Source organism: Ruminiclostridium cellobioparum subsp. termitidis CT1112 (genome assembly GCF_000350485.1).
GTDB lineage: Bacteria > Bacillota > Clostridia > Acetivibrionales > DSM-1351 > Ruminiclostridium > Ruminiclostridium termitidis.
Map to the genome: position 1 here is coordinate 1 of NZ_AORV01000058.1, position 57,671 is coordinate 57,671.

61 protein-coding genes and 2 tRNA genes (1 of these 63 running past the window's edge) are annotated in these 57,671 nt (G+C 40.5%); 5 read left to right on the forward strand and 58 right to left on the reverse strand.

Features of this window, described 5'->3' with window-relative positions; all coding sequences use genetic code 11:
- Positions 1–104 precede the first annotated feature (104 nt).
- A complete protein-coding gene (locus CTER_RS19945; protein WP_004628736.1) occupies positions 105–560 on the forward strand; it encodes a CBO0543 family protein in 456 nt (151 codons plus the stop codon).
- A gap of 350 nt (positions 561–910) precedes the next feature.
- Here the strand turns inward: CTER_RS19945 and CTER_RS19950 are convergent, their stop codons facing one another.
- The 29 genes from CTER_RS19950 to CTER_RS20090 form a co-directional block, all read right to left on the reverse strand.
- Entirely contained in the window at positions 911–1,225 is a 315-nt protein-coding gene (locus tag CTER_RS19950) for a helix-turn-helix domain-containing protein (protein ID WP_004628788.1), read from the reverse strand.
- Between the two features lie 23 nt (positions 1,226–1,248).
- Entirely contained in the window at positions 1,249–1,593 is a 345-nt protein-coding gene (locus tag CTER_RS19955) for a type II toxin-antitoxin system RelE/ParE family toxin (RefSeq protein WP_004628853.1), read from the reverse strand.
- A gap of 285 nt (positions 1,594–1,878) precedes the next feature.
- Positions 1,879–1,954, reverse strand: a tRNA-Met gene (locus CTER_RS19960).
- 294 nt (positions 1,955–2,248) lie between these two features.
- Positions 2,249–3,016: an SDR family oxidoreductase gene (locus CTER_RS19965; RefSeq protein ID WP_004628871.1), complete on the reverse strand. Its 768-nt coding sequence runs from the start codon at positions 3,014–3,016 to the stop codon at positions 2,249–2,251.
- Positions 3,017–3,179: 163 nt separating this feature from the next.
- Positions 3,180–3,803 carry a response regulator transcription factor gene (locus CTER_RS19970; protein WP_004628909.1) on the reverse strand — a complete coding sequence of 208 codons (624 nt, stop codon included), beginning with the start codon at positions 3,801–3,803 and terminating at the stop codon, positions 3,180–3,182.
- On the reverse strand, positions 3,803–4,882 hold the full coding sequence (locus tag CTER_RS19975; RefSeq protein WP_004628868.1) for a sensor histidine kinase: 1,080 nt from the start codon (positions 4,880–4,882) through the stop codon (positions 3,803–3,805). Before CTER_RS19975 ends, CTER_RS19970 begins: the two co-directional genes overlap by 1 nt.
- Before the next feature lie 66 nt (positions 4,883–4,948).
- On the reverse strand, positions 4,949–6,052 hold the full coding sequence (locus tag CTER_RS19980) for an ABC transporter permease (protein WP_004628818.1): 1,104 nt from the start codon (positions 6,050–6,052) through the stop codon (positions 4,949–4,951).
- Positions 6,039–7,172, reverse strand: coding sequence for an ABC transporter permease (locus tag CTER_RS19985; RefSeq protein WP_004628900.1), 1,134 nt, complete (start codon positions 7,170–7,172; stop codon positions 6,039–6,041). Before CTER_RS19985 ends, CTER_RS19980 begins: the two co-directional genes overlap by 14 nt.
- A gap of 12 nt (positions 7,173–7,184) precedes the next feature.
- Positions 7,185–8,114: an ABC transporter ATP-binding protein gene (locus CTER_RS19990; protein ID WP_004628790.1), complete on the reverse strand. Its 930-nt coding sequence runs from the start codon at positions 8,112–8,114 to the stop codon at positions 7,185–7,187.
- 156 nt (positions 8,115–8,270) lie between these two features.
- A complete protein-coding gene (locus tag CTER_RS19995; RefSeq protein ID WP_004628795.1) occupies positions 8,271–9,449 on the reverse strand; it encodes a MalY/PatB family protein in 1,179 nt (392 codons plus the stop codon).
- Between the two features lie 200 nt (positions 9,450–9,649).
- The gene (locus CTER_RS20000) at positions 9,650–9,916 is read right to left on the reverse strand and encodes a hypothetical protein (RefSeq protein WP_004628780.1); all 267 of its coding nucleotides are present in this window, start codon (positions 9,914–9,916) and stop codon (positions 9,650–9,652) included.
- A gap of 268 nt (positions 9,917–10,184) precedes the next feature.
- A complete protein-coding gene (locus CTER_RS20005; protein ID WP_004628833.1) occupies positions 10,185–10,655 on the reverse strand; it encodes a phage holin family protein in 471 nt (156 codons plus the stop codon).
- A 70-nt stretch (positions 10,656–10,725) separates the two neighbouring features.
- Positions 10,726–10,920: a hypothetical protein gene (locus CTER_RS20010; protein WP_040761742.1), complete on the reverse strand. Its 195-nt coding sequence runs from the start codon at positions 10,918–10,920 to the stop codon at positions 10,726–10,728.
- Between the two features lie 328 nt (positions 10,921–11,248).
- A complete protein-coding gene (locus tag CTER_RS20015) occupies positions 11,249–11,521 on the reverse strand; it encodes a CPCC family cysteine-rich protein (protein ID WP_004628905.1) in 273 nt (90 codons plus the stop codon).
- A gap of 275 nt (positions 11,522–11,796) precedes the next feature.
- On the reverse strand, positions 11,797–12,045 hold the full coding sequence (locus tag CTER_RS20020; protein ID WP_004628902.1) for a hypothetical protein: 249 nt from the start codon (positions 12,043–12,045) through the stop codon (positions 11,797–11,799).
- 27 nt (positions 12,046–12,072) lie between these two features.
- Entirely contained in the window at positions 12,073–14,007 is a 1,935-nt protein-coding gene (locus CTER_RS20025; protein ID WP_004628816.1) for a hypothetical protein, read from the reverse strand.
- Positions 14,008–14,556 carry a putative phage tail protein gene (locus tag CTER_RS20030; RefSeq protein ID WP_004628842.1) on the reverse strand — a complete coding sequence of 183 codons (549 nt, stop codon included), beginning with the start codon at positions 14,554–14,556 and terminating at the stop codon, positions 14,008–14,010.
- A complete protein-coding gene (locus CTER_RS20035; RefSeq protein ID WP_004628845.1) occupies positions 14,549–15,604 on the reverse strand; it encodes a baseplate J/gp47 family protein in 1,056 nt (351 codons plus the stop codon). Before CTER_RS20035 ends, CTER_RS20030 begins: the two co-directional genes overlap by 8 nt.
- On the reverse strand, positions 15,604–16,005 hold the full coding sequence (locus CTER_RS20040) for a DUF2634 domain-containing protein (protein ID WP_004628869.1): 402 nt from the start codon (positions 16,003–16,005) through the stop codon (positions 15,604–15,606). Before CTER_RS20040 ends, CTER_RS20035 begins: the two co-directional genes overlap by 1 nt.
- Positions 16,002–16,346: a DUF2577 domain-containing protein gene (locus CTER_RS20045; protein WP_242835032.1), complete on the reverse strand. Its 345-nt coding sequence runs from the start codon at positions 16,344–16,346 to the stop codon at positions 16,002–16,004. Before CTER_RS20045 ends, CTER_RS20040 begins: the two co-directional genes overlap by 4 nt.
- 1 nt (position 16,347) lies before the next feature.
- Positions 16,348–17,304 (reverse strand): XkdQ/YqbQ family protein, encoded by a 957-nt coding sequence (locus CTER_RS20050; RefSeq protein WP_004628729.1) that lies wholly within the window; start codon positions 17,302–17,304, stop codon positions 16,348–16,350.
- The gene (locus CTER_RS20055; protein ID WP_004628936.1) at positions 17,297–17,938 is read right to left on the reverse strand and encodes a LysM peptidoglycan-binding domain-containing protein; all 642 of its coding nucleotides are present in this window, start codon (positions 17,936–17,938) and stop codon (positions 17,297–17,299) included. The genes CTER_RS20050 and CTER_RS20055 overlap by 8 nt, the downstream gene beginning before the upstream one ends.
- Positions 17,938–19,950: a tape measure protein gene (locus tag CTER_RS20060; RefSeq protein WP_004628746.1), complete on the reverse strand. Its 2,013-nt coding sequence runs from the start codon at positions 19,948–19,950 to the stop codon at positions 17,938–17,940. Before CTER_RS20060 ends, CTER_RS20055 begins: the two co-directional genes overlap by 1 nt.
- A 244-nt stretch (positions 19,951–20,194) precedes the next feature.
- Positions 20,195–20,623: a phage tail assembly chaperone gene (locus CTER_RS20065; protein WP_004628889.1), complete on the reverse strand. Its 429-nt coding sequence runs from the start codon at positions 20,621–20,623 to the stop codon at positions 20,195–20,197.
- Between the two features lie 19 nt (positions 20,624–20,642).
- Positions 20,643–21,113: a phage tail tube protein gene (locus CTER_RS20070; protein WP_004628893.1), complete on the reverse strand. Its 471-nt coding sequence runs from the start codon at positions 21,111–21,113 to the stop codon at positions 20,643–20,645.
- Between the two features lie 22 nt (positions 21,114–21,135).
- Positions 21,136–22,440 carry a phage tail sheath family protein gene (locus CTER_RS20075; RefSeq protein WP_004628743.1) on the reverse strand — a complete coding sequence of 435 codons (1,305 nt, stop codon included), beginning with the start codon at positions 22,438–22,440 and terminating at the stop codon, positions 21,136–21,138.
- Position 22,441: 1 nt separating this feature from the next.
- Positions 22,442–22,636, reverse strand: a complete 195-nt coding sequence (locus CTER_RS20080; RefSeq protein ID WP_004628839.1) for a hypothetical protein — start codon at positions 22,634–22,636, stop codon at positions 22,442–22,444.
- Positions 22,637–22,851: 215 nt separating this feature from the next.
- The gene (locus CTER_RS20085) at positions 22,852–23,280 is read right to left on the reverse strand and encodes a phage tail terminator family protein (RefSeq protein WP_004628727.1); all 429 of its coding nucleotides are present in this window, start codon (positions 23,278–23,280) and stop codon (positions 22,852–22,854) included.
- 249 nt (positions 23,281–23,529) lie between these two features.
- The gene (locus CTER_RS20090; RefSeq protein ID WP_004628785.1) at positions 23,530–23,985 is read right to left on the reverse strand and encodes a hypothetical protein; all 456 of its coding nucleotides are present in this window, start codon (positions 23,983–23,985) and stop codon (positions 23,530–23,532) included.
- Between the two features lie 418 nt (positions 23,986–24,403).
- Between CTER_RS20090 and CTER_RS20095 the strand changes: the two genes are divergently transcribed.
- From CTER_RS20095 to CTER_RS20105, 3 genes are all read left to right on the forward strand, one after another.
- Positions 24,404–24,742, forward strand: coding sequence for a helix-turn-helix domain-containing protein (locus tag CTER_RS20095; protein WP_004628918.1), 339 nt, complete (start codon positions 24,404–24,406; stop codon positions 24,740–24,742).
- Positions 24,743–25,177: 435 nt separating this feature from the next.
- Positions 25,178–25,810, forward strand: coding sequence for a peptidylprolyl isomerase (locus CTER_RS20100; RefSeq protein ID WP_004628941.1), 633 nt, complete (start codon positions 25,178–25,180; stop codon positions 25,808–25,810).
- 175 nt (positions 25,811–25,985) lie between these two features.
- Entirely contained in the window at positions 25,986–26,873 is an 888-nt protein-coding gene (locus CTER_RS20105; RefSeq protein WP_004628890.1) for an SDR family oxidoreductase, read from the forward strand.
- A gap of 175 nt (positions 26,874–27,048) precedes the next feature.
- Here the strand turns inward: CTER_RS20105 and CTER_RS20110 are convergent.
- The 17 genes from CTER_RS20110 to purR all read right to left on the reverse strand — a co-directional run bounded on the left by CTER_RS20110 (position 27,049) and on the right by purR (position 42,206).
- A tRNA-Leu gene (locus CTER_RS20110) sits at positions 27,049–27,137 on the reverse strand.
- Positions 27,138–27,222: 85 nt separating this feature from the next.
- The gene (locus CTER_RS20115; RefSeq protein ID WP_004628934.1) at positions 27,223–27,654 is read right to left on the reverse strand and encodes a S1 domain-containing RNA-binding protein; all 432 of its coding nucleotides are present in this window, start codon (positions 27,652–27,654) and stop codon (positions 27,223–27,225) included.
- Between the two features lie 102 nt (positions 27,655–27,756).
- The gene (locus CTER_RS20120; RefSeq protein ID WP_004628932.1) at positions 27,757–28,035 is read right to left on the reverse strand and encodes an FtsB family cell division protein; all 279 of its coding nucleotides are present in this window, start codon (positions 28,033–28,035) and stop codon (positions 27,757–27,759) included.
- A 116-nt stretch (positions 28,036–28,151) separates the two neighbouring features.
- Positions 28,152–28,844: a spore cortex biosynthesis protein YabQ gene (gene yabQ / locus CTER_RS20125; RefSeq protein WP_004628740.1), complete on the reverse strand. Its 693-nt coding sequence runs from the start codon at positions 28,842–28,844 to the stop codon at positions 28,152–28,154.
- 48 nt (positions 28,845–28,892) lie between these two features.
- Entirely contained in the window at positions 28,893–29,177 is a 285-nt protein-coding gene (gene yabP, locus CTER_RS20130; RefSeq protein WP_004628754.1) for a sporulation protein YabP, read from the reverse strand.
- A 129-nt stretch (positions 29,178–29,306) separates the two neighbouring features.
- Complete coding sequence (locus CTER_RS20135) at positions 29,307–29,546, reverse strand: RNA-binding S4 domain-containing protein (RefSeq protein ID WP_004628873.1); 240 nt, start codon at positions 29,544–29,546, stop codon at positions 29,307–29,309.
- 58 nt (positions 29,547–29,604) lie between these two features.
- Positions 29,605–29,880 (reverse strand): HU family DNA-binding protein, encoded by a 276-nt coding sequence (locus CTER_RS20140; RefSeq protein WP_004628767.1) that lies wholly within the window; start codon positions 29,878–29,880, stop codon positions 29,605–29,607.
- Between the two features lie 89 nt (positions 29,881–29,969).
- Positions 29,970–30,755 carry a nucleoside triphosphate pyrophosphohydrolase gene (mazG, locus tag CTER_RS20145; protein ID WP_004628776.1) on the reverse strand — a complete coding sequence of 262 codons (786 nt, stop codon included), beginning with the start codon at positions 30,753–30,755 and terminating at the stop codon, positions 29,970–29,972.
- Between the two features lie 305 nt (positions 30,756–31,060).
- Positions 31,061–31,510, reverse strand: coding sequence for a single-stranded DNA-binding protein (locus CTER_RS20150; protein ID WP_004628752.1), 450 nt, complete (start codon positions 31,508–31,510; stop codon positions 31,061–31,063).
- 531 nt (positions 31,511–32,041) lie between these two features.
- Positions 32,042–32,596 (reverse strand): stage V sporulation protein T, encoded by a 555-nt coding sequence (gene spoVT / locus CTER_RS20155; protein ID WP_004628861.1) that lies wholly within the window; start codon positions 32,594–32,596, stop codon positions 32,042–32,044.
- Positions 32,597–32,808: 212 nt separating this feature from the next.
- The gene (locus tag CTER_RS20160; RefSeq protein ID WP_004628887.1) at positions 32,809–33,915 is read right to left on the reverse strand and encodes a peptidylprolyl isomerase; all 1,107 of its coding nucleotides are present in this window, start codon (positions 33,913–33,915) and stop codon (positions 32,809–32,811) included.
- An 86-nt stretch (positions 33,916–34,001) separates the two neighbouring features.
- Positions 34,002–37,526: a transcription-repair coupling factor gene (mfd, locus tag CTER_RS20165; protein WP_004628917.1), complete on the reverse strand. Its 3,525-nt coding sequence runs from the start codon at positions 37,524–37,526 to the stop codon at positions 34,002–34,004.
- A gap of 11 nt (positions 37,527–37,537) precedes the next feature.
- Entirely contained in the window at positions 37,538–38,098 is a 561-nt protein-coding gene (gene pth / locus CTER_RS20170) for an aminoacyl-tRNA hydrolase (RefSeq protein ID WP_200859485.1), read from the reverse strand.
- A 413-nt stretch (positions 38,099–38,511) separates the two neighbouring features.
- A complete protein-coding gene (locus tag CTER_RS20175; protein WP_004628821.1) occupies positions 38,512–39,471 on the reverse strand; it encodes a ribose-phosphate diphosphokinase in 960 nt (319 codons plus the stop codon).
- Positions 39,472–39,511: 40 nt separating this feature from the next.
- Positions 39,512–40,699: a DapH/DapD/GlmU-related protein gene (locus tag CTER_RS20180; protein ID WP_004628725.1), complete on the reverse strand. Its 1,188-nt coding sequence runs from the start codon at positions 40,697–40,699 to the stop codon at positions 39,512–39,514.
- A gap of 199 nt (positions 40,700–40,898) precedes the next feature.
- Complete coding sequence (spoVG, locus tag CTER_RS20185) at positions 40,899–41,159, reverse strand: septation regulator SpoVG (protein ID WP_004628899.1); 261 nt, start codon at positions 41,157–41,159, stop codon at positions 40,899–40,901.
- A gap of 237 nt (positions 41,160–41,396) precedes the next feature.
- Positions 41,397–42,206: a pur operon repressor gene (gene purR / locus CTER_RS20190; protein ID WP_004628896.1), complete on the reverse strand. Its 810-nt coding sequence runs from the start codon at positions 42,204–42,206 to the stop codon at positions 41,397–41,399.
- A 321-nt stretch (positions 42,207–42,527) separates the two neighbouring features.
- Between purR and murC the strand changes: the two genes are divergently transcribed.
- A complete protein-coding gene (gene murC / locus CTER_RS20195; RefSeq protein ID WP_004628732.1) occupies positions 42,528–43,931 on the forward strand; it encodes a UDP-N-acetylmuramate--L-alanine ligase in 1,404 nt (467 codons plus the stop codon).
- A gap of 395 nt (positions 43,932–44,326) precedes the next feature.
- Here murC and fabZ read toward each other — a convergent pair whose 3' ends face one another.
- From fabZ to hydF, 12 genes are all read right to left on the reverse strand, one after another.
- Positions 44,327–44,755: a 3-hydroxyacyl-ACP dehydratase FabZ gene (gene fabZ / locus CTER_RS20200; RefSeq protein ID WP_004628768.1), complete on the reverse strand. Its 429-nt coding sequence runs from the start codon at positions 44,753–44,755 to the stop codon at positions 44,327–44,329.
- Positions 44,756–44,896: 141 nt separating this feature from the next.
- Positions 44,897–46,066 (reverse strand): phosphodiester glycosidase family protein, encoded by a 1,170-nt coding sequence (locus CTER_RS20205; protein WP_004628824.1) that lies wholly within the window; start codon positions 46,064–46,066, stop codon positions 44,897–44,899.
- Positions 46,053–46,451, reverse strand: a complete 399-nt coding sequence (locus tag CTER_RS20210; protein WP_004628751.1) for a rod-binding protein — start codon at positions 46,449–46,451, stop codon at positions 46,053–46,055. The genes CTER_RS20205 and CTER_RS20210 overlap by 14 nt, the downstream gene beginning before the upstream one ends.
- A gap of 68 nt (positions 46,452–46,519) precedes the next feature.
- Positions 46,520–47,332 (reverse strand): flagellar basal-body rod protein FlgG, encoded by an 813-nt coding sequence (gene flgG / locus CTER_RS20215; protein ID WP_004628830.1) that lies wholly within the window; start codon positions 47,330–47,332, stop codon positions 46,520–46,522.
- Positions 47,333–47,401: 69 nt separating this feature from the next.
- Positions 47,402–48,190 carry a flagellar hook-basal body protein gene (locus tag CTER_RS20220; RefSeq protein WP_004628841.1) on the reverse strand — a complete coding sequence of 263 codons (789 nt, stop codon included), beginning with the start codon at positions 48,188–48,190 and terminating at the stop codon, positions 47,402–47,404.
- A 115-nt stretch (positions 48,191–48,305) separates the two neighbouring features.
- Entirely contained in the window at positions 48,306–49,337 is a 1,032-nt protein-coding gene (mreB, locus tag CTER_RS20225) for a rod shape-determining protein (protein WP_004628820.1), read from the reverse strand.
- Between the two features lie 191 nt (positions 49,338–49,528).
- Entirely contained in the window at positions 49,529–51,163 is a 1,635-nt protein-coding gene (locus tag CTER_RS20230) for a response regulator (protein WP_004628810.1), read from the reverse strand.
- A gap of 19 nt (positions 51,164–51,182) precedes the next feature.
- Positions 51,183–53,000, reverse strand: coding sequence for a sensor histidine kinase (locus CTER_RS20235; RefSeq protein ID WP_004628848.1), 1,818 nt, complete (start codon positions 52,998–53,000; stop codon positions 51,183–51,185).
- A 154-nt stretch (positions 53,001–53,154) separates the two neighbouring features.
- The gene (locus CTER_RS20240; RefSeq protein WP_004628734.1) at positions 53,155–54,030 is read right to left on the reverse strand and encodes a carbohydrate ABC transporter permease; all 876 of its coding nucleotides are present in this window, start codon (positions 54,028–54,030) and stop codon (positions 53,155–53,157) included.
- Between the two features lie 15 nt (positions 54,031–54,045).
- Complete coding sequence (locus tag CTER_RS20245) at positions 54,046–54,933, reverse strand: carbohydrate ABC transporter permease (protein WP_004628907.1); 888 nt, start codon at positions 54,931–54,933, stop codon at positions 54,046–54,048.
- Between the two features lie 154 nt (positions 54,934–55,087).
- Positions 55,088–56,512 carry an ABC transporter substrate-binding protein gene (locus tag CTER_RS20250; protein ID WP_004628875.1) on the reverse strand — a complete coding sequence of 475 codons (1,425 nt, stop codon included), beginning with the start codon at positions 56,510–56,512 and terminating at the stop codon, positions 55,088–55,090.
- A 576-nt stretch (positions 56,513–57,088) separates the two neighbouring features.
- Positions 57,089–57,671 carry the 3' portion of a [FeFe] hydrogenase H-cluster maturation GTPase HydF gene (hydF, locus tag CTER_RS20255; protein ID WP_004628782.1) on the reverse strand. Its footprint extends 608 nt past the window's final position, so only the last 583 of its 1,191 coding nucleotides appear in the window; its start codon lies off the right edge, out of view; it ends in the stop codon at positions 57,089–57,091.

Below are 57,671 nucleotides of genomic sequence, written 5' to 3' on the forward strand. Positions count from 1 at the left end.
TACTGTTCAATCACGATATTCCTCTTACCTAAAGTAATTAATACAGCTATAGAATTTCAAAAATACATAAGTTAATTCGTATAATATTAATAGGGGGTTCAACCATGTTTCAATTGCAATTTTGGATTTTCTTAGTTATCACGGTCTCCTTGGCATTATTATCCACCCGAAAAAAATTTACATTCATTGATTTCCAAATAATTATAATGATAATTGCAATAACCATGTCACTGGATATGATATTTTGTAAACAACTTAACTTATATCATTATGTAAATGCTGATTACAGAGGCTGGTATAGTTTTTGGGCAAATTTTATTATAGCTCCATCTCTGGGTATTATATTTATAAAATTTGTCCCTAAATCACTTAGAAATATTGTGCTTTATATTTTAATTTGGCCGGTTTTACTCACAGCTCTGGAGCTATTTATTTTAAAACCTGCAAATATAGTAATCTATCGTGGTTGGAGACCTTTCCCATATTCTTTAATAGGTTACATTTTATGCTTTATTATAGAGTGTATTTATTTTGAAAGTTTAAAAAAACGGCTAAAGTAATTTCTATTGCTTTAGTACTTATAAAAAAGCCTCCAAGGGGAGTATATCTTCTTCACTTTGAAGGCTTTTTTATTTTAATTGCTTTCTGTTGACTTCTCACCTGCAACATCAACGGTACCTTTAAATATTGCCATGAGTATGAATTTGGAGGATGTTGCGGCTATACTCGGCCATGAAAATATCCAAATGCTTCTACTTGTTTATGTTGTTCCATATCATTAAATATCATGTTTTAACGTCTCTATTGGTGTATAAATTGTATATTGGTGTAAACCATGAAAGCTCACTAACATACTAGCTACAAGTATCTGAGGTTTTACTGTTTGATTTACAGGTTACAGTTAATATAGTTACACCTTACTATATTCCATACCCTCTGTCTTCTTCACAATTTTGATTTCTAAACCAACACTATCGATATATTTAATAAAGTTTTTAAGCGTAGGTGAATTATCTACAGTTTCAATCCGGGAAACCATCTGCTGTGTCAGCCCCGACTTTTTTGCAACATCGCTCTGGGATAAACCCATTTCATTTCTCATTTTAACAAGCTGCTTAACAATTTCATATTCACGTTGTGCTTCATCATATGCCTTCTTAAGCTCAGTATCATTTTTTAATCTCTTGTTTATTTCTAATTTCTCATTAACCTTCTTAAATGACATATCTATTCACCTCTTATCACTCATCAAATAAATCTTTTACCAAGCTCAGCTTCAAGTTCCTTAACTCTTTTTATCGCCTTATTCAATTCAAACTTTTCTGCTTTATTTTTTTGCTTCTTACAAGCGTGAATTAGATACATATTTTCTCCATCAGCTACAATATACATAATCCTATTGTCATAAAACTTGATTTCCCAGAGTCTGCCCTTAAGTTGCCGGGTCTTTAGTACCTCCAGTGCTTCAATACCTTCTTCTTCAAGTTTCCCAAGAATTGTCAGACCTTCTGCTCTTTCTTTTTTCGGAAGTTCATCAATATATTCAAGTATTAAATCCTTGCCTCCACTTGTTTCATAGTGGTATACATTCATATTATTTCTCCTATGTCGAATGTTTATACACCAAATATGATGTATCCACAATTATAGTTTACATCAAATTTGATGTAAATGCAACGAGTATTTAATATTTAATTATTTGAGCGTAAACCTGAAGAAAGTAATAAAATCGAAGAACACTTCGTATACTATTTTGATATTTTTTAATCTCATTCGTACTGAATTTTCGACTAACTGACTTTGATTATCTCAATTGGTGTAAAAATGGTGTAAATAAAATCAAAGCTCTCAGGTTAATCCTGAAAGCCTTGATTTTCATGGTTGCGGGAATAGGACTTGAACCTATGACCTTCGGGTTATGAGCCCGACGAGCTACCAACTGCTCCATCCCGCGATATATAAATTTTGGCTTTGAGAACACCGTTCCCTTAGCGACAAGGAATAGTATAGCACAGTGTTTCAGGGAATGCAAGAAGAATTTTTTACCAAAACAAATATTGTCTCGACAATGATATTTCAAATAAGAATGTAGAGATATAAGTTAAAATGGATACTCTGCTTCGTCAAATAAAAGATGCCACGAAATATCAAAGATAACGAAATAATAACAAAGCAACAGATGGCATCTACCAATTGAAGAAAGACATCTATTGCTTTGTATATATACATATTCAATACTTTAAAACTCTTAGATTGCAGTCCATCCACCGTCAACTGCAAGATATTGTCCTGTTGTGTAGCTTGCCGCATCCGAGGCAAAATAAACAATTGCTCCGTCCAGCTCGCCGTCCCTTCCAGGTCTGCCCATTGGACAATATGCCTGGACGGCCTGCATGAAGCCTTCGCTTGCCATGACATCACTGGTCATTTCACTTGGGAAATAAGCAGGACCAAGTGTGTTAACCGTAATATTATGTTTAGCCCATTCATTGGCCAATGCCTTTGTCAGCATGAGCAAAGCACCTTTTGAAGCACAGTACGCGGAAATCGGTGAGCCTGCCATTGCAACAGTTGAATGGATGGAGCCGATATTGATGATTCTTCCGTATTTCTGCTCAATCATCACTTTGCCCACTTCTCTGGCAACATAATAAACAGCATCGCAGTTGACTGCAAGCGTGGAACGCCATTCGTCATCTGTCTGGGTATCTGCCGGTATCCCTGTGCCTACGCCGGCATTGTTAACTAATATATCAATTCTGCCGAAGTGAGCTTTAACCTCCGAAACCATTGATGTTATTTCATTACTGTTTAACATGTCACATTTTATGGCGATGCAGCGGACATCCATTGCCTCAATTTCCTTCTTTACCTGCTCAAGTCTGTCAAGCCTTCTTGCGACAATTGCAATGTCTGCACCCTGGTTTGCCAATGCCTTTGCAAATTGTACTCCGAGACCGGAGGAGGCTCCTGTAACGATAGCTACTTTTCCTTTTAAATCAAATAAATTTTTCATAAGTTTACCTCCAAATCTACTCTTATTATATATACATTTTATATTATTTATTATAGTACTTTGTTATATTTTTGTCAATCTTTTGTCTATCAATTAATACAGCTCCTATAAGTAAATAATCTTAATTTACATAATGAAATTTTCCCATCCGCGGTGTGAAATATTAGAAATTTTTCATGTAAAAAACAGCCAATTGGGTTCTATCCCTTAGCTGAAGCTTTTCAAGTATATTTGAGATATAATTCCTGACTGTTCCCTCACCCATGTATAGTTTATCTGCTATTTCCTTGTTGGATAACCCGTCACATATGCATCTCATAATTTCAAACTCTTTCTGGGTTATACCAACCTCTTCCGGTGTGATAGTCCTGTTATTCTGCACCATATCCGACAGCATGGCTGCGATATCCTTGCCGTATACCACATTCCCCCGCTTTATCATCCGCAGGCTGTCAATAATGACCTCAGGGGAGCTGCTCTTAAGAACATATCCTTCGGCACCGTATTTTATTCCGCTTATAATATACTCAGTATCTTTAAAGGTTGTCAAAAACAGTATTTTTATATTATTAAACTGCTCTTTTATAAGTTTAGTTGCCTGTACGCCGTCCATAACAGGCATCCTTATATCCATGAGCACCAGGTCGGGCGATTTCTCAAGACATAACCCAATACAGTCCTGCCCGTTCGCAGCAGTTCCCACTACCTCCATATCTTTCTCAAGCTCAAGAATCATTTTAAGCCCGTCTCTAATAAGTGCATCATCGTCTGCGATCAATACTTTCATCAGGCCTCTGCCTCCTTAATATTCGGGAGAGTATAAACAACGGTAAACCCATTACTCCCGTCCACGGAATAAGTCCCTCCAAGATTTTTTATCCGGTCTCTTATTCCTGCCAGCCCCACACTTTCAATTATTTTATTGCAGCCCTTTCCATTGTCCCTGTACAGACACCTGATATGCTTAATTTTTATTTCTATGTGAAGTTTTATCTCACTGGCTTCGGAATGCTTGCTTGCGTTTGTAAGAAGCTCTTTTGTCGTCGCCTCCATAACCTTTAAATTGGCAGTTGAAATCTTGTCAAAATCACCGTTGTGGGAAAAATCAATTTTACAGAAATTAAAATCTTTTATAATCTCATGAATGCTTTCAATTCCAATAGCCCGGCTGCTTTTAATATTGTAAACGGTATTTCTTGTTGTCTCAAGAGCATCTACAAGTTTTTCCGCACAAAGCTTCAGTATTCCCTCTACCTTGCGGCTGTCACTTAGAACTATTCTTTCAGCGGCTCTTAATTGAAAAAGCACGCCGGCAATGCTGTGCCCCACATTGTCATGGATTTCTTTCGCTATTCTGTCCCTCTCCCTGATTTCTGCAGTCCGTTCAATTTCGTTTTGAAGTGTGACCAGCTCCGACTTTGTTTTCTCAAGCTGGTATCTCAGGGCTCTTTCATTATCCAGAAGTGCCAGGTGCGTCTTTTCCTTATCGTCGCTTTTCCTTAAGGTATAACCCCACAAAACGCCTGCTGCAAGGTGAAAGCTAAACTGAACAACTCCCATTCTGTTTAATAGTATAAATGCAATAAAAGCAGCTATTCCCAGCATATAATATCTTTTAAAATATGCGAGATCCACAAATACTATTCCCAGCAATAAAAGCAGATAGTGATTATTATAAGAGAGTGCGACGATTACCGCCCCATAGATGCACGAATACAATTCCCTGTCCAGATACTTTTCCTTTATTGCAAAAAGGCACAAAGCTGTCAAAATAAACCCTGTGCTTGTCGGATCATTGATTTCGGTGTTTTTTACCACCTCAACAGCAGTCCATACAAATAAAAGAATCCCGTAAACGTATTTCATAAAAACCGCCATTCTTTAGAATTCAGCGTATACAAGCAGTTTAAATACATTTTTATAGTAATATAATTACTTAGAAATATCAACTTTTTTTGCCAGTCCGGCAATAAGAAATATTGCAGCAAACAGCAGCAGTATCCCATAATTCGTAATCAGGCCATTGACTGTGAGCGTCCCGTCCAGAGCAGCATCTACCGTTCTCATGACCCATGACACCGGAATGAATCTTCCGACCTTGTTTATTGTATCAGGCATCATATCAAACCTCCAGTAGCATCCCCCCAGCATTATCAAAGGCGTTGTGACAACTGCGATCACAACATATGCCTGAAGTGGCTTTTTCAGAACGGAAATTACAAATAACCCCATAGTGATGCAAACAAACGAAAATATAATGAACAACCCTATAACAGCCAGGGGCATACTTCCCATATACATTTTGAAAATCAGTACAAGTGCCGAGATAATTGCCATGGCTTGTATTAATGCTGTCGTGAAAAATGCCGCCAGATTTTCGGCCATATATCTCTTAATACTGACAGGGCAATAAAAAGTTCTGTAAAAAGTGCCGTTCGCTTTATCCTCCAGGATGAGCCCCGTAGTTATAACAGTCATATACATCATGAATTGAATTAAAAATCCGAAACCTGCTCTGGTCTTTTCTGTTTTATTTAAAATATCGAGATTTGTGGTGACGGTAAGTTTGGATTCACCGTAATTGCTCAAAGCATTCTCAAATCTGTGTTTATTGTAGCTTGAAGCATTTGCAATTAATTTATAATTTTCTATTTCGGTATTGATTGAATTTTTAATAAAATATAATTTTTGTCTGTCTTCCACGTAATATTCCCTGAGCTTGGGATCAATGCCGTTCAAAAAGTCCTCTTCAAAGCCCGGATCTATAATTATTGAATAGTCTACCATATAACTTGCAGTCATATCATATATCTGATCTTCGTTCAATTTCAAAAGCTTGATACCGCCGGTATTTTCAAGCAGACGATATACAGCTTTGGAAGCAGCTGTTCCGTCATTGTCAACTATACCCACAGTAGCCGCCCTGTGGTCATTTAATGTAAACATAACTATAAAAATAAGCGGGCATAAAATCATAAGTGTAAATCTGATTTTATTTTTAAATATTCTTTTGAGCGATGTGCTATATATTATCATAGTTGACCCTCCTGAGCTTTAGGAATGCTGCCGCATATACTGCTGCTGTAATGGCAAGCAGTCCTGCTGCCGACCTCAGCAGTACCCTGTCCGGATAATTGTACAGAATACCGAATATAAAAACCTTTGCATAATAAATGGGATTTAAGATATTAAGGCTTTGCAGCGCAGTAGCCGGCGTAATACCTCCTCCGGCATTTGACATTACCACTGTTAAGAGCAAGGCAAGCCCCATCGCCGACGCTAAGCTGTTAATAAACAAGTGGAGCATTACCCCCATCCCTATACAGAGGAAGGAAAATATCAAAAGAGCCACCCCTATTAAAGCAATATTTCCATCCCAGTTTGCGCCGTACACAAATTTTGTAAATACAACGGTAACAATGCAGGACAAGAACAGGAACATGCTGGAGCCCAGTATTTTACCGCATATAATTGTCCACTGTGAGGTGGGCAGCGAATACAGTCTTATCTGGATATTTGATTCCGGGTTTTTACTCACAATAAATATTCCAAGGATGGCACCTTCGGACACAACCATCAAAAGTGTTAAAACCGAGTAATAATCAATTGCCCTTGGCAATTTTGCAGCAGCCGGTACAATTCTTTCAAAATAATTCGGGTTACCGCTGTGATCTTCTAACTTTATCCTATCCCCCGATATCCCTGATGCCACTGCAATTGCATTACTCTTTGATATATATGAATTTAGTACTGTTTGCACAAGCTCAATGTTTTTTTGCCCCTCAAGCCTGATTGCCGCTGGCTTTCCGTTCATTATGGCTTTTGTGCTGTTTTCCTCAACAACAAAATAATTATCAATCTTTCCGGTTTTCATAGCACTGATTGCATCTATTTCATTTACATAACTTACAGCATGAATAATTTTTTTAATTTCATCTGTTTCAAGCATTTGTTCCAGACCTTTGCCCACCTGACCTTTATCAAGGATTATATAACCTGTTTTAACTTTTTCCTTGAAATCCTCAGTAAGCTTGTTATCAAATGCCGTTCCCAGCAATACGATAATACTGATGGGAAAGACTATCAGCGCTATCAGTATCCTTATATCCCTTATTTGTTTTAAGAATTCATAATATGCCGACCATAATATTTTCATTGGATGCTCCTCCTAATCCCGCAGCTTTTTGCCGGTAAGTCCGAGGAATACATCTTCAAGTGAAGCATCCTCCATATTTATTTTTGTGATGATTCCTCCATTTTCAACGATGGAATTTATTATTCTTGCCAGGCTGCTGCTCTTGTCCAGAATAACCTTCATCCGGCCTTCCTGGAGCAGACATTCCTTTACACCATAGACAGCCTTAACAGCTTCGGTGATGGAATGGCTGTAATTCTTCAGCACAATATCAATAATCTGTTCATCCTGTATGTATTCTTTCAATTCTTCTATGGTGCCTTGTGCAATTAGTCTTCCGTTATCAATTATCACAACCCTTGAGCAAAGAGCCTCTACTTCCTCCATATAGTGGGAGGTGTATATAACTGTCGAGCCCATTTCGTTCAATTTTACTACGGAATCCAATATATGATTTCTGGATTGGGGATCAATCCCCACGGTGGGCTCATCCATTATTATCAGCTTTGGCCTGTGCACTATGGAGCATGCAATATTAAGTCTCCTCTGCATTCCGCCCGAAAATTTCTTCGGATACTCATTTTTTCTCTCCCACAAGCCTGTAAAATCCAATGCCTGCCTGATGCTGTCCTTGAGTTCCCGGCCCTTCAGTCCGTAGAGTCTTCCGAAATACTCCACATTTTCATAAGCTTTAAACTCATTATAAATAGCAAGGTTCTGAGGAACCACACCTATATTTTTCTTGACATAATAATTGTTCTGGGACATAACCTGATCAAAAATTTTTATTTCGCCTGAGTTGATTCCTGTTATACCTATTATTGAATTAATAAGTGTGGTTTTTCCGGCCCCGTTTGGTCCCAACAAACCCAGGATCTCCCCTTCCCGGACATTCATACTCATATTGTCCACGGCGATCCGGTCTCCGTATCTTTTTATAACATCCTTTATCTCGACTATCATATATTTATCCCCTCTCAATTGTGATGAACAGTGGAACCATATGCCAATATCCAAATTGATGGTATAAGTATACACTTTATCAGACAGTATTTTTAGTGATAAAAAGACCGATATAAAATGACAATTGTCACTTTATACCGGTACATTTATCCGCTGTTATATGATTTGCTGCTCAACCGCCGTCTGGAGCTGCTTGAGTGCTTTTTCAACCGTTGCTCTGGGGCAGGCCACATTCATTCTCACATAGCCCTCTCCATTTTTACCGAAATAGGTTCCGGCACTCATTGCAATTCCGGCCTTGTGCACCATAAAGTCAGTCAGCTGGTTTCCTGTCATACCCAACTTCCTGCAGTCAAGCCATATCAGGTATGTCCCTTCGGGACAGATAGGTTTTATTAATGGTATATTTTTGCTCATATAATCCATAACCAGGTTTATATTTCCTTCTATGTATGGAATAAGCTGCTCCAGCCACTCTTCGCCATATTGGTATGCTGCCTGTGTGCTCACAAGACTGAATACATTATTGCATTCTATGTGGAGTCTTTCCCAGGCCCGGTCAAAGGCTGCTTTGGTCTCCACATCGGGGAAAATTACCACTGAGGACTGAAGGCCGGCCAAATTAAAGGTTTTACTTGCAGCTATGCAGGTAATTGTCAATTTTCTGAGTTCTTCGGATATTGCTGAAAACGGGGTATGCTTATTTCCCCATAAAATCAGATCCGAATGTATCTCATCGGCAATTACTTTAATGCCGTATTTTATACATATCCTGCCCAAAGATACCAGTTCATCCCTTGTCCAGACCCGGCCTACAGGATTGTGAGGACTGCATAATATAATGTATTTGGCTCCTTGCCGGGCTTTTTCCTCTATATCCCCGTAATCCATGTAATAATGTCCGTCTGTTTCCTTTAAAGGACTCTCGAGAAGTTCTCTCTGCGCATTCCTGACCGCATTGTAAAAAGGGCCGTATACAGGTGTCTGTATGATTATCTTGTCACTGGGCCAGGTCAGTTCCCTGACGATCATGCATATGGACGGAACTACACCTAAACTCATGCTCATAAGCCGTTTATCAATATCCCAGTTTTTCCGCCTCTTCTGAAAGGAGCATACCGCATCGTCATATCCGTCAGGTTTGACAGTATACCCGAAAACACCGTTTTCAGCACGTTCTTTAATAGCATCCAATATTGGCTGTGCAGCCTTGAAATCCATATCGGCAACCCATAGAGGAATGGCATCCGGGTTCCCGTATAAAGTTTCCAGCCCGGTATATTTTTCGGCTCCAGTCCCGCTTCTGTCTATTATTTCATCGAAATCATATGTCATATGCTCTAATCATCCCTTAATAATTTTATAAATAATACACTTTTAATACCCTTTTCTTTACTTTTCCAACCAGTACAAATATTTAATTTCAGCATCCCTTTCGGTATTTACTTTATATTCTACTATACTATTAGTGCTTCATCAATTTATATGACATGAAGGATGACATAAAGATAGCAATCTTGATATTGACCAATTAACTAAATTTTGAACTCCATACCGTCAATCAAACCCTCAATATAAAGAGCTCTATAAATCAGCTCGGAAATATCGTTATTCAACTTATCATAATTGCTCAGCAGTTGTAATTTATCATTCTGCAAATTGTGGGCCAATAGCTTTCTTGTTTCAATGAGCTTGTTCTGAATATCTATATAAATGTCCTTTACGCATTCTTTATTGCATATACTGGATACTCTGCCGTAAACCACCTCATCTATTGCCTCTCTGCTTTTCTGATTGCCCATTAATTACTACCTCCTCGATAAGTACAAAATTAATCTTTAAAATCGAACATATGTTCTTATTTAAGTATAATACTCTCGAGTGAGTTTTACAATACTTGTATGAAAAAATAAATTCTGTTTGCAAGAGTAAATGTTATGCCGGTATAGCTTATATTTATATCTCATTTTAGCCATAAGTCAGTTATAACAACGGGTACAGCATTGCCCGCCTGTGCTGAAAAGGGGCAATTTATACAAGCCTCCACCGCTATAAGGCCAATAAAAGAGGTTAATTGTCTCCAGTGGCTTTATCCCCTGCCGAATCTACAGCTCCCTTGAACAGCGCCAATGCCTGTTTTACAAAACCCGGTACAGGTGCCCCCATTTTGCCAGCGTTTTCGATTATACTTCCAAGCTCTGTAAGTATGTACCAGGTCATAGTCAGAGGACACAGCATAACCGTATACTTGAAAGGGAAATCCACGTTTGGTATATTATTTATAATCATTCCTAAAATGGAATCGAATATTGCAGTCACCAGAATGGCAATAATACAGCCTGTCTTATGCCACAAGCCTTCTCTTGCAATTTTGGATTCCCAGTTGCCGCATTTAAAGGCTGCCATAAATCCTGTCAGCAAATCACCTGTCATACTGGCTATAAATATTACAACCAGCCAGCCGAACCAGCCAAATCCGGCTGTAATTGCCGTAAATACAGCCGTCAGTGACACTTTAAATGCATTTATATTATTCTCCATAAAACTATCCTCCTTAACTTTTTGCTTTTTCTATGATAAAGGCTTCAAAACCCGGATCATTTCCTATTTTTCAGCCAGAATTCATATGGGTGTCGGCCTTTTCAACAACTATTTTAAATGCTTCCTTGATGGCCGACAGTCTTTTATATCTGCTACCGGGACAGGCCTTGTTTTTAAACCAGCAATTGTACGAAAGTGTTGTGACAAATGGCACTATGCTGAACTTCCTGCATAACAGACTGCCTTCCGATGAAACCGCTGACATACTTTGTCAGCTGAAATGGTTGTTTTTTGCATCTGTATGCCCTTGATACTGTTCGGTGCTGTTGGATATATTTAAACTTTTTAGCTTCCCTAACGCTCTGGTCTTTAGTTTTTAGGTTTTTCCGGCACTTCGGGATGAATTTCCCACCTTTATTGTTTCCTGCTCGCGTTAACCCATAAACCAAGAAAAGGACTACCCGTGGGAAGGGTAGTCCTTTTCTTGGTTGGTGATGAATGAATTGATGTAACGCAATGTTGGCCTTATTAGATTATTTCTAACATAAAAAGCACATCATTTTTCTGAATGTGCAAGTAACAATATTAATTATTTAATCAGCATTGTATACATCTATTGGCTTCCAATTTTCATCCTTAACATCATCATGAGTTGGTTTTCGTACATGTGGTATCATTTCGTATTCACATGCCCCAAACTTTATATAATTTTTTTGTCCCTCTATCAATGTAACATAATTTGCGCCAGTACTCCTTGGGTCTAAAAACTGACCCCAGTCATCCTCCCAAAAACAAATATCACATATATCAAACAAATGTTCATCATCTAAAGTTTTGTATCCACAACAAGGGCAAGTATATTTCATAGTATTCCTCCATGAAGATGTATTATTTAAACAAAATGATTATAGTTATTACTATATATAGAATCTAGTCGGATTTCAACTACCGCATTATTTATCCTCTTAATATTGTTATATATATCTTTTTTACGCTATCCTATTATATCTATTTCTTGTTCTGTGGTAATCCAAGCTTTTGATACTGCTGCCTCTAGCTGCTCTGCTGTAATCTTTCCGGCATAGTATAAATAGTTTAAGCGCTCAAACATTTTTCTACTTGTTAAAATAAACTGGTCGATCTACTGCTGCATATTAAGATTGTCTATAATCAACTGGTCAATCAGTTCCTGCAGCTTTTGAGTTTCAGGCTTCGGTAAATCCTCAAAAACTGGCTTGTGTTCTGTTTTGCTTACGTCAATACTTTTAAGTATTTTGTTTTGCGGTATTTCAATAAATATGTAAGGAACCCCTATAGACTCCCTTAAGTCACTTCCTTGCATCTGGCTTATTATAAAGCCTGTCTCATCATAAATTACTAATGTTTGCATGTTAACACCCCTCTTTTAAAGTATCAATTATTCATAGGCTCTATAATACCAATTCCCTGTATTTCCATTAAAAAAATCGCTCGATATATAAAAACCATCATTTGTCATTGCATTTATCTGGCTGGATAAACCACCAGAACCCAAAAAATAGTAAAACAAACCCCCGCTGCCAGTACCTAAATCTGCTGTTGATGAAACTACACCATATCCTGATTTATATGGTTCTTTATATTCTAAAAATACTTTACTTGGTTTAAATGGCAGTCCCGTTAATGTAAAAGGCTGACTAATTACAGCTACAATCGTACCAAACTGCCATCTTTTACCACTAAAAGTTCCTGTAAGCCCAAATATACTTTTACCGCTTACTATGTTTGCAGGGATAAAATTTGCATCATCCTGATACACCCACGAAGTAGCTGACCCATCATAGTAACCACCTGGAGGGCGTAGAGATAACCTCCCAGACCCATTAGCATATCGATCTAATGCCAGCTGATTATTGTTTTCAACTGTTCTATTTATCATACTTCCTACTAACCTTGATCCATTCACATAAGCTATCTTATTGTTTAGAATGTCACTTGACCATGCATTAGCATCACTGGTTAATAATTTTAAATCACTATCCCACCAATCGTATTTTAAATAATATTCAAAAGGAGTTATAGTTGATCCTAATTCTACTTGTACATGAGCATATATATTATTATCTCCTGCTGTAATTGTTCTTATTTTAAGAAAGTATGTGTTAGCGGGTGTTGAAAATAATCCCTGACTATTTGTAGTATAAGAAATAAATGTTTTATTTTGATCATAATAGAAAAAAGCCATATTGGCTGCTACACCATTAATAGAGGCTACATAATTTGTAGATGGAGTTACAGGTATAAAATTCCTACTACGCATACGTGTATCATCCGGTCCTGGAACACCATTTGCAATATTAATAATACCTAACTTCAACTCTCCATCAAATAAGTTTACTCCCTTTTTATCAACCATTATTGCTACTTCTTCTGCTGTGGGTTCATTACCAGTGCCAAAATATTCCGTTAAATCAAACATCATTACATCTTTAACTTGCATCATCTTACCATTGGCAGTGGCTGCATCAGGATATCCGGCGCGAGTATATAGTCTAAAATTATTTTCCATTGTTAGGTCAATAATGCCCCTCATTTGGTACCAAACATTTTGTATAGGACTTGTCAAGGTGGGCAATTGAGGAGAAATGGTACCATTGCTAACATATAATGCTATTTGATTACATACACTATTAGTTACTCTTATCCTCACACTAACCCAAATTTTTCTACCCGTACCGCCTCGGTACATAAGAATACCAGGATTATGTGCATATACCCAATTATTCGTGCCGTTTCCTGTTACATTCAATATATTACTAGATGCAGATAATGTACCATATATAGCAGTCCACATAGAGGAATCCTTAATATCACCATTGACTATCAAATTTGATAACTTAGGTATCTCACCTCCTTCACCCTGTAATTGAAAATTTGCTCCATCATACTTTAAAGAATATATTCTTCCGTAGAGGAGTTTCCCTGCTTGAATTTGATATCCTTTTGAATCAATTATGGGTTTTGCGCCTATCCCATTTACATTTAATGTTGATGCACCAGTATTAGCCACATTGATTTTTACCACAATCCCCATACCATCAACATAGTTTGCTGGAGCAGGATTTAAGGTCGCAAGGTATGTGTTAGCTACTCCTGTTGATATTGCATACCCCGGTTGCCTCACATAATCCGACAAATGCGAACTTAAATTAGAACTTACAGAAGAAATCTTTAGATCAGTATTTTGGTTATCCTCATTCAATCTCTCCAGTTGTTGATCTATAATATCCATATTCCCGTTTTGGTCTTCAACATTATAGAAATCCTCCGAGGAAGGTTTCTTCAAATTATAATTGCTTGTATTTTTCGCCATTTAATTTAGCACCTCACTTCTTAATTGTTCATGTGTATATGCCGCCAATTGCTCATTTGTATACCAGGAAAGTACTGCATGTGTGTTATACAGCAGACTTAAATCAATGATTATATTGGCGGGCACTGTTCTTTCCAGTAAACTGCTTACCTCATCAAATTTACCCTTTTCGGCCAGTGCTACTTTTACCACCAAAGTGTATTCATCATTCCTCAATTCCACCGAATAGCCCGACTCTCCGCAAAGGGCATCCAGCTGGCTTTCAAGTGTTCTCCTGGTATATGGCAGCTTTTCATTGAGTCTGGCAAGTATTCTGAACTTCCTGACTTCCAACGAGTCAGAGCCCTTTGGGAATATCTTCAGAATGGTTTCCCACCTTTTGATGCCATTTTCTGTAGCATCGGCTACAAACTGGTCATTCAGCACCTCATCCAGAAGCACCCAAATTAAGCGGAGTTCAGGATTTTCAGCAGCGGCAAGCTCTCTGAATTCTCTGAACTCCTTTAGGAAATCCGGAAGATAGTTCAATATATTTATTTCTCTATCCAATTACATCACCCCTCACAGGAATGCAATTCTCATCCAATACAAGATTCTGTTCCAGACCGTTTATCTTTGTGTTTGAGATATCAAGAACACCCGCCACATTAAGGAACCTGGTCTCCAGCTGACTTATCCGGACTATTAAATTTGCATTGTCGGCCCAGCTTTTGCTGAGCTCTTTGAAGTATTCGTCGATTGTTTTTTCCACATATCCCTTAAGGTCATCCCAGGTCCAACCGGTATTGTAACTGATATTTGTTTCAATATCTACTGTTTGTACTCCGACACCTTCTATTGTTACAATATGGCCGATGGGAGCTATCCCTGCGCCGTTTCCCCTGTTCTGGACCGGATCGATCCTGGTCTGAATATCTGAAATCAGCTCTTCTGAAGGCTTATTATACTCTGAATTAATGACAACCAGTTTAACAGTGCCTCCTCCGTTCCATACCGGATATACTTTAACTCCTCCCACCCCCTGCAGTTCATTGACTTTTTCCTTATAATCGGTTATATTTCCGCCAAAGGCCTGGGAATCAAGTGTGGCAAAATATCTTGCCCTGAGTTGTTCCGTTTCCTCTTCATCTTCTCCTGGAATAAGTATTTCAGTCACTTCGGCATAGCTCAAACCGTCAATATAATTAATGGGAATTAAAGTTCCGAAATTCCTGTTGCCCTCGGTTCCCGCAGTCTCACACTCAAGTTTGAACTGAGATTCAACTATTTTTTCGATCACCTTATAATTCAGGCTGCCTAAAGAAAATCTTGAACCAACAGGGACATTCATGTTGAATATACCTTTGACGACGGCGTATGACGCTGCTTTGGGAGTTATGCCCCTCTCGGCGGCTCTTTTTATCAGGTACTCTCTTGAAGCCGTGTCTGCAAATGCTTCGTTCAGTATAACATCAGCTTCGATGTACATCTGTACAAGTTCGGCTGCCGCAGGTGCAAGCGCATCAAATATTACCGAACCTTCCCGCTTGTCAATACCATTTGGTATACGGTCCAGCATGCGCTGCAAAATAATTTCATACGTTAAATTTTCATACATCAGTTTCTCACCTCCTTCTCAATTTCCATATCACCTTCGGTTGTTGCAACAGTGAATTTCACTGAAACCTTTCCTTTTCCAGGAGAAAAAGAAAAATCACCTACATCGGTGATTCTGTCGTCCCTGAGCAGGGCGTCGGTTATTTTTCTTTTAATATCCGAATAGACATACGGAACGGGCTGACCCATTAATTCCACCATTTCCGAGCCATAGTTCCAGCTGTATATCAGGTAATCGTACCTCTCGGTATTAAGAATCTTATATATGGCCTGTCTCATTGCCTCGCTGCCGTCCAGCAGCCCCGATATCCTTTTTTCCTCCAGGTGCATTCTGTAGGTTCTTACAGGCTGTTGCACCGATTCAAAATCAGGCTGTAAATCCTCATCAATATAAGGAATCATGTATTCACCACCTTATCCAATACTACAAATTTTTGACCGCCCTGCATCTGGAGCATTATTACTTCATCTCCGGCAGCCAGCCCATTGTGAACCCGGAATTTCTTTTTACCCTTATATGGGTGAACGTGAGAGTTGCTTTCCTCGGTAAAATGCTCAACAGTCATCTCCAGATCATAGTCTCTAACATTATTGGTAAAAATCAGCTGCGCTTCATTTAAAGTCAGCTTTTGCTCTACAAATATTTTTACAGGTGAGGTGCTCACTACCTTGCCGAACAATACGGACATAGGCTTCGAATCATTTACCGCTCCCATGGCGGCAGATTTAATAAGTTCAACCATATCAGGCAATGAATTCCCCTCCCCTCAAGGTTAAGTCCATAGTGTGCTGATTGCCGTTGAAAGTATGTTTCACCGCTTCAACCATCATATAACTTTTCAGGTTTATGTCCCCAAGTGCCAGATCAACGGCAATAATACTGCCCCCTCTGACGCGTATATCTCCAAAAACCCCTGAAACAGAAAGATTTCGTGTTTTCTGGTTATAGAGGGAAAGCAATGCTTCCGCTTTGGCTTTACCATTGGTTCTTTCGTCTATCGATTCATAATATTGGAGTACACCCCAGGCCCCGACCCTGTTGCTGTCCTCAACCAGGTATATGTCACGGGTATTTGCTTTTTCATTGTTATAGGACAGTTTAATTTTGTTATAGGTTTCACCGTCGATTGAAGAGGTGTAGTCGAAATCCTCTGCTGTATTTTTGTTAATGAACAGCGGAAGCTTCAATGCTTCTATATTCCTCAGTGTCAATTTGCCAGAATCGTCATAGAGGACATACATTTTTTTAGTGTTCTGAAGTGTCAGATCCAGAGCCGTTTGAATCATATCAAACAGGGTCTTGTTATCCTCAAGGCGGCTTTTTATTACATAGGCCGTATTTTCGATTACTCCTGTTTTCAGCCGGAAATCCTCTGCAATTTTTTTCACAAGTCCGCCTGCGGTCAGATTTTCGTAATTATAGGTATCCTTGTTTTTCAGATACCTTAGCTGATCGTAGGCTGTGACCTTGATGGTTCCGTCCTTGTTTCTCCTTTTTGTAAAAACATAACCATAAAAAACATCCTTGTCGTCCACCTGCATGAGCACAAGGTTGCCCTCCTGAAAGCTGATGACATTATCTTTTACAACAGAAAACTCAAGCTTTCCGGGAACACCCTTCCTTGCTGTCTCCCAGGTGATTCCTTCCTCTACAAGGGGAGCATAAAGTGTTTTTCCATTCTGGATGATCAGTTTAGGCAAGCTTTATCACCTGCCCTACTTTGATCAGATTTGCATTTTCAATATCATTTAACTCGGCTATTTGAGCATATTTTGAGCCGTCACCCAGGAACCTTTTGCATATTGCCCACAGGGTGTCCCCTTGTTTAACCGTATACGCTGTTACCACATCCTTCTTTTGGGCAGAATACGGTCTATACTGCTTAAGCCGCACAGGTATTGTCAAATCGAAACCGTTTGCCGCATCTTCAATTATGCTGTATTCTTCCAGAGTTACATCCATATCAACCTTCGTTTCAAACATATGAATATTGTCGGGAGTATACCGGTCAATCCTGAAATGGAAAGGGGCCGACCTCTTTTTTAAGTCTTCAAACAAATCAAGATATACACTTGCCTTAATAATTTTTTCCGGATTATCCTCATTGTAGTTAAGAATAAACGGGGCCTTTTTATTATCATAAACAGCAAAAGGATAATTTACCTGCGGTATTAATAATTCAAAGCTGAATTCGGCGAGTCCGGGAGGCTTTATAATATTAATCTCATTCCCGTCAATGAGGTTCAGCGTGCTGTTCTGATTTTTTACCTTCATTTCAATCTTTGACGGGGCAACCGGCATCAAAATGTCATCCATATAAATCGAGTACGCCATTAATAATGCACCCCCTCTGCAGCTACAGTCATTGTCTCATAGATTTTTTGTTCCATATAGGAAACCACACCATCCAAATCCAGATCAGAGTTGACGTTATTGGTTATTCCACCCATACTCACGCTGATTTCAGAGGTTGTAAATTTGTTTATTGCTTCCCGTTCGGCAATGTCTCTCATATAAACCAGGTTTTCTTCGGCTATATCCATGGAGTTTTTCATTGAGCCGGTGTTTGCCGCGGTAGCAGCCAGATTTGCGGCATTTGCTTCATTGGTGGTTCCGCCGTCACTGAATGCGGCTGCAGTATATTTCTTACCAGGATCTTTATCCTTTGCATTTTTTGCGGCTTCATCCCTGAGACTTGCAATTTCCTTTTCTCTTTCAAGTTTATCGGAAGCAGCTTTTAAGGTCTTATCAAATATGTCTTTTTGATGCTGCTGTTCAGTTTCAGCTACCTTCCTTCTCTGATCGGCCAGTTCTGCCTCTCTTGCCATTTTTTCGGCATCATTTTTTTCCCTGGCATCCTGTCCGAAAGTTACTTTCTCCAGAGGATCAATATGCACTTTTGGAAGATGATTAAGTGCACCTATTAATAAATTTATTAAATCAATACTCCCATTTACCATATCCTGAAGTATTGTAAGCACTCCGACCTTCATATCGCCGAAAAAGTTCTGTATACCCACACTTGCCGATTTTATCCCCAGCATCATATTATTCCATAGATCTATTACCCAGTATACTCCGGCAAAAAATGCTATTTTTACAATGTCCCACGCTGTTATAAGGGCATTGACAACCATCAGCCAGGCGACCTTTATGCCTCCCACAGACTGAATCCAGTAGGCAATCAGCGCAATAACAGCTCCAATAGCCAAAATAATCCAGGTCAACGGACAGGCCAAAAAAGCCAGGTTCATTGCCAGCTGGGCAATTGTCACAGCGGCTACGGCACCCGCTATCCCCCAGAAAATCGGTTCAATAACCGACCAGTTATTATATATCCATGTTGCGGCATTGGCCACTGCCTCAAGTAAAGGCCCGAATGCTTTGGTCAGTGTATCATTTATTAATGTTCCAATCTGAGCAAACGTTGCCGGTATTTGCAGAAACTTATTATTTATATCATCCGCCGAATTATACATGGCGTTTTTCAGAACATCGTCAGATATTCCGGATCCCGCTGCCAGCTGTTCCTGGGACTGCCCCGTATATCTGGTCAAAGCCTGTGCAAGCATTGGAGATTGTTCCATTAATGCATTAAGATCATCTCCCTGGAGTTTACCTTTTGCCATAGCTTCACTAACCTTATTTATACTCTGGGCCGCCTCTTCGGCCCCCAACCCACTGAATGCCTTATTCACAAGTTCTGTAAAATAAATAACCTCGTCATTGGTTTTGAAATCATCCTTTGAGGTTTTTGCCAGTTTGGCAACGGTGGAAAGTGTTTCATCAAATCCGCTCCGTGAGCCTTGGGCTGCCGAATATACTCTTTGGCGAAGCTGATCGGATGTCTCACCGTTTTGTGCAATTGATTCCAATTGATAATTCTGACGGGCATATTTATCCGTCTTCTCCATACCGGCCTGGACTGAGGGCCAGAGGTCCGACACCGCGCCTCTGGCCTTCTCCATAAAACCACCAAACTTTTCTGAAAAGCCTCGCGGCTTGTTTTTCACCTCAGCGGCTGACGTGGTTTTGTCGGCAGTTTTGATGGCTGTTTCGGAGGCTGACTGCATTTTTTTAAAGCCGTCGACAACGGTATTTATTGATTCAATAACACCTGAAAGTTCTTTTGTTAACTCTTTTACACCATCAGGTTTCATACCCAGGTTTAGCTCAAAGTGCAGATTTTTGGTACGCTGTGACACACTATTTATCGTTTTGTTTACAGTACTGTTAATGGTATTATTAATGGTTTTACTTAATGTATTGTTTATTGTTTTATTTATTGAATTAAGCACATTTGCAGATCCATTTGTTAAACTTAGGGCATTTGCAATTGTTGCCATATTTTTTCTCACCAACCTTTATACATTAAGGAGGCACCCCTTCGAGTGCCTCCTGTAAAAGTTTATCATTTCCGTTTTGCCTTGTTTCTGCTCATTTCCTTCCTGTCCTTCTCCAGCTTGATCTGTATGGCTGCAATAATAAAAGCCCGCTCTTCTCTTGGAAGGCTCAGAAACTGACCGGGCATCATATGAAATTTATGAAGACAATAGTATGCAATATTGGAGTCGCTATCGCCTTCATTTATCAGTTTTTTGCTTCGTCCACCAGTTCTTCCATTGTAACGTCAAAACCGTTCACTTCCTGTATCTTGGCAAGATACTCGGCATATTCGCCGGGTTTGAGCATGGTTTTAAGCAGGGAATCGGCTCCCATGCAGCCGTAGCTGTTCTGAAGCTCGGCATTATTTAAATTTGGATAAACGGTGCACCTGGCGGCAAGCTTGCCGAGATATGCATTATAATCGGTTTCAGGCGTAAATTGGCCTTTTTTCCCTGGGACCTGCACCTTTCGTGTGCATGCCTTTCTTATATCCTCATCCTCTTCGGAGGTAATGCCGCAGATTTCCCACTCAACAGGTTTTCCCGACTCATCCACAAATCTTTTTGACGCAACAAATTTAACATTTTCATTTTCCAAAGCATTCTGTTTTAAAAAAGCACTGAGATTGTTCATTGTTTACTCTCCTTAAGCATTATCTTTTCATTCCCGGAAGCACATCAAAGGATTCCTTTATTTCAAAATCTTCAAAGGTAAAATCCATATCCTCATCCAGATACTCTGCGTCTGCATCAAATTTAGTGAGAATTCCGCCATCCATATTGCAGTCTTTCAATATAACCGTCTGTCTTCCCGCACCTGAACCGGGATCTTCATTGGTTACCTGGATATCAAAATATACATCCTGTCCGGTTTTTTTGTAGTTGGCCAGCAACTCTCTGAAAATAGAAGTATTGTAGTGGAAGGTGGCTGAGCCGGTTCCTTTCCAGCCTGTTGCCTTGTTGCCCTTTCCCGTTCTTCCGAGAATAGGCACTTCGCTCTTGGTTTTTTCAATACTTGCCTCAAGATTTATTGCCTGCATAAAATTGTATCTTTCATCACCTATAGATATAAAGCATTCAGCCAGCGACGCGCTTATGGCGTCTTTTGCATTCATGGTCTGCATAATTTTAATCCTCCTTTAGAAATTATTGTACAATCGTAGTCATATAGAGCTGTTCCATTGCATTGGTTACTATTACGGCATCCTGGATCACTACCGCTTTTTTATCATCCCCCTGGGAGATCACAACATCTTCGGGCTTAAAGCTTTCTATGGCCCTGATCTTCTCAAGCTCCTGATGATGTCTGACGATATCATTCCACAGGGATATTCTTCCGGCCGCATCATTAGGCACATTTCCGCAGTATTTAGTATTGAAAAGGACAGCGATATCGTTTGCAATCTGATCCAGAACTCTGACGGTCTGATTGCGGCTGAAATCACTATTTTTTTCTTCGGTAAACGAGGTATAGCTGTTAATATCGGTCAGGACACGCACATTGTCACCAACCCTGTGAAGTATGAATTTACCCCCATTAATAGCAGCCTCAAGCTCACTTTGCTTGAAATCCACATTTACTTTAAACTCTCCGTCATATACCTTGTTGGTATTGCTTCTGTTCACCGTACACCCTGCTGTAACCCCGGTTACCCAGTAAACCAGCGAAGCAGGATTTACATCCTCCTCCACGTCATTATGCAGGTTGATGACACCTTCGAAATCTCCTGCCGTCCTGTAGAGAACAGTCTGGAACTTCACTCCCACATCATTTCTCATCCTCTTTGTAAACTGGACAAACAAGCCGGTTATTTCGGCTGAGGTTGACAGGCAGCCAAGAGTATTAAAGGAATAGGCTTCGATTTTGTCCAGGAAAGTCTGGTATTCAGCTCCTGTAACAGCTTCCCCGTTGGTGCCGCCTGTTAAAGGTGTACCGCTGGTCAATGAAATATCAGCTTCAGAAATAAAATCTACAAAGTCATTGGACTTTAATTCCGTCATAGCCGAAACAGTCTGTGAATCCACTTTTGTTGCTCCCACCAGTGTCTGAACATCGTACATACTGTCATTATCCACATTTTTGGCAATAACTATTTTGATGTCATTTCCTCTTATACCTGAATATTTAGCTGTGGCGAATGTACAAGCAGCCTTAACTCCGTTATTCAGTCTGTAGAAATATCCCGTTCTGATATTTTTGAACAAATCTCTCAGACCCTTTAATTTTTCATGTGTGTAGCTGTAGCCAAAGATCTTAAGTGATTCTTTTTGAAAATCTGCGGCTTCAACCTTGAATACGCTGCCCTCAACGCCCCAGTCAAGAATCAGCGGCATGGCTGCGTATCCTCTCTCACTCAATGCTGCCGTGGCTTTGGCAGCACTTACAAAATTAATGTAGCTTCCCGGCAGAACCTTGTTCTGCGTTAAAAATGTTCCTCCTCCAAGTGCCATATTATTTCACCTTTCCTTTCATAAATTTATTTATTAAAATGTCAACCTCTTCAAAGCTGTACAGCCTGTCATCAGCAAGCAGTACATTGACCAAATCCCTCTGGTGCCGGTATTTTTTGCTTGAAACAAGCTGCTCCTTCGAAAAGGTTATTGTTTTAACCGTTTCGGTTTTCTTGTTACCTATGCTAAAAGTCATATTAACCTCCATGAGCCGCTTAGCGGCCACAAAATTGTAATGAAATCTCTTCACTCCCTCATCCGCTATAAGGCGAATAAAGGAGGTTAATTGGCCATGTGCGCTTTCAAAGTATTGGTAAATACTTTGAATATTTCGCACGGCCATAAATTCACAGGTTTGCTTGGAAGACGAACGCAAGTGAAGTCTTTCAAGCTAACCTCCATGTGCCCCTTTTAATCATTCTTAATTCCGCTGCTGATTTCGGCACTTCCCATAGTGTCTGCAGCTTCATCCTGCCTGTAGACGTAATAATTGTAATTAACATAAAAGCGCAGAATCCCGTCTGCCGCCTCACAGTTCATTTTGGTTCCCCTGTATAGGTCACCGTCTGCCGTCACATACTCCAGAATTTCATTCAGCCTGTCTATCATGTCATTGATTTCAGCTTTCCTGCTGTCTGTTCCGGGATGATATTCAACAGTAAATTGCTGTTCTCTGAAGTACCTTCTTCCAATCATCTTTTTTTGATTGGAGGTACGCAGAAAAATAAAAAAACAAGGAATATCCAATCCTTGCTCCTGCACTTCCTTGTAAATAGTGAAACCTTCACCCAGTTCTTCACCGAGCTTTGATGCTATTGCATCAATTATTGAATTGACCATAAATAAACCTCCTACTGCTAAATAACTTTCTGCCTTTTCTTCCCCCTTTCCGAATATCTCAATGAGCTCACCTCCTTAACAGCCCGCAAGTTTTTATACCAGGCACAATTCTTTACGGTACAATCTTACATCATATGGACTGGTATTGTTTGGTATACTTTTGAGAGCAATAAAAAAATTTGAACAGAAATAATTTCCGTTCAAATCTTAAATATTAATCCATATAAAATAACATAATCTTTTACGATACTATCTTACATCATATATACTGGTATTGTCTGGTATACTTTTTATAAACTTATCATGTTTCTTTCTGACTGTTTCCCATGAATAACTCATACACTCGCCGGTCTGCTCCCAGGTCAGTCCGTCTATATACCTGTAAGTCAGGATCTGCCTCACATTACTGTCCTGTATGCCTTCAATGTACTTAAACGCACTGTTTACCTTTTCCATGAGATTCTGTGTCTTCACCCTTATTTTCTGTGCCATCTGATTTCGGTGTTCCAGGCATTCCTCCGACATTTCTTCACGGCCTATGATGGTAAATGTCCGGGGCAGAAACGGAAATTGGGCCATACTTCCCTTTACTTTATCCGTAACAATGGATTCATTGTCACCATAGCTTAATTCCTGCAGTTTTTGCCTTAATAAATTTATCTCTTTTTTTAAATGGTTTATTTCTGTCAGCTCCTGTTTTATCATAATACTCTCCTTTACTATTCTCAAACGGAGTTGCTTTCTCCATTCAGGAACATAAGATGCATAATACTGTAAATACTTTTTTGTTACCATGGGCCCAGGCATCCCTTTATCATATTTATTATTCATATGAAATCAGCTGCGAAAGATCTATTCTCAAGCCGAAAGCAATATGCATCTCACGGGTAGGCCTGCATTGCCGCATGTTTTATTTTTGAGCCTGCTCCACATTTATCAGCAGCTCATTTCATCCGGCCTGATCCAACTATATTTAATTGTCGCATTTCGGGAACGTTATAATAATATCATGTCATTTATTGGATGTCAATATGATTTTCTCCAAACGGAAACTTTTTATTTACATTTGGAGACATTATATATATAATAAACTTGTTACGACTTATATAGGAGGTTTTTACAAATGGCAACCACCAATGAACGGATAAAGGAGTTGAGGATTTTATCAGGATATTCAGTTGACGAGTTTGCAAAGCTTCTGGGTGTTCATAGAAGCTCGGTGTACAGGTATGAAGGTGAAAATGAAAAAGAGGCCAGAGATTTACCTATCAGCATCGCAGTTCTCATATCAAACAAATTTAATGTCAGCCTGGATTGGCTGGCTGGAATATCAGGCACCATGTATCTGGAGCAATCTACAAATAAGATGACTGAGATTTATGAATCATTAAATGAGGAAAACAAGAAGGAATTATTCAACTATGCAAAATATTTATTGACAAAACAGGAGCAGCATGTTTAAACCGTTTATTCAGTAAAAGTAAAGCTGCTGCTGCAAAATGAGCCAATTGAAAATCATCAGTTTTTTCTCATGGTGCACAAGTGGTCTGTAGTATTTAAACATATATTGTCCGGCGGGAAAAATTCTCCCGGAACCCAGGCGGAGGAGGGCGGGTATAATCCCTTTATTCCAACTGACGACAACAGAGACACAGTCCCGGGGAGAATTAATCTTCGGCAATGTATGAATTCAGATGTTACAGACCACTTGTACTCTTTTCACATGTATTGTGAAGTCTGTTATTTTGCGGCACTCCATTTACTTTTGCAGTCCTCATGGATAAGTTCCGATGGCCCTGTATACTTATTTTTTAATGAATTATTTATGAATTTTATAGACGTTTACAATTAAATCGGTATAATTATAATAACTTTTATTTTTTTACGGAGGCATAACATGATTAAAGGCAGTTTTAAGAAACTCATATCAGTGTTAACAATTTGCATTCTTCTTGTGGTTTCATCCGGCTGTTCCGGCAAGGTGGCAAAGGATGTCAGCCAGGAAACCCCGGATTTATCCGGCCATCCTCAAGTGCAGATCGAGATGGAAAGCGGAGACAAGATGGTATTTGAACTCTATCCCGAATACGCTCCCGAAACAGTAAGTAATTTTGTAAACCTTGTAAATGAGAAGTTTTATGATGGGCTTACCTTTCATCGTATTATTAAAGGTTTTATGATTCAGGGAGGTGATCCCAACGGCGACGGAATGGGAAGTTCAGACAAAAAAATCAAGGGAGAATTCAGTGAAAACGGCTTTACGCAAAATACCCTGAGCCACACCCGGGGAGTAATTTCAATGGCCAGAAGCCAGGATCCGGATTCAGCCTCCTGCCAATTCTTTATAATGCATGATGACCAGGCTGCTCCTCAATTGGACGGAAAATATGCCGCTTTCGGTAAACTGATCAGCGGTGAGGAAACTCTTGATAAGCTGGCAGACACTCCGGTAACTATGGATGAAACAACGGGTGAAGTCTCCCAACCCGAAGAAAAAGTTGTGATAAAATCCATCACGCTTTTAAAATAAGCTGATAATCAAATAATAAAATGACTGAAATCTATTTATCATTAACCGGGGTAACAAAAGGTTCTTGGTTACCAAACTCACCAACCGGCATAGAATAAAGGTTTTGGAACAAATTCATTCTCTCATAAATATACTGGATATGTAACGTTGTTTTATGTTCGCAGGAGGTTTGATCATGCTACCTTATTTAGGCTGGAAACAGCAATGCACAGAAGTACCTATCGTATTTCCGCCACAACATCAGAATCGACGGCCAGGGTATGAGTATTTAATGAATCCACGACCAATCTCGGATAATCCTTCTTACATAGGAAGTGGCAGGCTGAAGAACAAGGTCGCCATCGTTACTGGAGGCGACAGCGGCATTGGCCGGGCGGTTGCGGTCGCTTTTGCCAAGGAAGGTGCCGATTTGGTCATCCCTTATTTGGATGAGCACCAGGATGCAGCCGAGACCAAGCGCATGATCCATCAACTGGGCCGCAGGTGCGAAACTCTTGCGGTGGATTTACGTGCAGAAGGAGCTTGCTCCTATGTTGTGAAAACTACTCTGAAAACTTTTGGCAAGCTCGATATCCTGGTTAATAATCACGGAGTTCAATATCACCAGGACAGCATTTTGGATATAAGCCGGGATCAATTGCTGGATACCTTTCATACCAACATCATTTCTTTCTTTGAGATGATAAAAGCAGCCTTGCCTCATCTTCCTCCCGGAAGCTCCATTATAAATACCACCTCGGATACCGCTTTTTCGGGCATGGCTAATATGATAGACTATACCGCCACCAAGGGAGCCATTGTCTCTTTAACCCGTTCTCTGTCCCTCTCACTGGCCAAGCAGAGAATCCGGGTGAATGCAGTAGCTCCCGGTCCCACCTGGACACCTTTGATTCCAACGGCATTTACTGCGGAGGAAACTACTACGTTCGGCACCGATACACCATTGGGAAGGCCGGGGCAACCTTTTGAACTGGCACCGGCCTATGTCCTGTTGGCCTCTGATGATGCTTCGGCTATCTCGGGTCAAATCGTGTTCGTTAATATGGGAACTATTGTAACTTGATCATGGGACTGCCTGTCAATACCGCGATTGTGGATGAATGAGGGGCTTTGACGGCGTTTCACCGGATTTGTATCATACCCCTGTTGAATAACTTATATTGGTTTGGAAGCAGATGGCTTTAAAACAAAAAATCGCTTCTCCAGGATGATATTCTCAAATCCTACAGAAACGATTTTGGTGCCGAAGACCGGAATCGAACCGGTACGGGGGGTTAACCCCGCAGGATTTTAAGTCCTGTGCGTCTGCCAGTTCCGCCACTTCGGCACGGATTAATTTCGGCGACTAGCTTATTATAATACTATAGGCATGCCAGTGTCAACACCTATTTAATTTATAATTATATTTGGATTTAATATTGGGCAGATTTTCTGTACCCGCTGTTTCCGCGTTTTGAATCCATACTTTTCTTGAGATCATGAAGCTTTTCGTCACTATCTTTCATAAACTTCGCCAGGCGGTCTTCAAAGGATACATTATCGGCAGAATTTTTAGAACTGTTCCATTCAACTTCCATAGGGGCTTTTGACACAAAAACAGGAGGCTTCTGATCACAGGCCTTCTTTATTGAGAGACTCACTTTGCCATTTTGATCAATAGTTAAAACCTTTACTTTAACCAACTGATTTTCTTTTAGATGGGAACTTATGTCTTTAACATACTCCTGAGCAACTTCAGATATGTGAACTAAACCTGTTTTGCCTTCGGGTAACTGGATAAATGCTCCGAACGCAGTTATTCCGGTAACTTTACCCTCAATAATCTGACCAACTTCAAGCGGCATAAAATAAGAAATCCTCCTAATTTTGACCCGTTATAATACTCCTTTGGATAACACTAAAACAATTCGATTATATAGTATATGTCGCTCACAGTCAAGCAGTAGTTACTTGTTGGTATCTACGTAAATTTTCTCACCATCTTTTACATAGCCCAGCTTTTCTCTGGCGATTTTTTCTACAAACTCGTCAGAATTTATCTGTGACTTTTGCTTTGTAAGCTGTTGCTTTTTAACGGTTTCGTTATGAATATTTTTTTCCAGCTGTGCATACTGTACTTTTCTATCTTCGATACTGGCCTGCTGATTATAAAAAGTATAGCCAAAATAACAAACTGATGCTATTAATATCAATGTCCAAACATTAAATTTATTTCGTTTCTTCATATACTACCTCTCGGATTACCCATCTTTTGTAAATATCTTATAATATGCAGCTATTATCTATATTCTATGCAAAAGAAAAAAATCCTTCTGCTCCTTCATAATTTTAACTATTTTAGCTATGAGACTTTTGTTTTATCATTTTTGTCAGCCTTTTTTGATGGTTTCTTTTTCTTTCGGACTCTTTTGTGCCTTTTGTTGTCCTCATCAGATTTTTTGATTTTCTCTCCTTTCCCGGAGCTGTCACCTTTGCGGGATAACTTTCGCAGCTTTTTCTTCGCCAGTCTCCCCGCCTTTGCTTTTAAAGCCGACGCCTTTTTCCCGACACTGTGTGTTTTTCCCTTTATATCAGCTTTTCTAAAGATTTTTACAAATCCTCTGCCAATAAGTTTAAAAAGCTTTATTATCAATCCGGCAATAAAGATTACAGGAATTGATAATATTTTATACAACAGTTTAAAGGGATAGCTCAAAACCATCCATATAAACCGGAATACTTTCTTAATAAAATTTATGATCATCATAGATGACTTTATAATAATGTTACTTAACAAAGATTCGTAAAGTATAACGCCGATTACATTGCCAATAAATATAAATCCCCGCATCTGTCCGCTATTGCTGTTATAAACCGTTATAAACAGCAATATGGCTATTATGAGCCAATATAATATGTCCTCCAGACCGACAAAAATAACACCTGTTTTAATAGCCCTTCTCTTTATTCTTAAGATATCATAAAGAAAAGCCGCAATTGCTCCGGCTAAAATTGCATATAAAAATATGTAAACCTGTTCAACTATAAGTATCATCTGGTATACCTGCAAACCCTTACATAATAATAATTTTATGTTAACAGCCTATTTAAACATTTTGCCAAAGAACGACTTTGACTTGGTATTTTCACCGTCATTATATTCCAGTGAAAAAATATCACCCTCAACGACCAATTCATTGCTGTCAAGATTAAGTTTATTTATATGAAGATCTGCTCCGCGGATCACCAGAACTCCGATATCGGTTACCGCAATAATACTTTCTTCATTAAAGCTCTCCACGTCAACAACTCCTGAAACACTGAGCCTTTCACGGTTTTCAAGTATCAAGGTCTGATTTTTCGGTTTAACGGTTTTCTTCTCTTCCATTTAAATTCCTCCTTATAAATATTAAATAGACTAGCCCCCGCTTACTTAATACATATGCACCAAGGTGTTAAAAAATGTTTTACAAAACAAAAAAACCGGTTTTAGAAACTAAAACCGGTTTTTTGCTGACTATTTTAAAATGTACATTTCCCTTGCATCATCCTTGGTTACATGTTCTGATACCCGGGTAATTTCAATTGTGGTAATATTGCTGCCAAATTGAATTTCAATTATATCCCCCACCTTGACTTCCGAGCCGGGCTTGGCAACTTTGTCGTTGATCCTGACTCTGCCCTGCTCGCATACTTCGTTGGCAACAGTCCTTCTTTTTATCAGCCTGCTTACCTTCAAATATTTGTCTATTCTCATAATGACCCCCATTCCGCTGTCAGCAGCGGTAGAAATATTAACAAAAACACCTGCTCAACTATTTATTGAGCATTTCCTTCAGGTCCTTACCGGCTTTAAAAGCAGGCACATTACTTTCAGGAATATCTATCTCTTCCATTGTCTGCGGATTTCTTCCCTTTCTGGCAGCTCTCTTTTTTACCTCAAAGGATCCGAAACCCACCAGCTGAACCTTGTCATTGTTTACAAGAGCCTCTTCGACACTTTCGATCAGAGCACTCAATGCCTTCTCAGAATCTTTTTTTGACAGGCCGGATTTTTCGGCCATACTGTCAACCAACTCAGTTTTATTCATAGCAATTCCTCCCATATGGTTATTACACTATGATTTTAACCATTTTCACAGCGTTTATTCATTTTTTGTATTTACCGGGCTAAAACCACCTATGCCTGCGCCTTTTCCTTGGCTTCCACCCATAGAGCTTCCATTTCCTCCAGGCTCATCTCATTAAGTGTCCTGCCTTGTTCTGCTGCCCGTTTTTCAATATACTCAAACCTTCCTATGAACTTGTCGGTGGACTGGGCCAGGGAAAGTTCCGGATGCACCTTTAAAAACCGTGACAGGTTGACTGCCGAAAAAAGCACATCGCCGAATTCATCGTCAATACCCGATTTGTTTTGCTTATTATACTCGGCCTCAAGTTCATCTATTTCTTCCCTGAGCTTGGCAAAAACATCTCCCGGGTTTGTCCAGTCAAAGCCGACCTGTGCGGCCTTTTGCTGGACCTTGTAGCTCCTCATGAGTGCCGGCAGGTTTCTTGGTACACCCTGCAATACAGAAGTCTGACTGGTTACGCCTTTTTCCTTCTTTTTGATTTCTTCCCAGTTCTTAAGCACCTGGCTTGAGGTTTCGGCAGTCACGTCGCCGAATACGTGGGGGTGCCTGTGTATCATCTTATCACATACCCCGTTTATAACATCCTCGATATTGAAATCACCGTTTTCCTCTGCTATACGGGCATGGAACACTATCTGCAAAAGCACATCCCCCAGTTCCTCGCACATCCGGGCTTTATCCTCCAGATCCACTACTTCCAGGTATTCATAGGTTTCTTCGATCAGATACTTTTTCAGGCTCTCATGGGTTTGTTCCCTGTCCCAGGGGCACCCGTCCCCGCTCCTTAAAAGTTTCATTATATCTATCAATCTCTCCAGTTTTCCGCTGTTCATTTAATCCTTGTATGATATAGTCACAGTCAGCAACTATATCATATGCTCCTTTCCAGAATATCATTTATATACGCTGTTTTTATAAGCCATAATTGATTGTTCCATAACTTTATTCAGTATAATAACCAAATGTTTCTCCGGTTATTATACTACTTCTTTCAAGACACAACAATAAGGCTGTTTTAAAACCGGAATAATTGAACTTGCAATTCAGACATGTACTTTTAATGGAGCTTACATTTATTAAAGTGTACTCCCGCACTATACTCAATAGTAATATTTCATTTGTCTCATTTTATGCCTGGTTAAAATTCAGTGAGTACCTCCTGTTCCGACTGTTCCGAAGTATCTTCTGCAACCTCATTCTCTTCGTTTGCAGCGTCATCCTCCTCACAGCCTGGAGTCTCCTGGCAATCATCGGCATCAGCCTCTCTGTACTTTGCATCCGCAAAAAAGACTTTATCCGCTATAACTTCGGTAACGTAGTGCTTGTTTTTTTGTTCATCCTCCCACATCCTGGTATGTATATTCCCCTGGAGAGCTATCCTGTGACCCTTTGCAAAATATTTGCCAGCAAACTCGGCGGTTTTTCCCCATACGACAATGGGAATAAAATCTGTTGACTTCTCGCTCACTCCCTTTCTGGCATCGCGGTCAACAGCCAGCACAAAGGAACCCACTGCCTTCACTTTTTTAGTGGTATAACGCAGTTCTACATCCCGTGTCAATCTTCCTACCAGACTAACATTATTCATATAATCCTCCTTTGCCCCAAAGTTTGGGGCCTGTTTAATTTATTACAACTCATAAAATCATCTCATAAACTTTAAGAGACAATAAAATGGCTCAGTAACCGAAATATGTGGATCTCTGCTGATATGTAACCGGAAAAACGTCTGAAAAAATATCGGCTCACCCTGATGTGTACCTGGAAAGGCATCTGAAAAATATAGATTATCCCGGTATATAACCGGAAAAGTGGCTGGAGATATTTAAACTTATACCGATATGTAACTGAATAAAAAATTATTAAAAAACCGGATAAAAACGTAATAAAACTGAATTAGGAATTAATTGCCCTGTGAAATGGATCGGCGGAACTGCCGTGAAAAACAAATAAATTTATACCATAATTATACATATCAGGTCATTTATTGTCAACACCTTTTATCCTATCACAGCAGTCCCGGAATAATAAATGGGAAGACTGCCTTAACAATCTTCCCCATTTGCTTTGAACTTCATATTCACAACTGAATTATAAAATAACCTATCGAATTAATTACTTATTGTTCCATTTGTTTTCCTAAAAAGCCTGCGGCAGATTGAGCAAGCTTGGCTTCAACTTCTCCCATCTTAACATTTGAATCTGTAGAAAGCATGATTACGGCTCCAATCGGATCGCCTTCGGATATTATTGGAGAAACAACCTGTGAGGTATACTTTCTTTCTCCGTTTTCCTCTGCCAATATTGTAATTGCCTTTTCCTCCGGAGACTTAATAAGTAACGTTGTTTTTTCCTCAATAGTTTTCTCAACATCACTGCTCAGCTGTTTTTCCAGAAATTCTTTTTTGGATGCACCTGAAACGGCAATGACTGTGTCTCTATCAGTAATACAGGTAATGTGCCCGCTGGTCTTGTGAAGCGATTCGGCATACTGTGTTGCAAAATCACTAAGTTCACCAATAGGGGAGTATTTCTTTAAAATAACCTCTCCCTCTTTATCAGTAAAAATTTCCAGAGGATCACCTTCCCTGATTCTTAAGGTCCTCCTTATTTCTTTTGGTATTACAACTCTTCCTAAATCGTCTATACGTCTAACTATTCCAGTTGCTTTCAAATTATATTACCTCCTTAATAGGTTATTTTAGTCATAGTATTGTAAACTTGATGATTTTTTATACATTATTGGAAAGGGAGGATTAAATATTAAATATAATTTGATACAAGCATTACATAGGAATTTACAAAATTTTCATATGCTAAAAATGCACCTCCAAAAGTAAATTAATATCTTTTGGGGTGCATTTCAGATGTTATTTATTTTTTGTATTATATTCCGTAGAGGCTCTTATCAGTCTTCACAACAGCGCCTTCATTGGTCTTAACCGCATACTTGGAATCTTTTTTGAATTCATCAAGTTTTTTGGAGTATTCCTCTGTCTGCTTTTGTTGTAAAAGTGACGGCTTTATACTCTCCTTTAAGTCATCAAAAGAAGTTTCGGTACGCTTGTGGAACTGCATTACATGAAATCCGAACTGGGTTTCCACCACATCGGAGTCCCCTTCTTTTCTGGCATCATCAAAAGCCCACTTTTCAAATTCAGAAACCATTTCGCCTCTGCCAAAGGTGTATTCGCCCTCATAGCCCGGGCTGTCCTTGGTAGTGACTGCAGGCTTGTCCTCTGAAAATTCAGTTGCCAGTTTCTTTACATCCTCTCCGGCTCTTACCCTGGCAAGGATATCATCGGCTTTCTTTTTGGCTTCCGCCTTTTTACCTTCACTTACAGGCGCATTATTATCGTCCACGGTTTTGATAAGGATGTGAGTTACTGTAACCTTGTCAAAATTCTTCTTATTATCATCATAATATTTTTTGACATCTTCATCTGATACTTTTACGTCTTTTAACAAATCAGCCCGGTATTTTTGTGTCAGGGTAAGGTTTCTGTATATTTCCTTCAGTTCCGACAAAGTGATACCGTAGTCAGTCTTTACGCCCGCTTCTGCAGCATTTCTGCTTCCGTACTGGGTGATTTGCTGATTTATTGCATCATCAACATTTTTCAGATCGGTGGCATCAAGCTTTATACCGGCGTCTTTTGCCTTAATAAGCTGGATCTTGAATTCCTGGATATTTTCCAGTGTGCTCTTCTTTACCTGATCCTTTGCAGTCTCTGTTCCGACCTTCGTATTCCACTTATACTGCTCGGGGGTTGAATTGATACTATTGCTTGATAAAAATTGAGACATATTAAACTTTGTAAAAAAAGTATACTCATATTTCGTTATTTTCAAATTATCAACAGATGCTACATTTACCGCCCAAGGCTGGAGTACAAAGAGAATCACTGCGGCTATTATAACTACCGCTGCCACCGCCAAGCCTATTATAAGGCCTTTCGATTGCTTTTTTACACTTGCATTTTCATTTTCCAAAGGTAATCGCTCCCCGTTTTATATTTAATAATTATGCTTGTACAACCCGTACTTGTTAAAATGCCCTTGTAATCAATTATATTCAATTATTCAGTATACTGCAATTTAATAATGTCATGTAACAAAATCTTAATATTTGCCAGAATTTCTCTCCCGGCCACATTGCTGAGTCTGAAGGTTATATATGGATTGCTGCTCGCATTGAACATAATCCTTCTGGGATATTTATCCATAAGCTTTCCAAGATACATGGGCAATGCGGTTGCAGACTTGCTCAATTGAAAAATAACCGTTTCGTCCTTCTGAGAGATATTTGTAAAACCGCACTGTCTGGCCAAAACTTTTATAAATGCGATATCCATCAGACTTTCCACTTCTTCGGGAATGTCTCCGTATCTGTCGATCAGCTCATCTTTTATATCTATTACATCATTTTCATTCTGTATATTTGCGATCTTTTTATACATGTCAATTTTTAGTTCTTCCGAACTAATGTAATCATCATCTATATAAGCGCTTACATTGAGGTCGATTGCCATTTCCTCATCAACGGGTCCCACTGAGTCCCCGCTTATCTCATGGACGGCTTCCTCCAGCAGTTTACAGTACATCTCATAACCCACTGTTTCCATGTGCCCATGCTGCTCCGGCCCCAGAAGATTACCCGCTCCCCTGATTTCCAGATCACGCATGGCTATTCTGAAGCCCGAACCGAATTCGGTGAATTCCTTAATTGCCTGTAGTCTCTTTTCAGCAACTTCCGACAGAGCCTTATCCTTCCTGTAGGTTATATAGGCATAGGCCAGCCTGTTTGACCGTCCCACTCTCCCCCTGATCTGATAGAGCTGTGAAAGCCCCATTCTATCCGCATCCTCCACAACAATAGTGTTTACATTGGGCATGTCAAGTCCGGATTCTATTATGGTAGTACAAACCAGTACGTCATATTCCCCATTTATAAAGCTGTACATCACATCTTCAAGCTCTTTTTCATTCATTTGTCCGTGCGCTGTTGCAATCCTTGCATCAGGTACCAGCCTCTTCAGCTCATCCGCCTTTAATTCAATTCCCCTGACCCTGTTATAGAGGTAAAATACCTGCCCGTTTCTGGCAAGCTCTCTCACAATGCCGTCCCTTATGAGCTCGGTATTATGCTCCATAACATAGGTCTGAACAGGGTATCTTTCCTCCGGCGGATCTTCAAGTACGCTGATATCCCGTATTCCCACCAGGGACATGTGAAGAGTCCTGGGAATGGGTGTTGCGGTGAGTGTGAGGACATCCACATTGGGTTTGATGGTTTTCAGTTTTTCCTTGTGGGTTACTCCGAAACGCTGCTCCTCATCCACCACCAGCAGTCCAAGGTCCTTAAATTCGATATCCTTCTGCAGAAGCCTGTGGGTTCCCACCAGGATATCCACATTTCCGGTTTTGACCGACTTTACGATCTTCTTTTGTTCGGCTGCCGTCCTGAAACGGCTCATAACATCTACCGTAAGGGGGAAATCGCTCATCCTCTTTTTAAAGTTTTCATATATCTGCTGGGCCAGTATTGTCGTTGGAACGAGGTATGCCACCTGCTTGCCGTCCATTACTGTCTTGAATACTGCTCTTATTGCTACTTCGGTCTTGCCGTAGCCCACGTCGCCGCATAACAGTCTGTCCATCAAGCGGGGGGACTCCATATCCTTTTTTATCTCTTCAATACACTTCAGCTGGTCATCTGTCTCATCATAGGGGAATAATTCCTCAAACTGCCGCTGCCATACCGTGTCTGTAGAAAAAGAATGTCCCACTGCAGCCTGACGCTTTGCATACAGCTTTATAAGCTCTCCTGCCAGTTCGCGCAAGGATTCCTTGACCCGGCTTTTGGTCTTTGCCCATTCCGAACCTCCAAGCTTATTCACTTTGGGAGCCTTTCCCTCAGTCCCGATATACTTCTGAATGAGATCCAGCTGATTTGTGGGAATGTATAAAAATGCCCCCTCCTGATAGCGTATTTTCAGGTAGTCACGTTTTATCTCCCCCACAACAAGCTTTTCAATACCTATATACTGTCCTATTCCATGAGCTTGATGCACCACAAAATCTCCCACATTCAGGTCTGAAAATGCCTTTATTTTTTTACCGTCGTGTTTTGAGCGGGCCTTTTTGATCCTCCGATCCTGTCCGAAAACCTCTTTGTCACTGATAACCACAAAACCTGCCGTAGGGTACTCAAAACCCTTCTGCAAGCTGCCCCGGGTTACCACAACTTCACCCTCCTGAATATCTTTTTCGTAACTGTCGGAGTAGTTTGAGATTATATCATTTGTGGCCAGCGTTTCCACAAGCCGGTGCCCCCGTCCGCTGGGGCCTGAAAGTACAACGATCTTATAGTTTTTACCTTTGAGCAGCTCTATATCGTTTACAAGCAGTTCCATATGATTTTGATAGGAATTCCCCGATCTGCAGGGTATGGAAATCTGACTTGCAGGCCTCAGCATTGAGTTGTTCGAGGTTATTGCCGCCATGGTGACCGCCCTGAACGTCTTGATAACATCCAGGATACCGTCAAAGCTGTGAGTCCACTTGACCCCTACAGGCAGCATTGAACCCTTCTCAAGCATGCTTTTAGCCAATTCCTCCTGCTCAAGTACGATATTTTCTATTCTCTGTGAAATTCTCTGGGTTTCATCAAGAATTACGATTGAGTCCCTGCTTACATAGTTTAAAATAGACTGCGGATTCTCAAGTATATACGGGAGATACCGGTCAATACCGGCAAAATAATGGTGTTCAACAATATTATCAATATCTTCATTTACCCGCGCTGTAATATTGGCGGCAATCTGATTATTGCCCTTTTTGTTCAATTTATTTGCATAGTCTTTTAAATCCTTTTTTATCCTTGCTATGATGCCATCCTTGGAACCCTCCTGGTATACAACATCTCTGGCAGGTGTGATGACACATGCATCGGCCGCATCGGTCGACCTCTGTGTCGCCTCATCAAAATATCTTATGGAGTCCACTTCGGTGTCAAAAAGTTCGATACGAAGAGGGTGTTCATTGTTTATTGCAAATATATCAATAATTCCGCCCCGGATGGCAAACTGAGCCTTTCCTTCCACAATATCAACTCTTTCATAGCCATACAGCACAAGCTTTGATATGAGCTCCTCCAGGTTCACTTCCTTGCCCAGCTCAATATTGACAACTCCGCTCTTGAACAGTTCCACAGGGGATATCATCTGTATCAGAGCTTCAGCAGACAGAACAAGTACTTTATAATCGCCCATCATACATCTGAGCAGGGTTTTCACACGTTGATAAACAAGGTCATTGCTCCTGGCCTCGACATTATACAACATGGTTTCCTTTGCCGGGAAGAATACAACCTCCTCCCCCAGGAAGAGCTGAAAGTCCTCAAATGCCCTCCTGGCCTGCATTTCATTATAGGTAATAAACAGACCCCTGGCCTGCATATGTGTCAGCAGGGAGAAAATGATATGAACTTTTTGGGAGTCTGACGGTCCTATTACCGAAACAGGGCCGTTTTCTTCCCTTATGGCCGCAAGCAGAGTATTATATTCACTGAGTTTTAAAAGAGGGTCCGCAAATAAATTCATTTTTTCCTCCATTACTTGTTAAAGCTGTTCATTGCCTTTTCCACACCGGTCCGCACAACGGTTAATGCAGCTTCTGCCGCTTTCTCAATACTTCCGTTAATTACTTCCCTGTCTTCTTTTGAGAATTTGCTGAGAACATAGTCGGCAAGATCCCACTTCTCGGGTGCACGGCCTATTCCAATGCGGATTCTCGGGAAAGCATCCGACTGAAGCTGATAAATTATTGATTTCATTCCGTTATGAGTACCTGAGCTGCCCTTGGGCCTTACCCTTATTTTTCCCGGATCAAGGTCGATATCGTCATAAATTACCAGCAGTCTTTCCATGGGCAGCTTGTACCAGGCGGCAATGTCCCGGATGCTTTCGCCGCTGAGATTCATAAAGGTCTGGGGCTTGAGCAGAATGACCCTGACACCGTCAACATCACCCTCGCCGTAAACTCCCTTAAAACCTATTTTTGATAATCTTATATTTAATTTACCCGAAAGGTAATCAATTGTATCAAAACCTACATTATGTCTTGTATTATCGTATTTTGATCCCGGATTTCCCAAACCCGCGATTAAAAATATTTCTCCCAATGCTGCCTCCCGTCCGAGTGCGCCGTGCCTTCAAGCACACATCCTATTTTTATTTATTAACCCTCTATTGACAATATACAACACGCCTCGCGCCGGCTATTTTGCCACTTTTCTTTGTTGTCGTCCCTGGCTTGCGACAAGGCAAAGACGCGCAGAAAGGCTTTGTGCCTTGCAAGCGGCTTCAACGCAGCCGCAGGACAAATTCACCACTCAAAAACGTATTGTACATTGTTAATAGAGAGCATGCATCCATGTTTAAAAGGGCGGTTCCAAAAACCGAACCGCCCCGAAAAATTGTTCCACCAGTAATTATTTTAGTAGTATAAACTCAATTTGTAAAATATTTTTTTTAGCTTTCAAAATTCATTTTAAAAATATTACAGTAAATACATATGACTGACAAATTATATTTGAGTAAAAAGAGTGCTTATGGATATGTCCCCATAAATTCTTTCAATAGCTTCGGCAAATACACCTGCAACCGACAGGGCTGTTATCTTGCCTATTTTCTTCTCCTCATTAAGGGTAATTGTATTGAGCACAACCATTTCCTTAATATCAGAATCTTGAATTTTCTGTATGGCAGGACCCGATAAAACTGCATGTGTACAGCTGGCGTATACTTCCTTTGCGCCCGCATCCATCAATGCATTCGCGCCGTTCACTATGGTTCCTCCGGTATCAATGAGGTCATCAACCAGCACACATCTCTTGTTTCTGATATCACCGATTATGTTCATTACTTCGGACACATTGGCCTTGGGACGGCGCTTGTCGATAATGGCCAGCGGGCAGTCAAGTCTCTCCGCTATTTTTCTTGACCTTGTGACGCTTCCCACGTCCGGGGAAACCACAACCACATCATCCTGCCCGGCAAACTTCTCCTTGAAGTATTCCGCCAATATGGGAAATCCAAGTAAATGGTCAACCGGAATATCAAAAAATCCTTGAATCTGCGGAGCGTGTAAATCCATGGTCAATATTCTGTCGGCTCCCGCAATAGTTAAAAGATTTGCAACCAGCTTTGCCGATATTGGATCCCTTGCTCTGGACTTTCTGTCCTGCCTTGCATAACCGAAATATGGTATAACGGCGGTTATTCTTCCGGCCGAAGCCCTCTTCACGGCATCAATCATTACCAGAAGCTCCATCAGGTTATCATTTACAGGCTGGCAGGTGGATTGAATAATAAATACGTCGGAACCTCTTACTACCTCCCCGATGTTTACTGCCGTTTCCCCATCACTGAAACATCCAACACTGGCAACACCTACAGGTATTCCTATTTTCTCGGCAATTTCGTTTACCAACTGCCTGTTGGAGCTACCTGTAAATATCTTTATGTCCTTACCATGCAAATTCATTTCAACTCTCCTTTTATCACTCTGTTTATATTTATTTTTTTTATTTGCGCTTCATATCTTTCCTTATTACCCAGTCTTCCTTTATTACCTGGCGTTCTCTTGCGATTGCAAGGGAATTTTCAGGCACTTCCTCAGTAATAGTAGAACCTGCTGCTATATATGCATCTTTATGCACAACTACTGGTGATACGAGATTTGTATTGCATCCGATGAAGGAATTATCTCCTATTATGGTTTTGTTCTTGTTTTTACCGTCATAATTGACAAACACAACACCACAGCCTATGTTGACATTTGAGCCCACCTCTGCATCTCCTACATAAGTCAGGTGTGATATTTTAGTTTTGTCCCCGATTACAGACTTCTTGATTTCAACGAAATCTCCAATTTTGACCTTGCTGCCCACCATACTTCCGGGTCTCAGGTATGCAAACGGACCAACATGGGTATCATCGCCGATGGAACTGTCAAATGCAACGGAATTGGCTACTTCAACCTTGTTTCCAACTTTGCAGTTTGAAATTCTTGAGTTGGGTCCGATTATACAATCCTCTCCAATGGCGGTATTACCTTCAAGTATGGTATTGGGAAGGATTGTTGTATCCTCTCCGATGCACACGTCCGCATCTATGTGGGTTGATGCCGGATCAACAATGGTAACTCCCGAAAGCATTATTTCGGTGAGAATCCTTGCTTTTAATTCCGAAGCGGCATCCGCAAGGGCTATCCGGTCAGTTACAACCAGAAACTGGTAATGGTCTTCTGTTAAAATTTTATTGGTATTTTTTGTAGATAGAAAGCTATGCTTTAATACTTCCCTAGAAAGGTTGGAAACACCCGGTTCACTGAGTTTATTGAATAATTCTTTTCCGTTGAAGATGTAAATGGCTGCTTCACTTAAAGAATCCGACCCGCTGTCGGTAAAAACCGCTGTGGCGTTACTGCCTTCCTCTTTATGCCTGTTCAGGAGTTCTCTGAAGGTATCGGCCGTTATCAGCGGCTGGTCGGCCCAGTTTATGATAACCAATTCGGCGTCGCTTACCAGATGCCTGCATTTTTCCAGTTCCTCAAATGTAATGGATTGTATGTCCGCCGTTATCTCGGTCATGCCCGAGGCCGACCACTGCTGAACACTTCGTCCCAATACATTATGGCTTTCCTTCAGACTTTTGGATTTAAAAGCACTATTATTGTTGTCGGAAATAGTTAATCCCAAAATTTTTTTCATTGTCAAAGCCCCCACTGTATTTTACAGGTTATATTCTCTCATTTTTAATGAATAATTTCAACCATTAAGAATAATAAAATACCTCTCATATTATTTATTTATCTTGTATATTATTTTTATAACTTTTAAGATAAATTTTATGCTTTCCCGGACAATAAAAAAAGATACTCCTGAAAGTATCCTTTTATTACTTCTTGGATTATTCCTGTAATGAACTCTCAAAGCTGGCTAGGATCGCAGTTTGGAGTTTTTCTCTGGCTGTCGCATTTATTGGATGAGCTATATCTCTGAATTCACCATCCGGTGTTTTTCTGCTGGGCATTGCAATAAACAGCCCATTCTGGCTTTCAATTATTTTGATATCGTGTACCACAAACTCATTGTCAAAGGTAACCGACACCACTGCCTTCATCTTTCCCTCAGTATCAATCTTTCTGATCCTTATGTCTGTAATTTCCATAATGACGAACCCTCCAAGAAATTAATTTAAGTTATTATAACTATTCGCCATTATGGTAAATATTCCTTCTTTTTCGCGTATATTTTTACATTTTTTTTGGTTATTTTACGAGTGTATTCGACTTTTTGTCATAAAGAAATTATTTTACACTAAATATCCCATAAAATGCATGAAAAAAGTTAATAATAAAACCCCATTATTCATATAATGAGGTTTTTCAATCGGAAAAATTAAATTTTATATGTTTGGCTTTATATCAATAATGGTGTTTTCTATCAGATCAGCGTTTAAGGTTACCAATGAATAATAATTTTCCACCAGTTTCTTGTTGGGCTGGTTGGTCTCAATCATAACACCGATGCCTACCACTTCGCTGTCAAATTGATTGGCCATCTCGATTATACCCTTTGAAGTTCCCCCGCCCTTCATAAAGTCATCGATAAACAAGAGTCTTGAGTTTCTCTTTAATGACTTCATCGGCAGAACCATTGTCTGGATTTTTTTTGCTGAAGCCGAAACATAATTAATATTGACTGAGGCCCCGTCAGTTGCTTCATTGTAATGACGAACGATTACCAGGGGGACATCCAGATATTGCGCAGTGGCAAAAGCCAGAGGAATACCTTTGGTTTCAACAGTTATAACGCAATCCAGCTCCAGTTTTGAAAACTTGCCGGCAAACATCATGGCAATCTTGTTCACCCACTCCGGATTATATATGATATCCAGCATATACAGGTATCCGCCTGGCAGGACTCTTTCAGGATTTGATAACTCCTTTGACAACTCTTCAAGGGTCACCTGGATTTCAGCTTCACTCATATAGGGTACATACTTTACTCCACCAGAAGCGCCTGGAATAGTGCATATATTTCCCATATTATTTTTTTCGAATGTTTTTTGTAATAGGTCAAGATCTTCACTGATAGTGGATTTAGCTGAACCGAACATTTCAGAAAAATATCCCAGAGTAAAAACCTTATTCGGGTGATCGCACAAGGTTTTAATAATTACGGCAAGTCTTTCATTTCTTTGGATTTTATCCATGTTATCTCCCCACATTATTGTTTGCATTAATAATCATTATACAATAAATAATTGAATAATAAAACTCAATTTGCTATTATAATTCGGAAAAATAATATTGTAAAGGATTATGAAAAATAATTGTGCCAAAGGTATCATATAATAATTAATGTATTTAAATATTTTTCCTATATCGTATTTTTTTATTCCTTTTACATTTGTGTGAAAATAATGTATTATTTTTATGTTCGGAAATTCAACCTGTACTAATTTTTTGAAGCGGTGAACTCTCTTGGATTGAGTTTAATAATATATAGTATTATCACAGAGGAGTGTTTTCTTTTGATTAATAATTCAAACCTTTTAGATTCTGAAAAAATCAAATATGTTCATTTTATAGGCATTGGCGGCTCCAGCATGAGCGGTCTGGCCGAAATACTTTTAAGCCAGGGCTACAAAGTGTCGGGCTCTGATATAAAATCCTCAAAAGCAACGCAGAAGCTGGAAAACCTGGGCGCCGGGGTTTCTATCGGACATAGCGCCGAGAATGTCACAGACCCTGATCTGGTGGTTTACACCGTTGCCGTAAAGGAAGATAATCCGGAAATGGTCCGTTCAAGGCAATTAAATGTGCCGGTTATTGACAGGGCGGAACTGCTTGGGCTGATTATGAAAAGATATTCCTTCGGCATAGCAGTCTCCGGGACCCATGGCAAAACCACCACGACTTCAATGATCACCACCATAATGCTTGAGGCCGGTACCGATCCCACCGCACATATCGGAGGGGAGCTGGACTCAATTGGCGGCAATACAAGAATCGGGAATTCCGAATATTTCATCACAGAAGCCTGCGAATATTACGGCAGCTTCCTTAAGTTTTTCCCGTTCATGGCTGTCATCCTCAACGTTGAAGTCGATCATGTGGATTACTTCAGGGATCTGCAGCATATAAAGGATACATTCAGGCAATTTATTTCCCTTGTTCCGCCAGACGGTTTTATAATTGCCTGTGCAGATGATGAAAATGTGCTTTCTGTAATCAACGGTAAAAACTGTAACATAATAACCTACGGCTTAAAAAATCCGGAAGCTATGTGGACCGCAAAAAATATATCCTATAACGATCTGGGCTGTGCCTCGTTCGACGTATACAAGCATGGGGAGAAGCTGGGCTCGGTCGCTCTTTCGGTACCCGGACCCCATAATGTCAGCAACGCTCTTTCGGCCGTTGCAGCCTGCTATACCTGTGGCTGCGGCATGGAGAGCATAGTTACCGGACTGATGAGATTCGGCGGCAGCCATAAAAGATTTGAATTGAAGGGTCTTGTTGACGGCATAAAGGTTATCGACGACTATGCGCATCACCCCTCGGAGGTAAAAGCAACTCTGAATGCTGCGGCCAATACCGTACACAAGAAAATCTGGTGTGTTTTCCAACCCCACACCTATACAAGGACAAAAGCCTTTATAGATCAATTTTCACAGGCCTTCACAAACGCTGACAACATCATTGTTACCGATATTTACGCCGCCCGTGAAAAAGACCCGGGTGACATCCATGCCAGCATGCTGGCCGAAAAAATTTCCCAGCAGGGCGGCAACGCAGTCTATATGTGCGATTTTCAGGAAATCGCACATTATCTTGATAAAAATGCGCAGCCCGGCGATCTGATACTGACAATGGGCGCAGGAGACATCGTAAGGTGCGGAGAAATGTTCCTTAACATCAGGGCTAATAAGTAAGTTTAATGTTACATGTCTTAACACTCGGTACAGTTTAAATTTGTTTTGAAGTTCTAAAAATACATTATAAAAAAAATTAGATTTCAAGCCTTAGAATATAAAATAACATTAATAGTGTGCGAGGCCTGTATCCATCAATTGGTGTCCGGTTAGAAGCGCTTGCTTGAAATTTGTAGGCTTACTCAAGGTACATCGTGCCGTGAAATTGACAGGAGGTCAATTTGAGCAGCACGCGAGACCTGGATGGTCGAGTCGCTGCGACGGCTAAGAGGTATCTGGAGTAAGCCATACTATTTCAGGCAAGAACTTCGGGGGCAATCAATTGATGGACACGGGCCGGGAACACTATTACTTTAAGTTTGTTCTTATTTTTCAGAATTCACAACAGATTTTACTCAAGCCCTGGTCATGGCAAGCTTGATCTCACCCTCGGCAGCAACCTTGCCCTCCACTGTTGCCTTTACCTTTGCCTTTGTCACACCCAGCTTCGTCATCAGTATTTCAGTCTCCAGTCTCAGCACATCTCCTGGCTGCACCTGATGCTTGAATTTCATGGCTTCTATGCTTGCAAATACTCCAAGCTTGCCCTTGTTTTCCTCCAGTACAGCGACAGCTATCCCGGCTGTCTGTGCAAGTGCCTCCACGATAAGCACCCCCGGCATTATGGGGTACTCCGGAAAGTGCCCCTGGAAAAAAGGTTCGTTAACCGTCACATTTTTTATCCCTACTGCTTTTTTTCCAGGTTCCAGTTCAATGATTTTATCTACCAGCAAAAATGGATATCTGTGCGGAAGGATTTCTTTTATTTCTTTAATAGTAAGCATTTCAACACCTCTTAAAAAATTTTATTCAAACTATCTGTAACCTCTGTCCAATTGATTAACTAATTAGCACTACCAGTTAATTATGACCAGGTAATATATTCTACAGCACTAAAGGAAATTCCTTTTTTGACGTAAATTATTTTATGAATCTTTGAGCTTTACTATGAATGCGCCGGCAACCGGACGCTCCAGTCCCCTGTCGGAGGGTCTGTTTTTCAGACTGCCCTCCACGAGTATCTGGGAGGTTGCCCCTCCGTCCAGCATGGCGGCCTCCTTTACACCCAGGCTTATAAGATATTCCGCAAGCTCATTTCCTGTCATTCCCGTGCTGTACCCCGGCTGCCGTCCGTCAACTACAATGAGTACCATTTTCCCGTCGGCCTTTATTCCTATTGCGGTTCTGGGATCACGGTTCAGCAGCGTACCAACCCACCTGTCCCGGTCGGGGGCAACAGCTTTCCCGCAGCTGACCAGCATGCTGCCGCAGCTGTAAGCCTGATATGAGCTACCGAATTGCGGCCTGACTTCAATATTTACGGTATCTCCCTCTTTTATTCCCAATTCATCCGGGAGAGAAGCTTTTTTTCCGTAAAAGCTGATTAGCCGGCTGTCTTTTTTAATTGGTACCTGAGTGACATTTTTATACACTGCCGTTACAACATTGTTTTCTATCCTGATTGATGTATTCTTGGCTTCGGCTCTGTTGGAGGAGCCGTATTCGTTGGTGTACAGTATAATGTTTCCGTTTTTTCCGGTACGGTTGAGACTGTTTATATCTATTCTTTTATCTTTATATGTAAAATATATCTCGGATATGATTTTTTCAAAGCGGGGACCCTTTTCATCCATTATAAAGACAGGGTCGTAACCGGTGGCAGCCATATAAAGCTTTCCGTCTATGGCAGCCATTCCCACCGGATCGCCGTATTCATAGAAAAACCCCCCGTTTACGGCCGCATACGCACCTGTCCTTGCCGCTATTTCAGAAAGCTTTTCAAAGCCGAATACATTATCGAAGGATAAAACCGGTTTGAATTCCACACGCTCATCCATGGGGTCAAATTCCAGGGTGAATATTTCCTGCTTATAGCCGTTTATTTCAGCGGATATGTGTTTGTACTCTATGGGGAAGGGTCCGGTGTCGTCAGCAGGGACTTTTCCTGTCTGTGAAGTCTCCTGTGAGCCTGTATTTTCCGCTGCCTCGGGCATATCTTTTTTAAAAAATAAAAAATGCCCTACATAAAAGATAATGCAGGACAATGCTAACAATGTTATTGTAAATATAATCATTTTCAGATTATTTTTTATCATCTATAACTCCTCCGGCAGCTGTTTCAGAACTGCCAGTCTTTAAATACTGTTTTGATAACTGCCTGTACATGTAATCCCCCAGGCCGATTCCCTTCTGGGACATTGTTTCGACCAGGGCTTCATCCATCATGGAATTGTACATTTCAGTACCATAATCACTCTCCAGATAGCCTGATTTCGGTACTGTAGCTTTCATCTGCTTGTACATCATATTAAGAAAGATACCTTCAAATTCCTTGCAAACCTGTTTAAGCTGTGCATCATCGCCCTTTTCGGCTGCGGCTTTCAATCTTTTCTCAAAATCACCGTCATTGGATGCAGCTCTGTAGGTTTGAGCACTGTCAACAGAACTTTTGGTATTGGAATTGATACTGTCAATGCCCATATGTTAACCTCCACGAGTCAATTACCATTATAACATAGTGTATGTCAAATAGCTTCTACTTTTGTAAATTATCTCTTCAGGTTATTTGCTATCTGAAGCATGTCATCAGACTGCTGTATAGCTTTGGAATTAATTTCATAAGCTCTCTGTGCGACAATGAGCTTTACCATCTCGTCAACTATGGAGACATTTGAAGATTCAAGATAGAATTGAGAGATAGTGCTCTTACCCGAGGTATCTTCAATTGCCTGTACCGGTTCACCGGTTGCCGAGTTTCTTTCAAACAGGTTTTTGCCTACTGCCTCCAGGGCATATTTATTAGGAAAATGAACAACCCCCAGAGTCTGATCCAGTGCAACAGTTTCGCCGTCGGCGTTTTTATAGCTTATTGCCCCCTGCGGAGTAACGGTCAGAGTTGATATATCCACATCTGTGTCAAAGACTATTTCCTGCTCGGCATCATCCAGAACCGAATAACCGTCCGAGGTTGTCAGCTTTCTCATACCATCCTCGGTAACACTGATTTTAAAAGAGCCGTCCCTGGTATATCTTACTTCCTCATCAGGACAAAGAATTGTAAAGAAGCCTTCGCCCTCAATTGCAAAATCCAATGAAGAATCGGTTTTGTCGACATTACCGGACTCAAAGCTGCGGACAGTTGAACTTACCGCTGTACCATGCCCCACCTGCAGATTGACGGGCTTTCCGCTGTCTTCAAGCACATAGGCCCTGTTCATTGTTTCATATAAAAGATCCTTAAATTCGGCTCTTTCTTTTTTGTAACCGGTTGTATTTACATTTGCCAGATTATTTGAAATAACATCCACATTGAACTGCTGGGCCTTCATTCCGGAACCTGCCGTCCATAAAGCTCTCATCATAGTTTTAATCCTCCTAAAGGAATGTAAGTGTAAAACTTTCAAAAAATATATATGATATTGTTGAATTTTTTATCTGACTACTCCAACTTCATTAACTGCCTTTTCAAGCAGGGAATCATGGGACTGAAGTACTTTCTGATTGGCTTCATATGCTCTCATTACAGTAATCATGTCAACCATTTCACTTATGACATTTACATTTGAGCCTTCGCTGAAGCCCTGTAAAACGCTGCCGGTGAAATCGGAGGTTTCGCTTCCGGTGTTTTCCAGCATATTGTCCCCGAATTTCCGGAGCATGGCGGGATCACTGAACTGGGTTATCCTGAGAGTGTCCACTACCGCGCCGTCCTGAACGATATTTCCCATGTCGTCAATGGAGAATTGACCGGGCTCCAGGGTTATAGGACCACTTTGCCCCAGAACATAGTTTCCATCTTTAGTCACAAGTTGATTATCTGAATTTAATACAAAAGAACCATCCTTTGTATAATACTCTTTTAAGTTGCTGTTATCGGAAGGATCTACAACCCCGACAGTGAAAAACGCAGGACTTGACGTATTGGCTCCGCCGTTGTCATCTATTGCCAGATCCAGCATGTTATTTGTTTGATTTAACTGGCCTTGAGTAAAATATGTAAATATTTCGCCTACATCACTGCTTAACTCCATTGAACCTATATTGGATGAGTTCTTTGTATCATTTATCCTCTTGGTCAACAGATCGGGAAAACTTTCAAATACCACCGTATCCTTTTTATAACCTGCGGTATTGACATTTGCCAGGTTGTTTGTAATAACGTCCATTTTTCTGTCATTTGCAAGCATACTCCAGGCTGAAGTATATAACCCTCTAATCATGAGAATTCTCCTCGTTTAAAAGTCATCAATTGTATATCGGTATTATTTTTAGTTTACTTAATACAAAATTAACTAAAAAGAGTCAGCTTTTATTTATCAAAGCTAACTCTTAATATTAATACCTTCTGTAGTTTCCCCTGCTCTCGGACTGCGCTGTTGCCTCAATTGCTTCAATATTATCCAGAGCCTTGCCTGTACCCAGTGCTACGCAGGATATGGAATCATCCGCAATGATGACATTAATTCCGGTTTTTTCCTGAAGCAGTTTATCCAGTCCGTATATAAGACTTCCACCGCCGGTCATTACTATTCCCCTGTCACTTATATCGGCGGCCAATTCGGGCGGTGTGCGCTCCAATACTGAATGAACGGCCTCTATAATGCTTGAGATGGGCTCCTCAAGAGCTTCCATCATTTCAGTGGAAGATATGGTTATAGTTTTTGGAAGTCCCGAAATGAGATTTCTTCCTCTTATATCCATGGTAACTTCCTGAACTCTCGGGAAAACCGTACCAATATTAATTTTCAACTCTTCCGAAGTTCTTTCTCCAATCATGATGTTATGCTTTTTCCGCATATATCTGATAATTGCCTCGTCAAATTTGTCGCCTGCAACCTTTATGGAGGTGCTGACAACAGTACCTCCCAGCGATATGACTGCTATGTCGGTGGTACCTCCGCCCATGTCTACAACCATGCTTCCGCAAGCCTTGGCTATGTCTATTCCCGCACCTATGGCAGCTGCGATAGGCTCTTCAATCAAATATGTCTTTCTGGCGCCGGCCTGCATTGAAGCATCTATAACCGCACGCTTTTCCACTTCAGTAACACCGCTGGGTACACAAACCATAATTCTCGGCTTAAAAAACTTTCTGCCGCCCGTTACCTTGTTTATAAAATATTTGAGCATGCGCTCGGTAATGTCATAATCTGAAATTACGCCTTCTCTCAACGGTCTGATGGCAACTATATTGCCCGGTGTCCTTCCCAGCATCCTTCTGGCTTCTTCCCCGACCGCTAATAATTTATTGGTATTTTTATCTATGGCAACAACGGAAGGCTCTCTTAATACAATCCCCTTCCCCTTAATATAAACCAGTACTGAAGCAGTTCCCAAATCAATTCCTATGTCCTGTCCAAAACCCAAATATAACAACTCCCTTGAAACAATTTGATAATCTAACAAAATATACATTAACTATATAGATATTATATTCTGCATAAAATATTACAAATATTGAAGTTAAAATTATCTATTATTTATATTATCATATTAATTTAATTATGCAATATTTTTGTAAGCTTTTGATAAGTATTGATAATTTATTTAAAATCCTGTCATATTTTTTCCTTGAGAATTGTTTTCTCATATTGATGGGGTGTCATACCTGTAAACTCCTTGAATACTGTAAAAAAATATGTATAATTATTGAAACCTGCCTTTGGAGCAAGATCCTTGAAATTTATCCCCTCAGCCAGCATTTGTTTTGCCTGTTCTATCCTTATGCTGTTCAGATAGTAGGTAAAACCCTCATTACATTCCTCCTTGAAGAGCTTGCTCAGGTATTGGGGCGTGACATTCACCTTTTCAGCCACACTGGAAAGTGAAATATCGCTGTGATAGTTATTTATTATATAATCAATGGATTTCTTTATTATCGGGGAATATCCGCTGTTTAATTTATTCTGTTCCAGGACATCCAAAAGTGTTGTATAGAGAAATTTAAAATAATTCAGGAGCTCTTCCAGATTTTCAAATTTTTTAAAGTCGTCATACGGACTGCTTGTACTGGTGAAAACTTTGCCGGAGGATATGTTAAACTCTTTTATTACACGGCTGAGCAGGTTTATAAGATCTATGCAGGTCATTTTAACAGTATCAAACGGGCATTTATTCTCCTTCATGCTTCTGAAAATATCCTCAAGAGTTTTTATTACTCCGTCTTTCTTGGAGCTCCTTATACCACCCAGCAGATTTTTTTCCTCGGCTGCAGACAGACCGGTATTCCTCCTGGGAGTTTCATTGCATGCCAGCTCCCTTTTCTGTACAATATAATTACTTCCTTTAAAATACCCGTCATCCAGTACTTTTCTGGCTTCCCTGTAATATTCGTCAATTTTTGCAGCCACGGGACATATTCCGCTGAGTCCAAAGCTCAGTGTAACATTGAGGAATCTTTTCACAGTTCCTTCTATTGTGCCGATATTGGTAATAGCTCTGGAATAGATTGCCGCCTCACTTAAGATATCTCCGAAGGACATAAGAAAAATATACTTTCCCTCATCCATGCCCACATATACGGTCTTGCCGATATCTTCGCAGATGCCGGTCAGAATATTATCCACCGTCTGTATGAAAACAGCCCTCTCCTGGGTGTTGAATTTTTCTTTTATACTGTAAAAATCATCAATACGGGATGCGGCAATAATAAGATTTTTATCGTCCAGATCTATTTCATATTCCTTGATTATGGCTGTAAAATTATCCTTCAGATATCCGTTTAAGGAGTTCATGATAACATTCTTTTGAACCAGAGCCTTTCCTGAAGTGGCCATTTCTCTGATCCTGTCATTTTTCTGCCTCTCCATACTTTCAGTCCTGATGCTGTTCTTTATTGACTCCAGCATTGAAAGCAGGGATTCGGCATCCATCCTGTATTTTATCAGATAATCCACGGCCCCCTCTTTAAGACTTTGACGGACAAATTCAAAATCGTCAAAAGCACTGAAGGCTATGATTTTTGCTGACGGCACTATTCTTTTTACCTGATTGATAAATTCAACACCGTTCATACCGGCCATATTCATATCGGTAAAAATAATATCAGGCTGCAGTTCCTCTGCCTTTTTAAGCGCATCGGCACCGTTATCGGCCTCTCCGCAGATTACATAACCTTCCTTTTCCCAATTGATCAAATGCCTCAGATTTATACGTGCTATTGTCTCATCATCAAGAATAAATACTTTAATCATATTGACCTCTTTAAAGAAATTAAATTATAATAGGAATTCTGATTTCCACAGAAGTAAAAACATCCTTTTGACTCTTTATATGCAAGCCATATTTTTCACCATATGCAAGCCTGATCCTTTCATTTACGTTTCTCAGGCCTATACTGCTGAACCTTTCCCTGGAACCGTTCTCCTCCCCTTTAAGCAGCAAGTCCATCTCGTTCTGTGTCATCCCTACACCGTTGTCTTCAACTATAATGGAAATATCACCGTCGTCGGCATAGCCCTTTATTGTTATAAAGCCCTGCCCCTGTTTGGGACCGAGTCCATGGATCATGGAATTTTCCACTATGGGCTGGAGAATGAACTTAAGGATTTTGTATTTTAATATTTCGGCATCGAAGTCGATATTGACACCGATTTTTTTTATATACTTGTATTCCTGGATGTTAATATAGCTTTTTATGTTTTCTATTTCCTCTTCAATGGTTATAATATCAGGGCCTCTTCCCATACTGGAATTCAGCAGCTTTATCATTGATGTGACCACCGATTCTATATTATCCGCCTTTTGCATTTTTGCCATCCAGGCCACATTGTTAAGTGTATTTGCAATGAAGTGGGGGTTGATTTGAGCCTGGAGAGCCTTGAATTCCGCAAGTGTTCTCTGCTGCTCCTTTGCCTTTATGTTTTCAATCTGCTGGTTAAGCTCATCAATCATGAGATTATAGCTGGCTGTGACCTCGGCCACCTCATCCCTGGAATCGTCCAGGAGCTTCCCCGACTTGAGGCTGCCTTTTTTCAAATCTCTCATGGATCTGATAAGTTCCCACAGAGGAAAGGTTATGCTCCGGTATACAACCATGAATATGAGTATTGATATGAGAATACATATTAATACCACCTGTATAACTATATGTTTTATATCATTTGACAGGCTGTTCATATATTCATTTGGAATCAGTGCAACCACGGTCCAGCCTGATTCCGGCACTACAGAAAATGCGGCCAGATATCCGCCCTCCACATTCTTAATGGTTCCCGATGTGGACCCGGTCTTATAAATTTTATCAATACTCCTGCTGGTGGAATCTGTAAACCGGCTTCCAACTTCATTTTTATCTCCGCTTAATACAACCATGTATTTGGAATCCAGCAGATATACCTTGCTTCCCGTTCCCAGATTGGCATTATTGTATAGATTATATAAATAATTGCTGTCAACCCGGAGAAACAGAGAACCGATGGTATCGTTAAATGTACCCAGATCCTTTATTCCCCTTGAAAGTACTATAAGACCCTTGTACTCCTTTTTGGCCACGTCATCTGTAAACCAGACGTACCTTCCGTCGGCGTCTTTTGTATTCTTCTTGATTTCATCGGCACCGGCGATATTATTGATAAAGGAGCTGGAATCCGACATGGATATTACGCCTCCGCCATTTGACATGAGCACTGGTTCCTGAATATCAAGCGTTACCTTCAGAGCTTCCTTCATAATCCTGACCAGCTTTTTGCTGGATAAATACTTGTTGGCATCATCCATCCCATCATAATTTTTCAGTATGCTCTGAGCATCTTCCGATACTGCTATAATATCCCCGTATTGTTTCCAGCTGGAGAGCTTGGCATTTATGGTCAGGCTCATCTGCCTGACTATCTGCAGAGAGGACAGGCTTGTCTTGTTCACAATATCCGCATCAGCCTTTTTATATGCGGTAACGCCTATCAGGCCGATTGGAGCTATGGACATTATAAATACCAGAAGGATCAACCTTAATTTTAAGCTCAGTGCTCTAGTTGCCTTGATTATTGTTTTATCTGCAACAGCTACTGCTCCTCGCAAAAATTTCAGCATAAATCATGTCTCCGCCAAAAAGTAAATTTGGTTTTATTATACATACCTATTTTATAATATTAATTACTGCAAAATCAAACATTGTCCGAAAACACCAAATCACCTCCCCCAAACCATCTTTTCTGACCCGCGGGGAGGTGAAATGTTTTTGCTGTCAGGACTTTAATCCTGTAAGTACTATTCCTTCAATAAAATACTTCTGGCCGAACAGATATAAAATTACCGCAGGAACCGAAGCCAGGCAGGAAGCCGCCATCAGCGATTTCCAATTGGTTCCGAAACCGCCTTTAAAGGTTGCCAGCCCCTGTGAAATGGTTTGCTTATCCTGGTCGTTCACGTATATGACAGGACCCAGCAAATCATTCCAGTAGAGTATAAAGGTAAACAATCCCACCGATATGAGCACCGGCTTCAGCAGCGGCAGCAATATCCCGAATATTATCTGAAGATGCCCGGCTCCATCTATGGTTGCCGCCTCATCAAGCTCCTTTGGTATGGTCATCATAAACTGCCTTATCAAAAATATATTGAAGGCGCCTCCGCCCAGAAAGGCGGGTACGATCAGCGGCACATAAGAGTTGGTAAAACCCAGCTTGCTCCACATTATAAATATGGGAATAATGGTTATGGCTCCCGGCATGAGCATACTGCCTATGACAAGTGAAAACCAGAAACTTTTGAATTTGAAATCCAGCCGTGCGAAAGCATAGGCCGCAAAGCATGAAGTGACTATTACCCCCACTATGGCGGGTATTACAATGGACAGCGTATTTTTCAGATAAAGTAAAAACTTAAAGGTTTTCATGGCCTCGGGATAATTTGAAAACAGCCATTTTTTAGGGAACAGCGCAGGCGGATATGTGTTTATCTCCAGATTTGTCATGAAAGAAGTCCTTATCATCCAGAAAATGGGGAAGAGCACCAGCATGGCTCCCAATATAACCAGAACGGTTATAAAAATATTAATCCTGTCTTCCTTGTTTTTTTTGTATTTGATCCCCTTTGCAGCTGCTTCGATTTTAAGTTCCATATTAGCCACTTTTCATCACTTCCCTTCATAGAATAGCCATTTATCCGAGGTTTTGAATATAAAGCCGGTAAGTGCCGCAATGAACACAAAGAATACCAAAGAAATGGCACAGGCATAACCAAAATTATTTTTCATAAAACCTTCACGGTATATAAGATAGACCAGGAAGAGGGAGGAATCGTTGGGCCCTCCTTTTGTCAGTGCCTGGGCAGGTACGAATACCTGAAGATTATTTATCATGCTCATAAGGAAATTAAAAAATATAATGGGTGTCATCATGGGAACCGTTACGTGCCTGAATTTATGCCAGGTGTTGCCTCCGTCGATCTCAACCGCCTCAAGGTACGCCCTGGGTACGTTTTGTATTCCGGCAAGGAATATGACGATGAGATTTCCCGTTGACCATACAGCTATGAGAATAAGGGATGGAACCACTGTTTTTTCACCCTGTAAAAATAAAGACTTATCAAAGCCCAATGAGTTTATAACAAAGTTAAAGGCCCCGAAATTACAGTCGTAGAGCCATGACCAGACTACATTTGTAGCAACTACGGGAATTATATAGGGTATGAAGTAGATGGAACGTATAATTCCTCTGGCCGGAATTCTCTGATTCAACATTATGGATATAAAGAAAGCATATATTATACTTGTTATTACAGCACCAAAAGCAAAGTAAACTGTGACCAGTGCCGATTTATAAAAGAAGAAATCTTCGGTAAATATATTTACATAATTATCAAAACGGACAAAAGTCGGTTCTGCGAGCCCACTCCAATTAGTAAAGCTTATCCCTATAACACCTATTATCGGTATGATTGTTAAAAACAGAAGTCCGAGTATTGCCGGCGAAAGACACAAATATGCTACAATATTGTCTTTATGTGATTTTGTTATCCGCATAAGCTTTTCACAATCCTTCCTGAAATTATGAGTTCCCTGACCAATTCAGGCTAATGCCCCGGATTTCCTAAACGAAGGGCATTAGCCCAATATGGTCATGCATATTAAAAGTTTCACATGTATTTAAATTGTGTCAGTTTTGCGATATGCTCTGCTATTTGTTTGCACTGAATATTTTCTCAACCTTTGGCATGATGTCATTTTTGATGGCATCCTCCGCTGTCTTGGTACCGGCCCAAACAGGGTCCATACCGGGAGTCAGGACTTCTTCTATTTCCGAATAACCGGGGAGATAGTACCAGGGGACCTGCTTTGCATTATTCATTGCATAGTCGATAACTGCTGTTTTGTACTGGTCAAACGGAGGATGGACTTCGTTATCAGCCCACTTCTTCATAAGGGTCTCATCCTTGTACCACTTCTGTGATACCGGCATCCAGACACCGCTCTGGATCAGGGAGATATTGTTATCTTCCTGGGTATACCATTTTAAGAATTTCTTCGCGTTATCTATGTTCTTTCCGGTATTGAATATTACATTAGGTCCTCCCGTATTAAGGGTAACAGGTGTCTTGAATTTGGGCAGGACGCCTACGCCGTATTTCAAACCGTCTTTAAGAGAATTCTTTAAGGATACGCCAATTTCCCATTGTCCGCCTGTTGCCATTGCAACCTTGCCTGAAAGCAGGGTGACGTCAAGGGTCGGGAAGGTTGCCGATGTAGTCGGTGTAGGTGCGACAAACTCCTTCAGACTCAAATCGGCAATTTTCTGAGCAGCTTCTATTGTCTCAGGTTTCCCCAGCAGCAGCTCACTGCCGTCTTCGGTGCACACACCTCCGCCATTTGAGATTGCAAATACCGGCCACATCCAGGCCAGAGTGTTGACCTGCGCACCGTATGTAGTTATGTTTTTGGGATCAAAGCCCGCATCGCCGGGACCTTTGCCATTCTTGTCCTTCGTCAGCTTTTTGGCGGCCGAGACAAATTCGTCCCAGGTCCAGGCCTTGTCGGCTGATGCCGGCGGATATGGTATACCGGCCTTGTCCAGGAGATCCTTGTTGTAGTACAGCAGCAAAACTTCATTTGCACAGCTGTATGCAACCGGCTTTCCTTTATATGTAAATGCAAGTGAATCCAATGGCTTTTCGTCTGTGCCATACATATCACTCACGTCTGCCAGTTTTCCGTTAACAGCCCATTTTATACACTGTGACTCGGACATCATTGCCGAATCGGGAAGGGTATTGGAAGATGCCATTGTATTTAACTTGGTAATGTAATCATTATATGCGACGGATATCAGCTTTGCGGTTATATTGTCCTTGTTTTCCGCATTGAACTTGTCTATTACTTTCTGAGTTTCAGCCGGTTCGGTTTCATTGTTGTACCAGGCCATATAGGTTACTTCCACTTTTTCTGCGGGAGCTTTTGAAGTCTCTGATACAGAGGATTCTGCACCGGCTGACCCGCCTGACGGGGATGAACTGCCGGAAGAGGATGAATTGCCGCATCCGGCGAATACGGATGCTGTTAATGCCAAGCTTAAAGCCAAAGCTGCAAACCTGAATTTCTTTGACATAATTTGATTTCCTCCTATATTATCTTTTTGATTTTCCAGGAGCGGAACGTCTTCCCACCTGATACGTCCAACCAAAATCTATTTGATCAAATAGAAAGTGTAAAGATTTATTAGCTTCTTTTCCACACTTATATGTTATCACGCAATTCATATTTAAAAATTTTAATATTTTAATCAGTTACTTAAAATTTTAGCTCTGAATGGTAGAAAAAATAAAGACATTTGAAATACATGTGAAAAATATTGTAACAGTGCTTCCGTACCAACTTCAATAAATGGATTGCTCACAAAGTACAGGCCTGAAATTTGTAGGGCTCATCACAAGTGTTTTCGCTGTCGCAGAACACTCAACATCCTGTTTCGGGGTGCTGCTCAAATCGGCTTCCTGCCGATTTGCCAGCTAAAACACTTGTGTTTCACCTACAATTTCAGGCGTGTACTTTTAATGGAGCTTCCCATTTATTGAAGTTGGTACGGAAGCACTGTTATTCAATATTAATTCATGTATTACATCTGTCTTTATTTTTCTAAACCAAATTCTCTTATAAATACATCACTGACCACTATACACTCAACTTACAGCGCAATCTTATCCAGTATGTCATTTATTTTTGCTATTGCAATACCGTAATTGCATATCGGCACGTTTTGCTCCTGCGCCATTGCTATGCGCGTCAGGACATATTTTCTGTTGAACATGCAGCAGCCGCACTGTATGACAAGGGAATACTTTGACAGGTCCCTGGGGAAATCGGTGCCGCTGACAATATCTACAGTAAGTCCCTCTCCGGCTTTTTTCCTCAGCAGCCTGGGCAGTTGGATACGCCCTATATCCTCACTTAACGGCGCATGGGTACAGGCTTCGGCAATCAGAACCGCTGAAGCCTCTGTGAGCCCATCTATGGCTTTTGCTCCTTCAACATAGCTCGAAACATCTCCCTTATACTCTGCAAAGAGTACCGAGAAGGAAGTGAGCAAGCTCTCGGCAGGCTTAAGAGGGTACACTTTTCCGAATACCTGCGAATCGGTTATTATCAGCTTTGGAGGCTGAGCCAGAGTTTTCAGTGCCTGCTCCAGTTTGTCGGTAGTTACGCTCATCACAAGACATTTTATATCCAACAGGTCACGGATGGTCTGAACCTGGGGCAGAATGAGCCTG

Excerpts from the sequence above, each read along its gene's own strand:
- CTER_RS19945 (WP_004628736.1), top strand. The coding sequence starts at position 105 with ATGTTTCAATTGCAATTTTGGATTTTCTTAGTTATCACGGTCTCCTTG.
- CTER_RS19950 (WP_004628788.1), bottom strand. The coding sequence starts at position 1,225 with ATGTCATTTAAGAAGGTTAATGAGAAATTAGAAATAAACAAGAGATTA.
- CTER_RS19955 (WP_004628853.1), bottom strand. The coding sequence starts at position 1,593 with ATGAATGTATACCACTATGAAACAAGTGGAGGCAAGGATTTAATACTT.
- CTER_RS19965 (WP_004628871.1), bottom strand. The coding sequence starts at position 3,016 with ATGAAAAATTTATTTGATTTAAAAGGAAAAGTAGCTATCGTTACAGGA.
- CTER_RS19970 (WP_004628909.1), bottom strand. The coding sequence starts at position 3,803 with ATGAAAGTATTGATCGCAGACGATGATGCACTTATTAGAGACGGGCTT.
- CTER_RS19975 (WP_004628868.1), bottom strand. The coding sequence starts at position 4,882 with ATGAAATACGTTTACGGGATTCTTTTATTTGTATGGACTGCTGTTGAG.
- CTER_RS19980 (WP_004628818.1), bottom strand. The coding sequence starts at position 6,052 with ATGATAATATATAGCACATCGCTCAAAAGAATATTTAAAAATAAAATC.
- CTER_RS19985 (WP_004628900.1), bottom strand. The coding sequence starts at position 7,172 with ATGAAAATATTATGGTCGGCATATTATGAATTCTTAAAACAAATAAGG.
- CTER_RS19990 (WP_004628790.1), bottom strand. The coding sequence starts at position 8,114 with ATGATAGTCGAGATAAAGGATGTTATAAAAAGATACGGAGACCGGATC.
- CTER_RS19995 (WP_004628795.1), bottom strand. The coding sequence starts at position 9,449 with ATGACATATGATTTCGATGAAATAATAGACAGAAGCGGGACTGGAGCC.
- CTER_RS20000 (WP_004628780.1), bottom strand. The coding sequence starts at position 9,916 with ATGGGCAATCAGAAAAGCAGAGAGGCAATAGATGAGGTGGTTTACGGC.
- CTER_RS20005 (WP_004628833.1), bottom strand. The coding sequence starts at position 10,655 with ATGGAGAATAATATAAATGCATTTAAAGTGTCACTGACGGCTGTATTT.
- CTER_RS20010 (WP_040761742.1), bottom strand. The coding sequence starts at position 10,920 with ATGTCAGCGGTTTCATCGGAAGGCAGTCTGTTATGCAGGAAGTTCAGC.
- CTER_RS20015 (WP_004628905.1), bottom strand. The coding sequence starts at position 11,521 with ATGAAATATACTTGCCCTTGTTGTGGATACAAAACTTTAGATGATGAA.
- CTER_RS20020 (WP_004628902.1), bottom strand. The coding sequence starts at position 12,045 with ATGCAAACATTAGTAATTTATGATGAGACAGGCTTTATAATAAGCCAG.
- CTER_RS20025 (WP_004628816.1), bottom strand. The coding sequence starts at position 14,007 with ATGGCGAAAAATACAAGCAATTATAATTTGAAGAAACCTTCCTCGGAG.
- CTER_RS20035 (WP_004628845.1), bottom strand. The coding sequence starts at position 15,604 with ATGTATGAAAATTTAACGTATGAAATTATTTTGCAGCGCATGCTGGAC.
- CTER_RS20040 (WP_004628869.1), bottom strand. The coding sequence starts at position 16,005 with ATGATTCCTTATATTGATGAGGATTTACAGCCTGATTTTGAATCGGTG.
- CTER_RS20045 (WP_242835032.1), bottom strand. The coding sequence starts at position 16,346 with ATGGTTGAACTTATTAAATCTGCCGCCATGGGAGCGGTAAATGATTCG.
- CTER_RS20055 (WP_004628936.1), bottom strand. The coding sequence starts at position 17,938 with ATGGCGTACTCGATTTATATGGATGACATTTTGATGCCGGTTGCCCCG.
- CTER_RS20060 (WP_004628746.1), bottom strand. The coding sequence starts at position 19,950 with ATGGCAACAATTGCAAATGCCCTAAGTTTAACAAATGGATCTGCAAAT.
- CTER_RS20065 (WP_004628889.1), bottom strand. The coding sequence starts at position 20,623 with ATGAACAATCTCAGTGCTTTTTTAAAACAGAATGCTTTGGAAAATGAA.
- CTER_RS20070 (WP_004628893.1), bottom strand. The coding sequence starts at position 21,113 with ATGCAGACCATGAATGCAAAAGACGCCATAAGCGCGTCGCTGGCTGAA.
- CTER_RS20075 (WP_004628743.1), bottom strand. The coding sequence starts at position 22,440 with ATGGCACTTGGAGGAGGAACATTTTTAACGCAGAACAAGGTTCTGCCG.
- CTER_RS20080 (WP_004628839.1), bottom strand. The coding sequence starts at position 22,636 with ATGACTTTTAGCATAGGTAACAAGAAAACCGAAACGGTTAAAACAATA.
- CTER_RS20085 (WP_004628727.1), bottom strand. The coding sequence starts at position 23,280 with ATGGTCAATTCAATAATTGATGCAATAGCATCAAAGCTCGGTGAAGAA.
- CTER_RS20090 (WP_004628785.1), bottom strand. The coding sequence starts at position 23,985 with ATGATAAAACAGGAGCTGACAGAAATAAACCATTTAAAAAAAGAGATA.
- CTER_RS20095 (WP_004628918.1), top strand. The coding sequence starts at position 24,404 with ATGGCAACCACCAATGAACGGATAAAGGAGTTGAGGATTTTATCAGGA.
- CTER_RS20100 (WP_004628941.1), top strand. The coding sequence starts at position 25,178 with ATGATTAAAGGCAGTTTTAAGAAACTCATATCAGTGTTAACAATTTGC.
- CTER_RS20105 (WP_004628890.1), top strand. The coding sequence starts at position 25,986 with ATGCTACCTTATTTAGGCTGGAAACAGCAATGCACAGAAGTACCTATC.
- CTER_RS20115 (WP_004628934.1), bottom strand. The coding sequence starts at position 27,654 with ATGCCGCTTGAAGTTGGTCAGATTATTGAGGGTAAAGTTACCGGAATA.
- CTER_RS20120 (WP_004628932.1), bottom strand. The coding sequence starts at position 28,035 with ATGAAGAAACGAAATAAATTTAATGTTTGGACATTGATATTAATAGCA.
- yabQ (WP_004628740.1), bottom strand. The coding sequence starts at position 28,844 with ATGATACTTATAGTTGAACAGGTTTACATATTTTTATATGCAATTTTA.
- yabP (WP_004628754.1), bottom strand. The coding sequence starts at position 29,177 with ATGGAAGAGAAGAAAACCGTTAAACCGAAAAATCAGACCTTGATACTT.
- CTER_RS20135 (WP_004628873.1), bottom strand. The coding sequence starts at position 29,546 with ATGAGAATAGACAAATATTTGAAGGTAAGCAGGCTGATAAAAAGAAGG.
- CTER_RS20140 (WP_004628767.1), bottom strand. The coding sequence starts at position 29,880 with ATGAATAAAACTGAGTTGGTTGACAGTATGGCCGAAAAATCCGGCCTG.
- mazG (WP_004628776.1), bottom strand. The coding sequence starts at position 30,755 with ATGAACAGCGGAAAACTGGAGAGATTGATAGATATAATGAAACTTTTA.
- CTER_RS20150 (WP_004628752.1), bottom strand. The coding sequence starts at position 31,510 with ATGAATAATGTTAGTCTGGTAGGAAGATTGACACGGGATGTAGAACTG.
- mfd (WP_004628917.1), bottom strand. The coding sequence starts at position 37,526 with ATGAATTTATTTGCGGACCCTCTTTTAAAACTCAGTGAATATAATACT.
- CTER_RS20175 (WP_004628821.1), bottom strand. The coding sequence starts at position 39,471 with ATGAATTTGCATGGTAAGGACATAAAGATATTTACAGGTAGCTCCAAC.
- CTER_RS20180 (WP_004628725.1), bottom strand. The coding sequence starts at position 40,699 with ATGAAAAAAATTTTGGGATTAACTATTTCCGACAACAATAATAGTGCT.
- spoVG (WP_004628899.1), bottom strand. The coding sequence starts at position 41,159 with ATGGAAATTACAGACATAAGGATCAGAAAGATTGATACTGAGGGAAAG.
- purR (WP_004628896.1), bottom strand. The coding sequence starts at position 42,206 with ATGGATAAAATCCAAAGAAATGAAAGACTTGCCGTAATTATTAAAACC.
- fabZ (WP_004628768.1), bottom strand. The coding sequence starts at position 44,755 with ATGCTTACTATTAAAGAAATAAAAGAAATCCTTCCGCACAGATATCCA.
- CTER_RS20205 (WP_004628824.1), bottom strand. The coding sequence starts at position 46,066 with ATGATAAAAAATAATCTGAAAATGATTATATTTACAATAACATTGTTA.
- CTER_RS20210 (WP_004628751.1), bottom strand. The coding sequence starts at position 46,451 with ATGGGCATTGACAGTATCAATTCCAATACCAAAAGTTCTGTTGACAGT.
- flgG (WP_004628830.1), bottom strand. The coding sequence starts at position 47,332 with ATGATGAGAGCTTTATGGACGGCAGGTTCCGGAATGAAGGCCCAGCAG.
- CTER_RS20220 (WP_004628841.1), bottom strand. The coding sequence starts at position 48,190 with ATGATTAGAGGGTTATATACTTCAGCCTGGAGTATGCTTGCAAATGAC.
- CTER_RS20230 (WP_004628810.1), bottom strand. The coding sequence starts at position 51,163 with ATGATTAAAGTATTTATTCTTGATGATGAGACAATAGCACGTATAAAT.
- CTER_RS20235 (WP_004628848.1), bottom strand. The coding sequence starts at position 53,000 with ATGCTGAAATTTTTGCGAGGAGCAGTAGCTGTTGCAGATAAAACAATA.
- CTER_RS20240 (WP_004628734.1), bottom strand. The coding sequence starts at position 54,030 with ATGGAACTTAAAATCGAAGCAGCTGCAAAGGGGATCAAATACAAAAAA.
- CTER_RS20245 (WP_004628907.1), bottom strand. The coding sequence starts at position 54,933 with ATGCGGATAACAAAATCACATAAAGACAATATTGTAGCATATTTGTGT.
- CTER_RS20250 (WP_004628875.1), bottom strand. The coding sequence starts at position 56,512 with ATGTCAAAGAAATTCAGGTTTGCAGCTTTGGCTTTAAGCTTGGCATTA.